This window comes from Ruegeria profundi (assembly GCF_049800715.1).
GTDB classification, from domain to species: Bacteria; Pseudomonadota; Alphaproteobacteria; order Rhodobacterales; family Rhodobacteraceae; genus Ruegeria; species Ruegeria profundi_A.
Window position 1 is genome coordinate 57672 of record NZ_JBNAFO010000002.1, and the last position, 57671, is coordinate 115342.

Consider the following 57671-nt stretch of genomic DNA (forward strand, 5'->3'; position numbering starts at 1 on the left):
GCCCAGCAGCCCATATTTGACCACCTCTCCATAGCCAGACAGGAAATCACGCTGGGTCATCGTGCCCAGAACCGAGGTGTCAGCCAGCACCAAGGAGGGTTGATGAAACGCTCCGATCAGGTTCTTGCCCTGCGGCGCGTTGATCCCGGTTTTACCTCCGACCGAACTGTCGACTTGCGCCAGCAACGAGGTCGGGATTTGAACGAAACGCACGCCACGGCGCAGCACAGCGGCAGCGAAACCTGCGAGGTCCCCGATCACTCCTCCACCAAGGGCGATGACGATGTCCCGCCGTTCGACCTTTTCGGCCAGAAGCCATTCAACCGCGCGTTCAAAATGCGGCCAGCTTTTGGTCGCCTCACCTGCGGGCAAAGCCAGTGAGGACATCTCAATCCCCGAAGCCGCCAAACCGTCGCGCAGGGCCTCCAGATGAAGGGCGGCGACGTTTCCATCGGTCAGAACGGCAACTTTCGGACGGTGCAGTAAAGGCGCGATCCACGCGCCGGATTGCGCCAGCAGGTCCGGGCCAATCTCGACATCATACGAGCGTTCGCCCAATTCCACATGTACGGTTTGATGCATCTAATTTCGTTCCAAAACATCAGGTCGCGCCAACAGGGCGTCGACCACGCGGTCCACCATATTGTCGATCGCGGTCTCCCCATCCGAGGCCACCGTCAGATCGGCCTCGGCATAGACCGGGACACGCGCCTCGTACAGCGCCTTCAACGTCGCATAGGGATCGTCCGTCCTCAGCAACGGTCGGGTATCCTTGTGACGCACCCGGTTCCACAACACGTCAAGATCCGCCCGCAACCAGACCGAGGCACCCCGTTCGGTGATCATGTCGCGGTTGCCCTCGGACAGAAACGCGCCGCCACCCGTCGAAAGAATACCTTTCTGCTCATCCAGCAAGCGACCGATAACCTGGGTTTCCTTGGCGCGGAAAAACGGCTCTCCGTCGCGCTGGAAAATCTCGGGGATGGTCATATTGGCGGCTGATTCGATCTCGGCGTCGCTATCGAGGAAAGGAACACCCAGCCGCGCCGCTAGTGCGCGGCCCACAGCGGTCTTTCCGGCCCCCATCATGCCCACAAGAACAACGGTTTTGTGCAGATCAAACCCGCCCTGTGTGCCTGCCGAGTGTTTGTTATGCTTAATTTCGCTCATTTAACCGTGAATGACGTGATCTTAAGAAAAATGCCAGTTATAACTTGGTCAAAACCAAAAATTGAGGCAGCGTGGCGCAATGGGCCGTCTGATCAAGTTCCTGATATATATTGTTTGCCTGGCCTTCATCGGGCTGGTGGCCTACGCCTATGTGGGTCCTTATTTCGGTGCCGATTTCTCGGCCCCGCAAAGCGAAATCCGTGAACCGGTCACGTTGGATGTCGATTAAGCACGTGTTGGTTGCGCTGTCTCTGGCCGGAGCAGCGCAGGCGCAGCAGCCGCTGACTGCGATTGATTGGCTGAACGACCCGCCCGAGAACCTGCCGGGAACTGTGCTGCTGGAACCTCCGGTCGCAAAGAACGGAGGCCAACCCGTGGTTGAGGTCACGCCTCTGGACGCGCTGTCTCAGCCGATTGGTTTGGTGTCATCGAGTGTAACCGGGCTACCGGTCGATCTTTGGCACGGCAGCGACCCCGAGCGGATTTCTGACCTGATCGCCCGCATCCCGGTCAAGCACAACCCCGCTATGCAGCGGCTGCTGTTCACCCTTCTGCTGTCCGAGGCCCGCGCGCCCGGCGGTGCGTCTGGAGAAGAATCACTGTTACTGGCGCGCCTGGATCGGCTGATGCAGCTCGGCGCGGCGGACCCGGCGCAGTCACTGGTACAACTCGCCGGTCCAACGGACACACAGGCCCGGTTCGAGCGATGGTTTGACGCGACACTTCTGACCGGAGACGAGGATCGCAGCTGCACCGCCCTGATCGCCCAGCCAAACCTGTCCAAAGACTATGCGGCGCAGATCTTCTGCAAGGCTCGCCGGGGGGATTGGCCCTCTGCCGCTTTGACGCTTGAGGCCGCCCACGCGCTAGAGCTTTTGCCGCCTGAGGAACTGGACCTGCTCGACCGTTTCCTCAACCCCGACATTTTTGAGGACGCGCCTTACCTGCCCCAGCCCGAGGACCCGGATCCGCTGAGCTTCAGGTTGTTTGAGGCCATTGGGGAGCGTTTGCCCTCAGCCCCTCTGCCGCGGGCCTTTGCCAATGCAGACCTGCGCGATGTGGCCGGATGGAAGGCGCAGATCGAAGCCGCTGAGCGTCTGACCCGCATTGGCGCACTGACCCCGAACCAGTTGCTTGGTCTTTACACCGAGCGTTCTCCGGCAGCTTCGGGTGCCGTTTGGGATCGGGTGGCCGCAGTGCAGCAGTTCGAAACCGCCCTTGAAACCGGCAATATCGAGGCGATTAGCAAGACCCTCCCCCTCGTCTGGAAACAGATGCGCAGCGTCGGGCTTGAAGTGCCCTTTGCCGATCTCTTTTCCGAACGCCTCTATAGGGTCGAATTGCAGGGGGCCGATGTGGAAGCCCTACGCTGGCGTATCCTGATGCTCTCGGATTTCTATGAACGCGCCGCGATGCAAGCGCCGAACACAGCGGTTGAGACGCAGTTCCTGGCAGCTTTGGCGCAGGGTGATCCTGGTCGCGCTGTTTCGCCATCGCCTTTGGCAGATGCGGTCGCGCAAGGGTTCGCCTGGGCCGCGCCGGTGCCATCCGATATCGAGGCCCTGCTGGACAACGGTCAACTCGGTGAGGCGATTTTGGACGCTATGCAGCTGTTTGCCCACGGCGCCCGCGGCAATCTGGTAGACATGACCGCCGCTATCGCCGCCTTCCGCCGTGTCGGGCTGGAGGAAACCGCCCGCCGCGCTGCATTGAACCTACTGATCCTGAACGAGCGCGGATGATGAGCGGCCCGGCATCAGATGAGCTGTGGATTTCGACCTTTCTGCAGGCGCAGGCCGCCGAATTGGGCGCGGCCACTAACACTCTCCTGGCCTATGGTCGCGACCTGAAGGATTTCGCCACGTGGCTAGAGCATCGAAAAACAAGTTTCGAGCAAGCGGATCGTGATAGGATCGAAGCCTATCTGATCGATTGCGATGCGCAGGGCCTGTCCCGCGCGACCCGCGCCCGGCGGTTGTCGGCGATCAAACAACTCTACCGGTTCGCGTTCGAAGAAGGCTGGCGCCAGGCCAACCCGGCCATTCAGATCAAAGGCCCGGGCCGCAAGAAGCAGCTGCCCAAAACGCTGGACGTCCCCGAGGTCGACCGTCTGCTCGAGGCCGCCCGCCAGACCGGGCGCAGCCCGGCCGACCGTATCCGCAACACCTGCCTGATGGAGCTTCTGTACGCGACCGGTATGCGGGTGACGGAGCTGGTCTCCCTGCCCGTCTCGTCGGCGCGCGGCGATCCCCGCATGTTGCTGGTGCTGGGCAAGGGCGGCAAAGAGAGGATGGTTCCCTTGTCTCCTCCGGCCCGCGATGCACTGGCCGTTTGGCTTGAAGAACGGGACAAGGCCGAGGATGCAAGTGTTGAAAAAGGCGGTACCCGTTCAAAGTTCCTTTTCCCGTCGCGGGGCAAATCCGGGCACCTGACCCGGCACAGGTTCTTTTTGCTGGTCAAAGAATTGGCGGTTCAGGGCGGTGTCTCGCCCGAAAAGGTCACACCGCATACGTTGCGCCATGCCTTCGCCACCCATCTGTTGGCAAACGGGGCCGACCTGCGCTCAATCCAGACCCTACTGGGTCACGCAGACATCGCGACGACCGAGATCTACACCCACGTGCTGGATGAACGGCTGTCAGAACTGGTGCTGGAACATCACCCGCTGGCGAAAGACAAGGGTAGCAAGGGCTAACCCCTTGATTGCAAGGGTGCGCATCCCCATAACGGGTGCAGAAACACGAACAACCAAGGACCGATGGAACCCACATCCTCTCTGATCGACGGCGCATTCTGGTTTACCACTGGCGCTATCCTGCTTTTGCTTGTCCTTTCGGGCTTTTTCTCAGGCTCAGAAACAGCGCTGACCGCATCGTCCCGAGGAAAGCTGAGGGCACAGGCCGACAAAGGCTCTCGCGGGGCGCAAAAGGCGCTCGATATAACCGATGACAATGAGAGGCTGATCGGCTCGGTCCTGCTGGGCAACAACCTTGTCAATATCCTTGCGGCCTCGTTGGCGACGGCCTTGTTCACCCGACTGTTCGGTGAAAGCGGCGTGGCACTTGCGACGCTGGTCATGACCCTTTTGGTTCTGATCTTTGCCGAGGTTCTTCCCAAGACCTATGCCATCACCAATTCGGAAAAAGCCGCCTCTGCCGTGGCCCCGATCATCAGCGTTGTCGTCACGGTGTTCTCGCCCATCGTGGCCGCGGTGCGCCTGTTGGTGCGCGGCGTCTTGCGCATTTTCGGTGTCCAGATCGACCCCGATAGCAACATTCTCGCCGTGCGCGAGGAAATCGCAGGCGCGTTGCAGCTGGGCCATTCCGAAGGTGTGGTCGAAAAAGAAGACCGCGATCGCATTCTGGGCGCGCTGGATCTGGGCGACCGGGCGGTTGAGGAGATCATGCTCCACCGCTCGAACATCGAGATGATCGACGCCGATGCAGAGCCGGATGCCATTCTGGAGCAATGCCTGCAAAGCCGCCACACCCGCCTGCCGGTCTTCCGTGACGAGCCCGAGAACATCATCGGTGTGGTCCATGCCAAAGACCTGTTTCGTGCGATGTATGCTCAGGTCGGCGGATCCGAGAGCAATTCGGACCGTTTGGCCGGCTTCGACATCACCAAAGTGGCAAACGATCCCTATTTCGTACCGGAAACCACCACTCTGGACGACCAGATGCGAGAGTTCCTGCGCATTCGCAGCCACTTTGCCCTAGTCGTCGACGAATACGGATCGCTGCGCGGCCTGATCACGCTTGAGGATATTCTCGAAGAAATCGTTGGTGAAATCGCCGACGAGTTCGATATCGAAGAAGAGGTTCCCGTGACCCGCACCGAGGATGGCCAGTTTCTGGTCGAAGGCGCCATGACCATCCGCGACGTCAACCGCGCCCTCGACTGGTCCCTGCCAGATGAAGAGGCGAACACCGTCGCTGGCCTTGTGATACATGAGGCGCAGATGATCCCCGTGGTCGGTCAGGTATTTTCCTTCCATGGGTTCCGGTTCGAGGTCACCGCGCGCGAGGGCAACCGGGTGACAGAGCTGAAGATCAGACCGCTCTAAGCGCGGGGCGACGTGCACGACATTTTTTGTCGTTTTTATACTTGCGCCCCCGGAGTCTCCGGTCAGACTTCCAGAAAATCTGGGAGTCTTTCATGAAACTGCAAACCCGCGTGGCGGTCATTGGGGGCGGCGTTGTTGGCTGCTCGGTTCTGTATCACCTGACCAAACTGGGGTGGTCCGACGTCATGCTTCTGGAACGGTCCGAGTTGACTTCGGGCTCGACCTGGCACGCGGCGGGCGGGTTTCACACTCTGAACGGCGACACCAACATGGCGGCGCTGCAGGGCTATACGATCCGTCTGTACAAAGAGCTGGAAGAGATCACCGGCATGTCCTGCGGCTTGCACCATGTGGGCGGGGTGACGCTGGCCGACAATCAGGATCGGTTCGACATGCTGCTGGCCGAACGCGCCAAGCATCGCTTCATGGGGCTGGAAACCGAAATCGTCGGCCCGGATGAGATCAAGAAGATTGCGCCCATCACCAACACCGACGGCATCATCGGTGCACTCTATGATCCGCTGGATGGGCACTTGGACCCATCGGGCACCACCCATGCCTATGCCAAGGCGGCACGAATGGGTGGAGCCACGATCGAGACCCATTGCATGGTGCGCGAAACCAACCAGCGGGCGGATGGCACCTGGGATGTGGTAACCGACAAGGGCACGATCCACGCCGAACATATCGTCAATGCAGGCGGCCTCTGGGCGCGTGAGGTCGGTGCAATGGCGGGCATCTATTTCCCTCTGCACCCGATGGAGCATCAATATCTGGTCACCGACTCGATCCCTCAGATCGAGGCCATCATTGACGCGGGCGGAGAGCATCCGCATGTGATGGACCCTGCTGGAGAGAGCTATCTGCGGCAGGAAGGACGCGGGTTGTGCATCGGGTTCTACGAACAACCCTGCAAGCCTTGGGCCGTGGACGGAACGCCGTGGGAGTTCGGGCATGAACTGCTGCCCGACGACTACGACAAGATCACCGACAGTATTGAGTTTGCCTATCGTCGCTTCCCGGTTCTGGCCGAGGCCGGGGTGAAATCGGTGATCCATGGCCCGTTCACATTTGCGCCGGACGGGAACCCTCTGGTCGGGCCGGTGCCCGGGGTGCGCAACTATTGGTCTGCTTGCGGTGTCATGGCCGGGTTCAGCCAGGGTGGCGGCGTTGGCCTGACACTGGCGCAGTGGATGATCGAAGGCGAGCCGGAACGCGATGTGTTCGCCATGGATGTGGCGCGGTTCGGCGACTGGATCAGCCCGGGCTACACGCGCCCGAAGGTCATCGAGAACTATCAGAAACGATTCAGCGTCGCCTACCCGAACGAGGAACTGCCCGCCGCGCGCCCCAATCGCACCACGCCGATGTATGACATCTTCAGCGATCTGGGCGCGGTTTGGGGCCAGCAATACGGGCTGGAGGTTGCCAACTATTTCGCGCAAGACGACGAGCCGGGTTATGAAACCCCCTCATTTCGACGCTCGGACGCGTTCGACGCCACGGGGCGCGAAGTTCGCGCTGTTCGCGAAGGTGTAGGGATCAACGAGGTCCACAATTTCGGCAAGTATCGCATATCGGGCCCGAATGCCCGCGCGTGGCTTGATCGGATCATGGCGGGACGCATCCCTCAACCGGGCCGAGTCTCCTTGACCCCGATGCTGTCGCCCAAAGGCAAGCTGATCGGTGATTTTACCGTGTCATGCCTGAGTGAGACTGACTTCCGCCTGACCGCCTCATACGGCAGCCAAGCCTACCACATGCGTTGGTTCCAGCAGAACGCAGCCGAGGGCGTCTCAGTCAGCAATATCAGCGACCAGCTGAATGGCTTCCAAATCGCTGGCCCTAAAGCAACTGAGGTTCTGGCCGCTTGCACGCGCGAAGATGTCTCGACCCTCCGGTTCCTCGACGTGCGCCCGATGACGATCGGTATGACGGATTGCCTCGTGCAGCGGGTCAGTTACACCGGCGATCTGGGCTATGAGATCTATTGCGATCCGATGGCGCAACGACAGCTCTGGTGGACCTTGTGGGAGGCCGGACAGCCCCACGGGATAGTGCCTTTCGGAATGCGCGCCATGATGTCCTTGCGTCTGGACAAGTTCTTTGGCTCATGGATGCGGGAGTTCTCACCAGACTACACAGCCGCAGAAACAGGGCTTGACCGTTTCATTTCATTCTCCAAAAACACCGACTTCATTGGTCGAGCAACGGCCGAGGCAGAGCGGCATAGTGGTACGGCTCGCAAACTAGTCGCCTTCGAGGTTGAGGCTGAAGATGCGGATGTGAACGCTTACGAGCCGATCTGGCTAGACGGAGAGGTCGTCGGTTTTTGCACCTCGGGCGGCTATTCCCACTATGCCCAAACCTCCGTCGCGATGGGATTTCTTCCGACGGACCGTATAAAGGACGGGCTGGAGGTTCAGATCGAAATCCTTGGCCAGATGCGGACCGCGCGGGTGATCTCGACCCCGCTGTTTGATCCTGAGGGCGACCGAATGAGGGGCTGACAACGCAGCAACCGGACGGCATGTTGCCCCTATGACAGACATACCGATCATATTACTTGCGGCAGGACAATCGCGACGCATGCGCGGTGCAGATAAGCTGCTTCAGGTGGTCGACAGCATACCCCTTTTGCGGCGATCTGCCATGACGGCCTTGGAGGTCGGACCGGTGATCGTTGCGCTTCCTCCACGCCCGCATGCGCGTTACGACGCGTTGGGCGGTTTGGATGTGCAGAAAGTCCCAATTGCGGATGCGGCAGAAGGCATGAACGCCAGCCTGCGCGGCGCGCTGGCCAAAGTGGATGGCGCCGCGCCGGCTGTCATGGTTCTGCTGGCAGATCTCCCTCAGCTAACCTCGAACGACCTAAGAGCTGTGAAGACCGCCAGACGCGCCAATCCCGATAATCTTATCTGGCGCGGGGCCACGTCGGCTGGCAAACCCGGTCATCCAGTGATTTTTGATCACCTGCTTTTTCCAGAACTTCGGAAACTGACCGGAGATCAAGGCGCCCAATCCGTCATTCGCGCGCACAAGGACAAGGCACACCTGACACGTCTTCCCGGTGAAAATGCCCTGCTTGACCTCGACACACCCGAGGCATGGGTGGACTGGCTCAGAAAACGAGGGTCGTAAATGAACACGACCCGGTCGTTAAAGACCGGGTCGTGTGCCCAAAACAGGACTACCACTTTCAGCAATCAATAAAGCTAAACCAAATCACCTATACAGGTGGTCAGGCGTACAGCAGCTAAAACCTAAACAAGACCCCCTCGTTAACATGCCACCAGCGCTTTAAGACTGAGCAAGCCACGGGCACCCCCTAGTGCCTTTGGCTCCCCCTCACTTGGGCATGTTTATATTTGCTGATCCGATCCTTCGAAACAACGTAAAATTAGAAGAAACGGTTAACTAGGGACGTCTCAGTTTGGTTTTTAGGCAACATCCCATCGCGTCAAGATCAACCTTAAGGGGATTTCCGTTGGCAGAAGCATTGAAAACAGTCCAATTAAACGTGGTCTTATTCAATAATAACCACGTAATTGCAAGAATATAGTTTACATCGCCAGAATAATTTTCTGCTACCTTCTACTTTAGGTAGAGTGACTAAAAACACCGCCAAACGACCCGCCGTTTGTTCATGCTTAATATTCAATTCAACCAAATTCAAAGTTTGACAGCCAATTCAGCAACAATCCTCCGATTCGCAGTGCGTCAGCAGGCCTGAATCCGCGAATCCCAACAGCGCTCCGCCGACACGGAACAATTGCTTTGTGGCAAAATTAAGTTTTCTTAATTCATCAGTCAGGAAAGACACAGATTGAAGGTTCATTTGCTGTTTCAACGCGCGCTTCAATTCGCGCGACGTGAACAGGAGACAAAAAATGAGCATCCGTAAATCCTCACTACTCTTTCCGAGCAAATCCAGCTGGGTTGGCGCCAGTGCCTTGGGCGCAGCCCTTCTGGCCACAACGGCCCTGCCCTCGATGGCTGATGAAGCGCTGGCCGATCTGGTCGAGACGGTCTCGCCTTCGGTTGTGACCATTATTGCCGAACAGGACGCGGTCGCGACGCCTGCTCGGGGTCAGGACTTTGATCTGGAAAACCACCCCTTTGGTGAGTTCTTCAAAAGGTTCGGAGCGCCCGAAGGCTTCGACATGCCACAGCGCGGTCCGTCCCAGGGTCTGGGCTCCGGTTTTGTACTGGATGCCGAGGGTTACATCGTCACCAACCATCACGTGGTCGACAATGCATCAACCATCACCGTCCGTCTGAGCGACGATCGCACGTATGACGCTGAGGTCGTCGGCACCGACCCGTTGACCGATATCGCCGTCCTGAAGATCGAGCCTGAGGCTGAGCTGCAAGCGGTGACTCTGGGTGACAGCGACGTGATCCGCGTTGGTGAAGACGTCGTGGCCATCGGCAACCCCTTCGGTCTGAGTTCCACCGTCACCACCGGCATCGTGTCCGCCAAAGGGCGCAATATTTCGCAAGGACCATACGCCGAATTCATCCAAACCGATGCCGCCATCAACAAAGGCAATTCGGGTGGCCCACTGTTCAACATGGAGGGCGAGGTTATCGGCGTGAATTCAGCCATTTACTCGCCAAGCGGCGGTTCGGTCGGGTTGGGTTTCGCCGTCACCTCTAACATCGTGGATCACATCACGGCCGATCTGCGCGATGATGGAGAGATCAGCCGCGGTTGGCTGGGTGTTTCGATCCAGAATGTCAGCCCCGAGTTAGCGGCCGCACTGGGCATCGACGCTTCAGCCGGCGCGCTGGTGTCCGATGTCGTGACCGACAGCCCGGCGGATGGTGTGTTGCAGCAAGGCGATGTGATCCTGAGCTTCAACAATGAGCCCGTGGACAACAGCAGCGACCTGCCGATCCTTGTGGGCACCACCAAAGTGGGCACTGACAGCGTTCTGACCGTCCTTCGGGATGGCACCGAGCAGCAGATGGAGCTGACCATCGGCCAACACCAGACTGCATCCGCGCAGAACGACGCGCCCGTCGAGGCCGAGGTCTCGGGTACATCGCTCGGTGTCACCGTTGCCCCTCTGACCGAGGCCGCACGTGCCGAAATGGGTGTTGGCGAAGGGATCGACGGGGTCGTCGTAACTGATCTGAAGCCCGACAGCCCTGCGGCCAAGGCCGGTCTGCAGCGGGGCGATGTGATCGTCAAGCTGGGCAGCCAGGAGACCGCTTCGCCGGATGCCCTCAAGGCGGCTTTGGACAGCGAGAAGACCGACCCTGCCCTCGTGCTGATCAACCGCGGTGGCAACCAGATCTTCGTGGCGGTTGAAATCGTCTGACCTCAGGCCCGCGCGCGCCACATGATGGGGAGATCTGGTGCGCGCCTCCTGGCGGATTGGTTTGTCCGCAATTCGCCGGGCGTGCCGGGTGCGCAAGGACGCACCCGGCTCGTGTTTTCCTCAGGCCATGTGCTTTGGCCATAAATTGTGTTTAAATTCGAATAAAAAGGAGCCTCCATCATGAGCAGACGCCTGCTGATCGTCGAAGATGACGCAGATACACGGGACTTCATCGCGAAAGGATTCAGCGAAGAAGGCTATGTGGTCGAGGTTGCCGCAGATGGCCGCGAAGGTCTGTATCACGCCACTGACGGAGGTTTTGATGCCATTGTTCTGGATCGGATGCTGCCCGGATTGGACGGCCTGTCCCTGATCAAATCCATGCGCGCGGCCGGTCTGAAAACGCCTGTGCTGATGCTGACCGCCATGAGCGCCGTTGATGAGCGCGTAAAAGGTCTACGCTCGGGCGCGGATGATTATCTGGTCAAGCCCTTCTCATTCCAGGAACTTCATGCACGGATCGAGGCCCTGCTGCGCCGCCCGCAGGACGCCGAAGAAACACCGACCCTGACTTGCAAGGACCTTGAGATGGACTTGCTGACCCGCAAGGTCACGCGTGACGGGCACGAGATCTCATTGACCCCGCGCGAGTTCCAGATCCTAGAATTCTTCCTGCGTCGCAAGAACCGCGTGGTGTCACGGACCATGCTGCTCGAGGGCGTTTGGGACTATCACTTCGACCCAAACACCAATGTCGTGGACGTCCACATCTCGAAACTGCGGCGTCAACTGGACGAAGGCGGAGATGTACCGCTGATTGAAACCGTCCGGGGCGCGGGTTACATGATGTCTGATGGATAACCTTCGACTTTCGGTAAATAATTCCAGAACAAGACTTGTCGTCGCCAGCATGGTTCTCAGCACCATTCTGACGGCGACGGTGCTGGCTTTGGTCTATGTGACGGCCAATCGCAGCATCGAATCCGAAACACGTTCGGTCGTCTCGGCAGAGCTGACCGGGCTTGCCGATGAATATGAGCGGCGCGGTCTCATTGGCCTTATCACCGCCATCGAACGCCGCCTGCCCAGTGCCTCGGAACGCGACGCGCTTTATCTTTTGACCGACCGGTTCGGCAACAAACTGGCGGGCAATCTCAAGCATTGGCCCGAGGACATCGCGGCGGGCAGTGGCTGGGTCGATCTTGAGGTGCGTCGCGCCGACAATGACGAGCTGGTGCCGGTTTCTGCCGCTTCGATCCGCCTGCCCGGCGGCGAGCGCCTTATTGTCGGACGTGATGCTGTTGCCCGTCAGCAGTTCGATCGCGTCTTGCTGCGCTCGGTTGCGCTGGCGCTCGGGATTGCCCTGCTCCTCAGCCTGTTGACCGGATGGCTGTTCACCCGGCTGGTATTTTCGCGCCTGTCCGACATCGCCAGCACAGCGGAGAATATCGTCTCGGGTGATCTGTCCCGCCGGATGCCTATACGCGGCACCGGTGATGAATTCGATCAGGTCGCCGGGACCTTGAACACCATGCTCGACCGGATAGAAGAGCTGATCAGCAACCTGCGCACGACCTCGAACTCGATCGCGCATGATCTGCGATCCCCTCTTTCCCGGTTGAAACAACGGGTCGAGGCGCTGTCTGACCCGGACAAGAGCGATCAAGACCGCGAGATCGACATCGCTCGGGCCACCACGGAGGTCGATCATGTCTTGCGTGTGCTAGGGCAACTGACCGAAATCTCACGCGCCGAGGCCGGGCTGGGGCGCGAACAGTTTGAGGATGTCGATCTGCACCAACTGGTTGAGGATGTCGTGGACCTCTATGAGCCTGTTGCGGCGGATCAAAATGTTCGGCTTGAAGTTTCAGGTCAAGCCAAGCCCATTCAGGGCCACCGCCCCCTTCTGTCTCAAGCTTTGTCCAACCTTCTGGACAACGCCTTGCGCTATGCGCCAAAGGATTCGACCATCACCGTATCCCTTGCAGAGGACATCACCTGCACCCGCGTCAGCGTGCGCGATGAAGGGCCCGGCGTTCCGGAACAGGACCTTCCTCGCTTGCAACAGCCTTTCGTAACGCTGGACCCCGCGCGGACTGAGCGCAATGCCGGGCTGGGCCTTGCCTTGGTGGCCGCAATCTCACGGATGCATGGCGGCTCGTTTGAGGCGCGCAACTGCGATCCCGGCCTCGAAACTACGCTGAAACTGGCGCGCTAACTCGGGCGTCCGTTGATCGCCATGCTCTTGTTTTTATAGCGCTTATCCTCGGTCACATCAGCACCGAACCACGCAGGTGGCGTGTAGTCTTTCGCATTTTGCTCTGAGGTGAATTCGACCTCAACCAGACACAGCGGCGCCAGATCACCTTCAAACACGTCCAGTTCAAACACATGCCCATCCGGCAGCGTGCCTGTATATCGCACCTTCTCAACCCGCCGCCCCTCGGTCTCGGGCCAGAAGGTTTCGAACTGATCGGCTGAAATCTCAGCCTCCCGTTCGACCCGAACCAGTCCGCCCGCGCCCTTGAGGGTTAGGAAATAACTGTCATTCTTTTGCCGCAACCGCATCTCCACTGTGTCCTCAGTGGCCGTAAGATACCCCTGCCGCACCACGGCCTTTTTGGTTCCACTCATATCGGGCAGTTCAGCGACCAGAAATTTGCGTTCGATTTCGATGCTCATTTCGATGCAACCACCCCGTTTTCCAATTCATCATAGAGCGCCTGATAGGCTTCACTGGCCGCACTGCGTGCAGCATAGGTGCTGACCGGAGCGCGGTGCTGGCCCATTTTCTCGATATCCGCGGTGAAGGGAATCGAGGTCTGCAGAAACCTTTTGCGGTATAGCCCCCGCATCTTCTCCATCGTCTCCTGATGCAAAATCTTGCGCTTCTGCACCATCGAAAAAAACGCCCTCAGCTTCTTTTTCCGCAGCTTGTGTTCTTCGAAAAAGCTAACCAGCTGATCGAATGTGCGTTCCGAAAGCGTCGTCGGGATCACCGGCACGACAATCTCATCAGCGGCGCGGAAGATGTTCTCGGACAGGGTAGAGAAGTTCGGCGGGCAATCCAGAATGATCACGTCATAGTCGCTGCCTGCCGCGACCAGAGCCTTCTTTAAACGCGAGCGTTTGTTGCGCATCCGGGACAGGAACACGTCGAAGTCACGGAATGTCAGGTTGGCGGGCAACACATCCAAACCTTCGAAGTCACTGGCCCGGATGGCCTTGGTAAACCGTTCAACATCCTCAAAAAACCGCGCGTCTGTCAGTTTTTTCGACGGCTTGACCCGGAAGTAAAACCCCGAGGCCCCCTGCGGATCAAGATCGCATAAAAGCACCTGCTGACCCGCCTGCGCGTAGGCATAGGCAAGGTTCACCGAGGTCGCGGTCTTCCCGACCCCGCCCTTGTTACTGTAGCAGGCAATGATCTTCATTCCTCACTCCTTTGTGTGGTGAAACAGGCTGCGGAAAAGATGCCGAATCTCCGGGCTGTCGAAATGCTGAAAGTTTGAGATCACACGCGCACGTTCGGCCTTCTGGCGCTGATCCAGCACGGCGATCAGCCCTCCTGCGGCTAAACCAAGCTGCGCATCCACGCGGCCTTGGGCGGTGCTTTGGTCGGAAACAAACGCCAGAAGCGCCTCTTGCTGGACCGAGTAATCGTTGAACAGACCCAGGTTATCCTGCAGCTTTTTCAGAGGCTTGAGGATCGTTTTGAAATCCTTCGCATTGAAAAGAGGCCCGAAGAACTCCATCAGATAACGCAGTTTCTTGCAATCGATCCGCAGGTCGTGGACGGTTTGGTCCGGCGTATTTTCACTGATGCTGCGGGCGAGTTTGCAAGTCTTGCGATAGCGTTTCCAGATCAGCGCGCAGGCATAGCTATAGGCACCTCGTTCCGCGCTCGGCCCGGGTATCAGGTTTTCAGGACTTGAGAATTTCTGCGCCAGATCGGTCATCGCAGTTTCGTAGGTCGCGCTGCGCAAATGGCGGGTCAGACGAGAAAGTTCCTTGGTACGCTCTTGTTCGAACCGGTCGAACATGGCCTGAACACCAACATGAAGATTTCCTGGTACAAGATTGAGATACATATCTTTTTCTAAGAGATAGACATCTAAATCTCGTAGGCGACCGGTTGGGGCCATCAGGTCCGAAAAGACCCGTTTCAACTCTGCCGTCTGCTGGTCTGAAAACACCCCTTTGAACAAGCTCACAACTGACCGGATGCGCCGCAAAGACACTCGGTAGTCATGCAGAAATTCGGTATCAATATCCGCCACTATGCCAGCTTCATTCTGACGCGCGACGCTGAGATAGGTCCGGATCAGGTCGGTCGCGACCTCCAAAGAGGGTTCTTGCGTGCCAAGCGCAATCTCGGGCTTGGCACGGTAACGCATCATGTCTGGAAACAAAGCGTCGAACAAGTCGTCAATACCGCCCGAAGACATCCTCTCAAGACTGTCACAGGCCGCAGCAAAAGCGCGATCATAACCGCGCAGTTTTTGCAGCCAGACAAACGCCACCTGCCCGCGATCCGTGCGCAGCGACAGGGTATGCCCCCGAACCTGCGTCTTTTGCAGATCGTCGAGAATCGTGAGCGTGCATTCCTCAACCTCGCCGATGCCAATTGACGTAAGGGCACGCAACGTTGGAAAGCCGCTCAGCGCCGCCTTCACCGGACCATCAGGCAGGTTCTGTACGAATTGCCCCTTGCCGTTGGCGTGCTGCTCTGAGACCTGCCCCTGCATGGAGACAAGCCGCAAGCTCCCTCTGCTCTCGAACAGTACCCGGCCCAAGCTGCGCAGCGACTGATCGTGGCAATCAAGCATAAGGACAGGCGCGGCGCTGCCCATCTGGATATCGACAGTGTGACTGGGCAAAGCGCTCTCGAGCGCGGCCTGATCAAGCCCGCCGGGGAGGATGAAGAATCCGTTTATTCCCTGCGACACGTCTTCCCCCTGCCAGATCCTTCTACATATCGTCATGAGACCGTGAATTGCGCGCTGCATCAAGAACAAGATCAACCAAACCGGGGATTTGTGCGGGTGACAGGTTAAAAGCGTCCGGCTAAAACCAAGACATGTCTGATCCGGTCTCCTCCATCCGCAATCTTGGCCCCGCCTTCGAACAGGCTTGCACCCGCGCGGGCATCCATTCGGCGCAGGAGCTGCGAGAACTGGGCGCCGACGCTGCCTATGCCAAGCTGCTGGCAGCAGGCACAAAGCCGCATTTCATCGGCTACTATGTGCTGGTGATGGGGCTGCAGGGCCGCCCTTGGAACGACTGCAAAGGCGAGGAGAAAAAGGCGTTAAGACAACGGTTTGACACGATCAAATCCGGCACCAAGGCGGCCCCAGAAAGCCAAATGGTCTCGGATCTGGATGCCATCGGGGTACGGGTTGCAGCCCACGATCTAAAGCAGATCTGAAACGAAAAAGGCCGCCCCAATCAGGAGCGGCCCAATCTGTTCACCAAAGTGGTGGCTTAGCCGACCAGTTCGATGCCCGAGAAGAAGTAGGCGATCTCAACCGCTGCTGTCTCAGGAGCGTCCGAACCGTGGACCGAGTTTTCGCCAACCGATTCAGCAAACTCGGCGCGGATGGTGCCGGCAGCTGCGTCTGCGGGGTTGGTTGCGCCCATGACTTCACGGTTCTTTGCAATGGCGCCTTCGCCTTCCAGAACCTGAACAACAACCGGAGCCGACGACATGAATTCGCACAGTTCGTCATAGAACGGACGCTCGGCGTGGACTTCGTAGAACTTGCCGGCTTGTTCTTTGGTCATGTGGATGCGCTTTTGCGCAACGATGCGCAGGCCAGCCTCTTCGAACTTGGCGTTGATTTTGCCAGTCAGGTTGCGGCGGGTTGCATCGGGTTTGATGATCGAGAATGTGCGTTCCAGTGCCATGTCGGCCTCTCCTTACAATGTGGCGCGGGGCCCGCGCCGAAATCCATCGCGCGCCGCCTAACATGGTCTGTGGCTCATGAAAAGTCTTATGATGCCCTGCCCCGCGCTTTGCGGTTCAGATTGTGTCAGGCAAAGTCTCTAGACGGTCGACACGCCGGACGTAGAGCACCGCAAGCAGGCCGATGAAACTGCTGCCACTCATCATGCTCAGAACCAGATATGGGCCGTTTTCAGCGTTGACAAACGCTCCGGTCATTGAGGTCAGCACAGCCCCCAACGCGACGATCATCGCGCCCGAAAGACCTGCGGCGCTGCCCGCCAGTTTGGGGCGCACCGACATGACGCCAGCGGAGGCGTTGGCGTTGGTCAAGCCGTTACCAAACCCCACGCAGATGGCAGAGCCGAAAAACACCCAGACTGAGCCCATCTGGCCCAGAAACAAAAGCAACCCGAGCATAGGGCCGGTCGAGGCCACAATTCGCCCGATTAGGATCATCGTGGTCAGCCGGGTCCGTGCAGCAATGCGTCCGGTGATGAAATTGCCCACCATGAAGCCGCCGGTGATGATGCCAATGCCTAGACCCAGCATCGCGGGGCTCAGATCGAACCACGCTGCAGCCACTAAGGGCGCACCGGTGATAAAGCTGTAGAACCCCCCAATTGAGAACGCCGCGCATAAGGCATACCCCCAGAACCTGCGGGCACGGAACAGGTGCGGGTATTCTCTCAGCTGTGCAGCGAAAGTTGAGGAGCGATTGGTATTAGTCTCACCCATATCGAACCAAAGCAAGGTCAACAGTCCCGCCCCCAACAGCGAATACAAAACGAAGCCTGCCCGCCACCCAAAGAGCATATCGAGCGCCCCGCCCAGCATCGGCCCGAGCATCGGTGCGAGGGCCATCGCCATAGCGACATAGCCAAGTTTGCTGGCGGCCTCATTCGGTGGGTATTGGTCCCGGATCGACGCGCTGGACAAAACCGAGCCCGCCACCACAGCGGCTTGCAACAGGCGGAAGCCAAGGAATAGCCAGATCGACTCGGCGAGGGCGCAACCGATTGAAGCGCAAACAAAGATCGTCATGCAGATCAACAAGACAGGTCTGCGTCCATAGCGATCCGACAGCGGCCCCATGATCAGCTGAAGTATGGCTGAAACCGCCAGATATCCCGCGACGGACAAGTTCACGAGGCCATAGTCGACCGCGAAATCTTCACTCATATGCGCCAGCGAAGGTAGGAACATATTCAATGAAAGAACCGACAGCGCCGTGGCAAAGATCAGCGTGATCAAAGTTGGAGGCGTCTGGGCGGCGCGCATGGTCAAAACCGTTTCAAATTGGCAAACGAGAAAGCGCTAACACATCGCTGGTCAGTTGAACATGCTTAGCCGCTGGCGGCGGCATCACGGCTCTGCTAAGAGCGCGTCATGCTACGGATCGAAGACATCACTTATGCCGTTGAGGGCCGTCCCCTTTTTGATGGGGCCAGCGCAACCATTCCAGATGGCCACAAGGTTGGTCTTGTAGGCCGCAATGGCACCGGGAAAACCACGCTGTTCCGCCTGATCCGGGGGGAGTTGGCACTGGAATCGGGCAACATCTCGATCCCAAAACGCGCCCGGATTGGCGGTGTTGCGCAAGAGGTGCCCTCGTCCGACGTGTCGCTGATCAATACCGTTCTGGCCGCCGATACCGAACGCGGCGCCCTGATGGTTGAGGCTGAAAGCGCCGAAGACCCCGCTCGCATCGCCGAGATCCAGACCCGACTGGCGGATATCGACGCCTGGTCGGCCGAGGCGCGCGCGGCCTCTATCCTCAAAGGTCTGGGCTTTGATGACGACGACCAGCTGCGCCCGTGTTCCGATTTCTCGGGCGGTTGGCGGATGCGCGTCGCTCTGGCGGCGGTACTGTTTTCGCAGCCCGATCTGCTGCTGCTCGACGAACCGACCAACTATCTCGACCTCGAAGGCGCGCTGTGGCTGGAAAGCTATCTGGCGAAATATCCGCATACGGTCATTATCATTAGCCACGACCGTGGGCTGTTGAACAGAGCCGTGGGGTCGATCCTGCATCTGGAAGATCGCAAGCTTACCTATTACGCAGTGCCCTACGACAAGTTCGCCGAGCGCCGCGCGGAACGTCTGGCGCAGGCGGAATCCGAGAACGCCAAGGCCAAAGCCCGCATCGCGCATCTGCAAAGCTTTGTGGATCGCTTCCGCTACAAGGCGTCCAAAGCTGTTCAGGCCCAATCCCGCCTGAAGATGATCGAACGCATCCAGCTGGTCTCTACCCCGCAAGAGGCTGCATTGCGTGCGTTTTCCTTTCCCGAGCCTGAGGAACTGTCGCCGCCGATCATTCAGATCGAAGGTGGCGTGACTGGCTATGGCGAGACCGAGGTTTTGCGTCGCCTGAACCTGCGGATTGATCAGGACGACCGGATCGCGCTGCTGGGTAAGAATGGTCAGGGTAAATCAACTCTGTCCAAACTCTTGTCAGACCGCCTGCCCCTGATGGCCGGCAAAATGGCCCGCAGCAACAAGCTGCGGATCGGTTACTTCGCGCAGCATCAGGTAGACGAACTCTATGTGGACGAAACCCCGCTGGACCACTTGCGCCGTCGGCGCCCGGATGAGGCGCCGGGCAAATGGCGCTCGCGTCTTGCCGGGTTTGGTCTGAACTCCGATCAAGCCGAGACAGAGGTTGGCCGCTTGTCCGGTGGGCAAAAAGCCCGCCTGTCTCTGCTGCTGGCTACGATTGACGCGCCGCATATGCTGATCCTCGACGAGCCGACCAACCACCTCGATATCGAAAGCCGCGAAGCGCTGGTCGAGGCGCTGACCGCCTATTCCGGTGCGGTTGTGCTGGTCAGCCACGACATGCACCTGCTGTCTCTGGTAGCAGATCGATTGTGGCTGGTCTCGGACGGGACGGTCAAGCCGTTCGACGACGACCTCGAGGCCTATCGCGCGATGCTGCTTGCCCGGGACAAACCGGTGAAAGCAAAGCCGCAGGTTACGAAGCCTAAGCGCCCCTCACGCGAGGCGATGCTGGCCCTGCGCGCCGATCTGCGCAAATGCGAGGACCGGATCGAAAAGCTGACGGATATGCATGAGAAACTCTCGGTCAAGCTGGCGGATCCGGCGCTGTACGAGGATGACAGGATCAACGATCTTGAGACCTGGAACCGCAAATTCGCCGAGGTCTCGGAAGCCATGAAAAAAGCCGAAGCCCTATGGGTGGCCGCAGCGGAACGCCTTGAACAAGCCGAGAATGCCGCATGATGGATTTGGCCTTTTTCATTACCGCTTTCACCACCTTGTTCGTGGTGATCGACCCGTTTGGCACCACGCCGATTTTCGTAGCACTGACGCAGGACATGGATGCGAAGACTCGGCGCAAAACTGCCTTTCGTAGCTGCCTAACCGCCGTCTTCATCCTGATCGCCTTTGCCGCTTTTGGCGAGGCGCTGCTGGGTTTTGTCGGGATCTCGATGGCCGCCTTCCGCGTCGCAGGCGGAGCTTTGCTGTTTCTTACCGCGCTGGACATGCTGTTCGACCGCCGCACCAAACGCCGCGAAGACCGGGCCGAGGAAGAGGAACATCCCGACCCGTCCGTGTTCCCTCTGGCCATTCCGCTGATCGCGGGGCCGGGTTCGATCGCGACGATCATCCTGCTGGCCGGTCAGCATCCCGGCGTGCTGGGCATTGTCGAGGCTTGCATCGTCATGCTGGCGGTGATGTCTGTTGTCCTGATCTTCTTTCTGGCTGGCGGGTTGATCGGCCGCATTCTGGGCAAGACCGGGCTGAACGTCCTGACCCGGCTGCTGGGTATGTTGCTGGCGGCTTTGTCGGTTCAGTTCATTCTGGATGGCCTCAAGGCCTTTGGATTTGCGTCCTGACCCCCCATATACTGCTGTGTAGCGAGTAAGGAATTGGGCATGGACACCGACAATGTAATGCGTTTGGTCTACCTCAGCGTGCTGGGCACAGCCGTTGTGTTCTGGTTCCTGGCGCAGAACCGCCAATCGCTGAACAAAACCCTGCAGCAGGTCATGGCCTGGGTGTTCATCTTTGTAGGCGTTGTGGCCGTGGTTGGCCTGTGGGAGGATATCCGCACAACGGTCGGCCCCGCTCCGCAGATGACGGTGACAGGTGAGTCTATCCAGGTGCCCCGCTCGGCGGACGGGCACTACTATCTGCCGGTTCAAGTGAACGGAGAACCAATCACCTTTCTGGTCGATACCGGAGCAAGCCAGATTGTTCTCAGTGACAAAGACGCCAGACGCGCGGGGATCGACCCGAACCAGTTGAACTACTTTGGCCGTGCCCTTACCGCCAATGGCGAGGTTCGGACCGCTCCGGTGCGGCTGGACACGCTGACGGTGGGGCCAATCACCGACCAGAATGTCTCGGCCTGGATCAACGAAGGTGAGTTGCACAAGTCGCTTCTGGGCATGGACTACCTGCATCGTTTTTCGAATATCCAGTTCACCGATGGACGTATGATCCTGTCGCGCTAGGCATGTGTAGTGCTTGAGAACAAAATAAGAACATGATATGAGTTACTCATGTCTGTTCAGCTTCTTGGTCAAAAGCCCGCGCGCGCCGCGCCGGGGGTAACTCTACAGGATGGGATCACCCTGCAACTGGGGCGCGTGCATGAAGGCTGCGGCCCCGCGCGGCGCAGCTTTGCCATGTGGCTGGCCGGTCAGATGCAAGGGCCGGTCCTATGGATTTCCCCAGCGTGGGAGCCCGGGCAGTTGAACCCCGACGGGATAATGCCCTTTGCTGATCCCGCCCGATTCATCTTTGTCCGTCCCACCCGCGCCGAGGACCTGCTGTGGTGCATGGAAGAAGCGCTGCGCAGCGGAGCCATCCCGTTAATCGTTGGTGATCTGCCCGGCGCGCCGGGGCTGACGCCCGTACGCCGGATGCATCTGGCCGCCGAACAGGGCGGCACCATGGGACGGGCCCCGCTGGGCCTGCTGCTAACGCCCGGAGATGGAGGTGCGCAAGGGATCGAAACCCGCTGGCACATGGCCGCCGCGCATCAGGGCGAGGCGCGCCGCTGGACCCTGACCCGCCGCCGCGCCCGCGCCCTACCTCCGGTCAGTTGGACGGCCACGCAGATCAAACCGCGCGCCGGGTTGCAGCTTGACCAGATCGCTGCCGTGGACTGAGCGCAGCTGATCACGCATTTTTTTGTTGGTCCAAGGGGCCGCGCGCCCTAGCGTCCGGTCATGAGAGATTTGAACCGACGTGCCATTCTTGCAGGGCTGGCGACCCTACCCTTCGCCCAAACGCTGCATGCAGCGCTCAGCCCCTATGCCCTGTCGGAAAGCGATACGAAGGTTGGTTTCAGCTTCGATCTGTCCGGCGTCGCGCAAAGCGGTACCATGCCGATCCGGACAACGGATGTTCAAGTGGATACGACCCGCCTGCAAAACAGCCGGGTGCAGGTGGCATTGGACGTGAGCAAAGCCAAGACCCGACTGCCCTTCGCGCGCGCGCCGATGCTCAGCCCCAGTGTTCTGGACGCCGAAAGCCATCCGACCATCACCTTCGTCTCAACCGGAATCGAGCTTGGGCAGGATGGGCGCATCTCGGGCGGGGCCCGTATCACCGGGGACCTGGCAGTTCGGGGAGTGACGCGTCCGATCACTTTGCAAGCCAGCCTCTACCGGCCGCCAGGCACAGCGGCGGGTGATCTGGATCGCCTGTCGATTAGCCTAAAGGGAGCACTGAACCGGCACGACTTTGGAGCCTCGGGCTATCCTGATCTGGTGAATGACACCGTCACACTGGACATTCGAGCCGAGATCAGCCGCCTCTGACCAAAGGCGAAAGTTCAAAAACGACTCCTTGACGTCGAATAGCTGCGCGCATTGTCTGAAAGCCTCGCCAAGGTGGACCCATCATGCGCACGATCATTTCCTTTGCCGCCCTATTCCTTTCTGTCATTCTGCTGCAACTGTCGACCGGCGGCGTTGGGCCGCTCGATGCCATTTCCGGCATCACCCTGAACTTCACCACCGAACAAATCGGTCTGTTGGGCTCGGCGCATTTCATCGGTTTCTTTGTTGGTTGCTGGTGGGCACCGCGCCTGATGGGCAGCGTCGGGCATTCCCGCGCCTTTGCCGTGTGCACCGCACTGGGCGCGATGGGCCTGATTGGCCATACCCTGACAGAAAACCCCTATGTCTGGGCGTTCCTCAGGATCGCGTCCGGCACCTGTGTCGCCGGGTGTTACACGGTGATCGAGGCCTGGCTGAACGCAAAAGTCACAAATGAGACCCGTGGACGCGCCATGGGCACCTATCGCATCGCTGATATGGGTGCATCGCTGTGCGCGCAGTTGATCATCGCGGTCCTGCCGCCTGCCTCTTACGTCTCGTACAATCTGCTGGCGATTCTGTGTTGCGCCTCCTTGCTGCCGCTGACCCTGACACGCGCCAGCCAACCCGCAACCCCAGACGCTCCGCGCCTGCGCCCCAAATTGGCCTGGCGCAGTTCGCCTCTGGCGGTTGCCGGAGTGATTGTTGCGGCGCTCAGCTCTGCCTCATTCCGTATGGTCGGCCCCGTCTACGGGCAAGAGGTCGGGCTGGGCATTGATCAGATCGCCTTCTTCCTCGCCTCATTTGTTTTGGGTGGCGCGATGGCGCAGTACCCGATGGGATGGCTTGCGGATAAATATGACCGGCGCTGGGTGCTGATCTGGTTGTCTGCCGCTGCGGTTTTGAGTTGTGGAATAACCATGATGGCCAGCAACACTGGGACGCTCGGGGTGATGCTGGCGGCATGGGTGTTCGGGTTCACCACCTTCCCGATCTTCTCAGTCTCTTCGGCCCATGCCAACGACTTTGCCACCACTGAGCAACGAGTCGAGCTGTCTGCGGCGCTGATGTTCTGGTACGCTCTGGGCGCGATTGCCTCGCCCTACATCTCCTCCACGTTGATCGAGAAATTCGGCCCGGGCGCCCTGTTCGCCTTTGTCGCTGTTGGTCATTTGGGCCTGATCGTCTTTGGTCTGGCCCGTATGCGTTCGCGCCCCACCCCGGAAGAGCGAACGAACTATGTCTATGCCCCCAGAACATCCTTCACGATTGGGCGTTTGTTGAAACGCTCGCGCGAGGAATAGAGGCAGCGACGAAACACCCTTGGTGCTATGGTTCTACGGATTGGAGATCTGTTCTATCGGACAGTCCGACCAGCACGAAACGGTCAAGGAATCTGTCCCGCAGAACAAGAACGTCCGTGCCTTGCTCAAGCGTATCCCGGTCCTGCAACGGCTCTGCCTTCACGTAATGCGCATTGCCGAACCGATCCATGACACGCACCTCAGCCGGTTGTCCGCGCGACGCAGACCCTTGGGTCACTACCCCCCTGCGCCGTGCCAGCTCCCGTTCAGGCATTCCGTCCGTTTTGGTTTTTGTCAACAAACGAGTAAAAACCGGGCCGAAACCGCGCGCAAACCAAAGGCTAAAAATACCCGCCGGGATGGTGGCCAACCCAACAGGCCAATCAGAGCCCAACAGATCCTCGACGATCAGTTGAACGCCAATCCCAGACATCGCAAAACCGGCCAACAAGACCACCAGCCAGATCATGGCCGGCACATCGCCAATCCCCAACCGCGTCAGAGTTCCTGTTGCAGAGGCCGCCGGAGCCTCGCCCTCGATCTCGGCCAGTTCCAACGCACTCAGATCAATGCCTGCTTCGATATCAAGATCGAAATCCGCAACACTCGAACCGGGGGCCTTTAGTTCGACCAGACCTTCGCTTGCCAGAAGACTTCCACCAAAAAGCGCGGCGATGACCTCGCCCCCCAACAGGCCAAACAGCAGCGCAAGCGCCATCGTAAAGGGCGTGAATGCGCTTTGGAGAAGAAAATCGAAATAAACAAACACCATGGAATCGAAGTTCTTTCGCATGAAAAGGGCGCAGAACGTCGTGCAATAATAAATCAAAAGGCCGAAATTAAATTGGCCACCAAAAGGGTATCGCGCGCCCTTGCCCGAATACAATCGACAATTTGGTCGTGGGGCCTTTTTTCACCGCAACCATGGTTTTCGTGCCATCCATGACAAACCCGGTCTTTTGCTGACCGGTTACATAAGGTAGACGGGCGCGCAGACAGTTACGTGGACACGCAAAATGGCTCGGATTCTCATCACTTCGGCGATCCCCTACATCAACGGGATCAAGCACCTCGGTAACCTGATCGGCTCGCAATTGCCTGCCGACCTGTACGCACGTTACCAGCGTGGCCGGGGGAATGAGGTCATGTTCCTGTGCGCTACCGACGAACACGGCACCCCGGCCGAACTGGCCGCGGCCAAGGCGGGCAAGCCCGTCGCCGAGTATTGCGCCGATATGTATGCCGTGCAGGCCGATATCGCCAAACGATTTGGCCTGAGCTTCGACCACTTTGGTCGTTCGTCCAGCGAACAGAACCGACACCTGACGCAGCACTTCGCTGGCAAGTTGGACGAAGCCGGTTTGATCCGTGAGGTCAGTGAAAAGCAGGTCTACTCAAACGCCGATGGCCGGTTCCTGCCGGATCGCTATATCGAAGGCACCTGCCCCAATTGCGGCTACGACCGCGCGCGTGGCGACCAGTGTGAGAACTGCACCAAGCAGCTGGACCCGACCGATCTGATCGAGCCTCGCAGCGCGATCAGCGGCTCGACTGATCTTGAGGTGCGCGAGACCAAGCACCTGTATCTGCGCCAATCGGCGATGAAGGATCAGCTGGATGCCTGGATCGACAGCAAGACCGATTGGCCGATCCTGACCACATCCATTGCCAAGAAATGGCTGCACGACGGAGATGGCCTGCAGGATCGCGGCATCACCCGCGATCTGGACTGGGGTGTTCCGGTCAAGAAAGGCGATCAGGACTGGCCTGGGATGGAGGGCAAGGTCTTCTATGTCTGGTTCGACGCGCCGATCGAATACATCGCATGCGCCAAGGAATGGGCCGACGCGAATGACAAGACGGATGCGGATTGGGAACGCTGGTGGCGCACCGACAAAGGTGCGGACGACGTGCGTTACGTGCAGTTCATGGGCAAGGACAACGTGCCCTTCCACACGCTCAGCTTCCCGGCCACCATTCTGGGTTCGGGCGAGCCGTGGAAGATGGTCGACCACCTGAAATCCTTCAACTACCTGAACTATGACGGTGGTCAGTTCTCAACCTCGCAGGGTCGAGGCGTGTTCATGGATCAGGCGCTGGCCATTCTGCCCGCCGACTACTGGCGCTGGTGGCTGCTGAGCCATGCGCCGGAAAGCAGCGACAGTGAGTTTACGTGGGAAAACTTCCAGCAATCGGTGAATAAAGACCTCGCCGACGTACTGGGCAACTTCGTCAGCCGAATTACCAAGTTCTGCCGCTCGAAATTCGGCGAAGTCGTGCCCGAAGGCGGTACATTCGGCGCGCGTGAACAAGAGTTGATCGCCGACTTCACCCACCGCGTTCGCGCCTATGAAGGCCATATGGAAGCCATGGAAGTCCGCAAGTCCGCGCAAGAGCTGCGGGCGATCTGGGTGGCCGGTAACGAATACCTGCAATCCGCAGCCCCGTGGTCGACCTTCAAGGAAGACCCCGAGCAAGCGGCCGCACAGGTACGCCTTGGTCTCAACCTGATCCGCCTCTATGCGGTTTTGAGCGCGCCCTTTATTCCCGATGCCTCGGCAAAGATGCTGAGTGCAATGAATACGCTAGATACAAGCTGGCCCGAAGATGTCGAGGCCGCGCTGAACGCCCTGCCCGCAGGTCATGCGTTCTCGGTACCTGATGTCCTGTTCGCCAAGATCGCCGACGAGGATCGCGAAGAGTGGCAGGCGAAATTTGCAGGTACGCGCGACTGACACAAGCTGCATGAAGTTCTGAAACGGGGGCCTCGACGGCCCCCTTTCTTTTGGGCCCTTCAAACAGCACGCACTCCGTAAACCGGTCTGGTTGCACGGGATTTTCGCAACCCACCAACCATCCCAATCCTTCAATCACCTTGAGATATGTTTGCAAAACGGCCATCCTGCCCTCAAGTTCTGCCGACTCGTCGCTTTTTAAGGCTGCGTATAGGCTCAGTTTTTTGAAATGTATGAGGCTTTTGACATGTCCGTCGCTCTGAAGCAGCCCCGCAACCGGTCTCGTGGTGCTGTCACCGCACTGTGCCGTCCTCTAGTCATTTTGTCATGCATCGGTTTTGGCTATCCGGCATTTGGGCAAGACGAAAGTGAAGCGCCCGCCGCAAAAGTGTCGATCGCCGCAGCCTACACCGAAGAGATCACCGACGAGGCAAGCTTTATCGGCCGTGCAGAAGCCATCAATAAGGTCGACATCGTCGCGCGCGTCAGCGGATTTCTTGATAGTCAGGAGGTCGAAGATGGCGCCCTGGTGACCGAGGGCGATCTGCTGTTCAAGATCGAACCGGACCTCTATGAGGCGACGCTTGAGGCGCGGAAAGCAGATCTTGACCGCGCCGAAGCCAATTTGGAGCTGGCCAAGGTCGATCTCGCGCGGAAAGAGGAACTCTTTAGACGCGACGCAACCCCAGAGTCAGAACGTGACATCGCGCGTGCCAACGAACTGGTCGCCGAGGCCGAGGTCAAAGCCGCAAACGCCGCTATTCAGCAAGCTGAGCTGGACCTCAGCTATACCGAGATCCACGCGCCCTTTACCGGTCGCCTAGGCCGGGTCACCACGAGTGTAGGCGATGTGGTTGGCCCCACGAACCCACCGCTGGTTAACTTGGTCAGCGAAGCGCCGATATATGTAAACTTTTCCTTGAATGAGAAACAGTTTACCTCGGTTCTTCAACAGGTTGGTGAAAGTGCTGCCTCTCTGGCGGAAAGTAACAAAAGCCCCAATGTGCATGTCATTCTGCCGAACGGAACCGAGCTGGATGAAACCGGTGAGATCGTCTTTGTCGACAACCGCATCGATCCGCTGACCGGCGCCATTACGGTGCGGGCCGAGTTTGACAACGCAGATCGCCTGATCATCGACGGCGCGTTCGTGAATGTGCAGATCGAGGCACTGGAGCCGACCCTTCAGGTCCTGATCCCTCAGGCAGCATTACAGCGTGACCAGCGCGGCGAGTTCGTACTGGTTGTCAATGACCAGCAGATGGTCGAACAGCGCTATATCACGACCGGCGACTCCGTGGGCACGGCCATAATCGTCTCGGAAGGTCTGCGCGAAGGTGAAAGCGTGATTGTCGAGGGCCTGCAACGCGTGCGCCCCGGCGTGGCGGTGGACGCGGTTGTCGCGTCCGAGCAGCCGGGAGAATAAGGCATGTTCTCAGCCCTGTTCATCAGCCGGCCCAAGCTGGCGCTTGTCATTTCTCTCGTCCTGACGATCATGGGCAGTATCGGCTATATGGTTCTGCCGGTCGCCCAGTTCCCGGACATCACACCTCCGGTTGTCAGCGTCTCGACCACCTATACCGGCGCCAATGCCGAGACAGTGGAAAACACCGTCGCCGCGCCCATCGAGGCGCAGGTCAATGGTGTGGACGACATGATCTACATGACGTCGACCTCATCCGACAACGGCTCCTATTCGTTGAACGTTACCTTTGAGGTCGGCACTGACCCAGATATCGCCTCGGTCAACGTGCAGAACCGCGTGGCGCAGGCTATGTCGTCACTTCCGTCCGAGGTAACCTCATCCGGCGTGGTGACGCAGAAAGCATCAACCAACATGCTGCTGCTGGTCACTCTGACCTCGCCCAATGGCACATATGACAGCGTGTTTCTGTCCAACTATGCCTCGATCAACCTGAAAGACGCTTTGGCGAGGGTTCAGGGTGTAGGTAAGGCGGACGTTCTAACCAATCTGGAATACGCCATGCGGATCTGGATGGATCCCGACCAGATGGCCGCTCTGTCGATCACGCCCGGCGATGTGATCAATGCCATTCGCGAACAGAATATCGAAGTCTCCGCAGGCTCAATCGGTGCGCCTCCGGTGCCCGAGGGACAGACCTTTCAATACACGATCAAAACCAAAGGGCGCCTGACATCGGCAGAAGAATTTGGTGACATCGTAATTCGAACGGGTGACGCCGGTTCCATTGTGCGCGTACGTGACATTGGACGCGTTGAATTGGGCGCCGAGTACTATGCGGCCTCCGGCTATTTCGATGCGGTGCCGGCGACCGTGATCGGCATTTACCAGGCCCCCGGCGCTAACGCGCTTGCCGTGTCCGAGCGGGTGCAGGCCGAGCTTGACCGCCTGTCCCGGTCCTTCCCCACAGACGTGGAATACAGTGTTCCCTTCAACACCACCGACTTTGTCGAAGCCTCGCTGAACGATGTGGTCTCGACGCTGATCCTGACCTTCATTCTGGTGATCTCGGTCGTGTTCGTGTTCCTGGGCAGTTGGCGGGCGACGATCATTCCAGCGGTGGCGATCCCGGTCTCGTTGATCGGGACATTCGCCTTCCTACTGGCCTTCGGAATGTCGCTGAACACGATTTCGCTGTTCGCTTTGGTTCTGGCCATCGGGATCGTGGTGGATGACGCCATCGTGGTCGTCGAAAACGTCGAGCGGATCATCGCGGATGAGGGGCTCCCCCCCGCCGAAGCGACCCGTAAGGCGATGGGCCAGATCACCGGCCCCGTTATCGCAACAACGTTGGTGCTGCTGGCCGTGTTCGTACCGGTGACCTTCATGCCGGGCATCTCGGGCAGGCTGTATTCGCAGTTTGCCGTGACGATTTCGACGGCGGTTGTGATCTCGTCCATTAACGCTCTGACCCTGTCGCCTGCCCTGTGTGGCTTGGTTCTGCGCGCACGCTCCGGTCCGCCCAAAGGGCTGCTGGCGTTGTTCGAAGGGCTGATCGGAACCGTCCGAAACGGCTATGTCGCCATCGTGCGTAAATTGCTGATCTTGCCGATTGTCGCGTTGGGTATGATTATCGCTTTGGGAATGGGAACCGGGACGATCATGTCCAATACCTCAAGCGGGTTTATCCCACTTGAGGACAATGGCTATCTGTTCGTCGACATCCAGCTGCCCGATGCGGCAACGCTGGAACGGACCGAGACGATCTCGGCCCGTGTGGACGACCAGATCCGCGAAATTCCGGGCGTTGCCAGCACCGTTCTGATCAACGGCTTCTCGCTGCTGAACGGCACCACGACCAACGGCGCGGCGATTTTCGTCAACCTCGAAAACTGGGCCGACCGGCAGGAAGAAGACCTGAGTGCCGACGCCATCCTCGCCAGGGTGCTTGCAATCGCGAACGGGGAATCCGCGGCTTCGATTGTGGCCTTTAACCCACCGCCCATTCAGGGCCTCGGCATGTCGGCCGGTGTCGAGATGGAGGTGCAGCAGACCGGCGGTGGCACGCCTCAGGACTTGGCTTCGGCTGTTGGTTCATTCGTTTACGCGGCGAACCAGCGGCCCGAGATCGGCCAATCCTACACGACCTTCCGCGCCAACGTTCCGCAGCTTTTTGTTGATCTGGATCGGGAAAAGGCCAAGACCCTGCAGGTCTCGGTCGCCGAGATTTTCCAGACGATGCAGGCGCAGCTGGGGTCCTACTACGTGAACGACTTCAACCTGTTCGGTCGTGTCTACCGCGTGATGATTCAGGCTGATGGCACCTATCGCGACAATGTCGAGGATATCTCGAACCTATATGTCCGCTCGCAACAGGGTGAGATGGTGCCTCTGGGCACGTTGATTGACGTGGAAAATGTGTTGGGACCGGTCTTGCTGAAACGGCACAACCTGTTCCGTTCGGCAACGGTGACGGCGGTGCCCGCTCCGGGCCTGTCCACCGGTGACGCGATCAATGTGATGACCGAGGAATCCGCAACCGCCCTGCCCCCCGGCTATGCCTTTGAATGGACCGGCACGGCACAACAGCAACTAGCCTCGGGCGGTCTGGTCATCGTGATCCTTGGGCTGGCGATCCTGTTTGGCTACCTGTTCCTGGTGGGCCAATACGAAAGTTGGACCTTGCCGGTGTCGATCCTGCTGTCGGTGATTGTCGCCCTGTTCGGTGCGGTCGCGGCCGTGGCGATTGTAGGTAGTGACATCAACCTCTATACGCAGATCGGGATGATCATGCTGGTGGGGCTTGCCTCAAAGAACGGCATTCTGATCGTCGAGTTCGCGATGGAGCAACGCGCCAAAGGTCTGTCGATCAAGGACGCCGCTGCCGAGGCCGCCTATCAGCGTTTCCGAGCCGTGATGATGACGGCGCTTTCCTTCCTGCTGGGGGTTGTCCCGCTATTGGCCGCCAATGGCGCGGGGGCGGCCAGCCAGAAAGCCATCGGTGTCGCCGTGTTCGGCGGCATGCTGGCCGCTACATTGGTCGGCGTAATCCTTGTGCCAGTCCTCTACGCCCTGATGCAGGGGCTGCGGGAATGGATCAAGGGCAGCAAGAATGATCCCGGCCCGTCCGAGGAAACCGCCTAAGAAAAAGCCCCGCCAAATCGGCGGGGCTTTTTTTATGCCGCATCGTCCGTTTTCAACCGCTCCGACATCCACTGGTCAATGCGCGCGATCTGGTCAGCACTCAACCGCAGCCCCAGCTTGTTGCGACGCCAGACCACATCCTCGGCGCTGAGAGCGTATTCTTTGTCCATCAGCCATTCGAGTTCTCGCGCGGTGAGGGTTGCACCGAAGTCTTCACCCAAATCAGCAGCGTCTTGTGCTTCCCCCAACACGGCACGCGCCTCTGTACCGTACGCGCGGATCAGACGAGCCGCCCATTTTTCAGTGAGGAACGGATAGTCCTGGATCAACGTCTGCTTGAGGTCCTGCACGCCATCGACGGGAAAGTCTCCACCTGGCAAAGACACGCCCGCTGTCCAGGATCCGGGAAGGTTTGGGAAATGCTCGGCGACTTTCTCAAGCGCGCTTTCCGCCAGACGACGGTAGGTCGTGATCTTGCCTCCGAACACGTTCAAAACAGGCGCCCCACCCTGCGCATCAACCTTCAAGGTATAGTCCCGCGTCGCCGCCGTCGCGCTGCTGGCCCCATCATCATAGAGCGGCCGTACGCCGGAATAGGTCCAGACGATATCGTCTTGCGTCACCGGTTTCTTGAAATACTTGGTTGCGAACTCGCATAGGTATTTCTGCTCGGCCTCGGTGCAGACCGGAGGCTCAGAGGGATCCGAATGGTCCTGATCCGTCGTACCGATCAGGGTAAAATCCTGCTCATAGGGAATGGCAAAGATGATGCGGCCATCCTCGCCTTGGAAGAAATAACACTTGTCGTGATCGTACAGCTTCTTTGTCACGATATGACTGCCGCGCACCAGACGAACCCCCTCGCGCGAGTTCACCCGGATTTTGGTCTGGATGATGTCCCCCACCCACGGGCCGCCTGCATTGATCAGCATTCTTGCACGGACCAGCTGGCTTTCCCCGGTCGCCCGGTCGCGGATGGTGACATGCCACAACTCGTCGACGCGTTCAGCCGAGACAACTTCGGTCCGCACCATGATCCGCGCACCGCGGGATTCGGCGTCGCGCGCATTGAGCACCACCAGCCGCGCATCTTCAATCCAGCAGTCCGAGTATTCATAGGCTGTTTCGAACTTGTCCTGCAAAGGACCGCCTTCCGGCGCGCTGCGCAGATCCAGCGACTTCGTTCCCGGCAAAATTTTACGCCCCCCAAGGTTGTCGTACATGAACAGACCCAGACGGATCAGCCACGCGGGGCGACGCCCGCGCATCCAAGGCATGACGGTGCTGAGCAGCTTCGATGTCGGCGTCTCGGAATCAAAGCGCATGTCTTTGTGATAGGGCAGCACAAAGCGCATCGGCCAACTGATATGAGGCATTGCACGCAGCAACGTCTCACGCTCGATCAGCGCCTCGCGCACCAACCGGATCTCAAAATACTCCAGATAGCGCAGCCCACCATGAAACAGTTTGGTCGAGGCTGATGACGTTGCCGAAGCGAGATCATTCATCTCAGCCAAGGTGACAGACAGACCCCGACCCGCCGCATCCCGTGCAATGCCGCATCCGTTGATCCCACCGCCGATGATGAACAGGTCGTTGATCTGATCGTCCGTCGCTTGCATGGCTTGTGATTCCCTATCCAATCTGGTTGCGCGCATTAATCAGCACTGCATTCGTACAATCAATGTTTATGTTCGCTTATTTTCGTTTTGCAACACAACTATGAAAATTCTGCACGGCCGCTTGCTTATTTTGGCCAAAAGAAGAAAAACGAAAACACATCATCTGAATGGGTCCAAACATGTCGCTCTCTTTTCGCCAATCCGACATTCTTGAGATCGCCAGCACCGAGGGCCGCGTTACCGTCGATGGTTTGGCCGAGCGGTTTGGCGTGACGGTTCAGACAATCCGCCGCGACCTGTCCGAGCTGGCAGATGCCGGTAAGCTGGACCGCGTCCACGGTGGGGCTGTCCTACGCTCCGGCGTCTCCAACATTGGGTATGAGGACCGCCGCACCCTGAATGCAGACGCGAAGGTCAGAATGGCGAAGGCCTGCGCCAATGACATTCCGGACGGCGCGTCGGTCTTCATGAATATCGGCACCTCGACTGAGGCCGTGGCGCGACAGTTGCTGAACCACAAGGACTTGATGGTGGTGACGAACAATACGAACGTCGCCAATATTCTCGTCGAAAACCCAGATTGCGAGATTGTTGTGGCCGGTGGTGTCCTGCGCCGCTCGGACGGAGGGCTGGTGGGCAATCTTACCGTCTCGACCATCCGTCAGTTCAAGTTCGACTATGCGGTGATCGGATGCTCGGCGCTGGATCCCGATGGTGATCTGCTGGATTTCGACTTTCAGGAAGTCCATGTCAGCCAGACGATCATCGCGCAGGCCCGGCGCACTCTGCTGGTGGCCGACCACTCAAAGTTCCAGCGACTTGCCCCTGCCCGCATCACCTCGCTGGCCGAGATTGATGGCTTCTACACCGATCAACCGCTTACCCCCGACCTCGCGGCAAAATGCGCTGAATGGGGCACGGGACTGATCGTTTGTCCTGATTGATCCGCTGTGTCTCAACCACGGAAACGCTAGGTCCCAAAACAAAGTCATTGACGAGACAGGGGCCTACGTCTGAGGATGAGACAACCTTCCCTACAGGAGGCATCGAGCATGGGACTTTTGGGGCAGCCGCTAGGCTACTACGACTATTTGACATTCGTGGCATTGATCCTGCTTCTGGCAGCGGTGATGGCGCTGTTTCTTTTCCTTATGGGGCTGCCCGGACGGATCGCGATCAAGCGTAATCATCCACATGCCGAAGCCGTCAAGATCATGGGATGGATGGGTTTTTTGGCCGTTGTCCCGTGGGTTCATGCTTTTATGTGGGCGTTCCACGATGGTGTTACGGTCGACATGCGCCGCGGTCCGGACGAGGAGAAAGACGCCATCCGCAAGGATATCGAACGCCTCGGTGGTACGGTTAAAGAAGAATACCAGGCTGCGCCCGACGAGACACAGAAAAGCTAAGGCCAAAGGAAACACTCAGACATGTTCGTCGCCCTCGGCATTACGCTGTTCTACATCATTTTCGTCTGGTTCATCTTCTTCAAGATGGAGTGGCTCAAGTTCAACATTGCCTGGGGGATTGTGTCCTTCTGGGTAGGGGCGCATTTGCTGCTGATCTTCCTCGTCGCGCTGCGTTTCTTTCAGCCCTTCTCGGTCGACAGCCATGTGGTGCGGTCCACGATTCAAATCGTGCCAAAATTGACGCAGCCGACGATTCTGACCGAAGTCTTAGTCGAGCCGAACACGCAGATCACAAAGGGCGACCCGCTCTATCGTTTTGACGATACCGTGTTTTCGCTGGCCGTCGACAATGCCAAGGCGCAACTGGTCGCCGCCGAGCAGAACGCCAAGATTCTAGAACAGGACGTTGTGGCCTCAACCGAAGCTGTGGAACGCGCCAACGCGCAGCTTGCCTATGCGCTCACCCAGCAGGCCCGGTATGAGAACCTGGTACCCGCAGGCGGTGCCCGTCAGGATGAGCTGGATCGCTGGAACGAACAGGTGGCCGAGGATACAGCCTCGGTCAAACAGGCGGAAGCCAATCTTGAGAAAGCAAAGCTGGCGCAGGCGTCACAGATTGACGGCGTAAACACAGGCATCCTGCAAGCACAGGCGCAGCTGTCCGAGGCCCAGTATTTTCTGGATAACACCACGATCTATGCCCCGGAAAACGGCATGATCGTCTCACAACAGGCCCGTCCGGGTTTGGTGGTGGGTGACATTCGTCTGGGTGCGATAGCCAGTTTCGTCACCGAAGACAGCCCCTATCTTCTGGCAACCTTCCGGCAGCAAAATCTGAAATTTGTTGAGGTAGGGCAAGAAGTTGAGGTGGCACTAGACCTCTATCCCGGTGAAATCCTGACCGGCAAAGTCGAGGCGATCTGGTGGGCCACCCGTCAAGGCCAGTACCTGCCCTCAGGCCGCCTGCCCGGCTTTGAGCTGCCCAAGCTGCCCGGACGAATTGCGGTACAGATCACCGTCGATCTGCCGGAAGAGCACATCCTGCCCGCTGGCGGCCACGCGGCGGTGGCGATCTACACCGGTCAGGGTAAAAGCTTTGAGTTTCTGCGGCGCATCAACATCCGCCTGTATTCCTTCGCCAATTTCATTCGACCGCTGGACATTTGAGGACGCGCATCATGACACGGGCAACCCCCTTTCGACACTTGATGGGAACAGCCCTATGCGCCGCGTTTCTGACGGCTTGCGCGCCGGTTGGTCCGGATTTCGTGCGCCCGAACTCTCCGGTCGTGAAACAGTGGATCGAGGTGAACAGCCCCAGCACCGGGCAAAGCGGCCTGACATCGCGCAGCGCGCCGGTCGTGAAGTGGTGGGAGACGTTCAATGACCCCACCCTCAACAGACTAATCGCCGAGGCCTATGCCCAGAACCTGTCCCTACAGGTCGCTGGCGCGCGGGTCCTGCAGGCGCGGGCGCAGTTGGGCATCGCCTTTGGCGAGTTGTATCCGCAGTCGCAGGTCCTCGGGGCCTCGACAGAGCGGCGGCAGATCAGCGACAATCTTGGGCCCATTGCCGATATCAACCGGATCATTCCACTGGATACCGAATTCTCGACCTCTCAGGCTGGGTTTGATGCGCAGTGGGAATTGGACGTTTGGGGCGCACAGCGGCGCGGTGTTCAGGCGGCGCGGTCGAACTTGGCGTTGCAGGTGGCGAACTATGATGACGCGTTGGTGACGCTGACGGGCGATGTCGCTGCGCTTTATGTCAACATCCGCGCCTTGCAGGAGTCGCTGGGCGTCGCCCGTGAGAACATCACGCTACAGCAGGAATCGGCAGACCTGACCCAATTGCGGTTCAACAACGGCATCACCACCGAGTTGGACGTGCAAGAATCTACTGCTCTGCTAAACAACACCAAAGCCCTGGTGCCCGAGCTTGAGAGCGATCTCCAGCAAACCAAGAACGCTCTGGCCGTATTGCTGGGAACCACGCCCTCGCGCATGTCCAGCCTTCTGGGGAATTCCGGTCGCATCCCCTCGGCCCGGTCCAACGTCGCGGTTGGTGTCCCGGCTGAGCTGCTGCGTCGTCGACCGGACGTGAGAGCCGCCGAGCTGGCCGCAGCTACGCAATCGGCCGAGGTCGGCATTGCCATGGCAGATCTCTACCCGCAGTTCATTCTGTCCGGATCGGTCGGGTTGCAGGCCTCAGGCGGGCGAAACCTGTTCAGTTCGAACAGCACTACAGGCCTTGCCAGCGCGGGCGTCGTTTGGAACGTACTGAACTATGGCCGCATCAAGAACAACGTCCGGGCGCAGGATGCTGCCTATCAGGCGCTGATCGCAAATTATCAGAACACCGTTTTGACCGCCTATTCCGAGGTCGAAAGCGCCATGGTCGCCTATGCACAGGCGCGCAAGCAAGTTGGGTTCTATCAGCAGAGCGTCGATGCCTCGCGCAAGGCAGCAGAAATCGCCGTCAATCAATACACCGATGGGATCGCCGACTACTCCCGCATTTTGAACACGCAGACCGCCCTGTTGCGGTCTCAGGCCAATCTGATCGAGGCGCGTCAACAGGTCTCCAGCAATCTCGTCGCTGTCTACAAAGGTCTCGGAGGCGGCTGGCAGATTCGCGAGAACAGAGAGTTCCTGCCTGATACCGTTCTGGCGGAGATGGCTTACCGCACCGATTGGGGCGACCTGCTGCAGGAAACCCCGACCCGCGCTAGCTTGAACTAGAGCGTTTCGGGTTTCACTTAAATCAATGGGCGACGCCAATGTCGCGAGAGTGCCGGAGGCATGGCAGGGTATTGGCGTCTCAAACTAAATCCGAAACGCTCGCACTACTTGGTCAGGCCCCGCAGGCCGCCCGAGATCAGGATGTTCACCTCATAAAGGATACGCGGCGCGGCAAGCCCTCCGGGGCTGGCGAGGTAGTTCGGGCTCCATTCCGGATCGAACTTCTGTTTAAACGCGCGCAGCCCTTCGAAGTGATAGAATTGCTCACCATGTTCGTAGACGAACCCGCCGATCCGATTCCAAAGGGAGGCGAGCTGACGGTTCTCGATCCCTGAGAACGGCGCTGCGCCAAGTGAGAACCAGTGGAACCCCTGCTCGGCCCCCCAGGACATCATCTCGGCGAACAAGGCATCCATGACAAAGCTGGGGCTGTCCGGCTCGTAGCGCATCAGATCCAGAGAAAGCTCGGATTTGTGGCCACCTTGAAACAGGTTGGCGAAAGCCATGATCTTACCGGTTTCTCCGTTCCGCAAAACGGCGTGGTCGAAGTAGGACAGGTATTCATCGTCAAAACCACCCAAGGCGAACCCTTTCTCCGCCCCTGCTTTTTGCTCCAGCCAGTGATCGGAAATCGCCCTCAGTTCCGGCAGAATGGGCGCAAGGTCTTCCTTTGGAATGATCTCGAACACATAGGCTTCCCGCTCGGCTCGGTTCTTGGCCTGACGGAAGCGTTTGCGGGATTTGCCGTCCAGTGAGAAGTCTTTCAACGGTACGCGCGCGACTTCTCCGATCTTTAGAATCGACAGGCCGAGGTCCAGAAACGTCGGCAGGTATTTGGTCGAGACGCTGTAGAAAGCGCAAAGCTTGCCTTCTCGATCCGCCATTTCACGCAGTTGCCAGATCAGTTGCTTGCCAGCCGCTTCATCGCCCACAGGCTCACCCTTTGAGATGATGGCATTGCCCGTGTCGGCATAGGCGATGAACGCAGACTCGTCTGGCGCAATCAGGAATTGCTTGTCACCGGTCAGGGAAATCTGAGCCTCGGTATCTTCGCTCTCCATCACCAGTTTTTGGACGCATTCGGGGATCTCCGTGCGCACCGGCGCTGGGATTTCACGCCCGAACAAGGACGTAACGGCCACAATCCCGAGGATGACTGCCACCACGAGGCTGGAGCGCAGGAACCGGGAGGCATCGCCGTTCCACGCGAACTCCCACCACAAGGCATTCTGGTATTGCACGTGGGAATAGGCGAACAGGCCAATCCAGAAGATAACAGCTAGCAGCGCCACAACACTGACAAGCCAAGGGATATTCAACCGAAAGATCGACGCACCGCTGACGCGGTAGAACGCGCCACGGAACAGCGCCAAAACGGCGATCGTGGCCAACATGCCCAACGCCTCATGCGTATCCAAACCCTTGGCCAGGGACGCGGCGAAGCCCGCGACCATCAACAGCATTGCGACCACCCACGCGCGGTAGAGCTTGCGGAACAGCCCGCGCGACACAAGCAGCAGCAGAACACCCACGGCGCTGCCGGCCAGGTGCGAGGCCTCGACAAAGGACAATGGCAAAACCTCGCGCAAAGCACTCAGGCTTTTGCTGTCCGTCGGCAACGCGCCCGAGACCAGCAGGATGATCCCAGCAACCGCAGTCACCCCCGCCGCAACCATCGGCACAATGGGACGAATGGCGCGGTACACCCATGTCCCGGCCCCGATGATCCGATGGCGCTGGGTCAGCGCCGAGGCGACTGCGATGGACAGGCTGGCGATGGCGAAAGGCAGGAACGTGTAAACGACGCGGTAAAGCAGCAGCGCCGCAATAACATCCGACCGACCCGAGGCACCCAGCCCCGCGATCAGCGTCGCCTCAAACACCCCGATACCGCCCGGTGCATGACTGACAATCCCAACGGCAATCGCGGCGATGAAGATGGTGAAGAAATACGGATACCCAATCCCAAGGTCGTCCGGCATCAGTACGTAAAGGACCATGGAGGCCCCGACCAGATCGCCAATCGCCGCCAGCGTCAGGCATGAGGCCAGCTTGCCACCGGGCAGTTGGAAGCCGATCCCCAGAACCTCTAACCGACGCCCACCGGTGGAGAGCCAGACAAAAACCGCGATCAACGCGCCTAGCAGACCCAACCCGATGGCGGTCTCAACCGTCGCGCTGATCGGCAGCGCGTTAGAAATACCGTCGGGGTGAAAGGTCAAAAGCAAGCCGAGGACCAAAACCAGCCCCGTCCAGAACGCCACCCAGGACGTGGCGATGACCCCGGCAACGCGGCTTAGATCAAGGCCCAGAGACGCATATATCCGATATCGGATGGCCGTTCCGGTGATGTAGGAAAAGCCCAGACAGTTGGACACCGCATAGCCGCTGGCTCCGGCCATTCCTGCAACCGGCAGAGGGACCTCCCCGTCTGCCACGCTTTGAACCGCGAAGACATCGTATAGCGATAGCGAAAAGAAGCTGACCGCCGTCCAACACAGAGCATAAAACATCACGCGCCAAGGCGTTTCCGAGATATCCGCCTGAACGTCTGCCCATTTCACATGAGAAGACAGCTCATGCAGAACCGTCAGCGCAATCAGGGTGACAAAGATCGGGATGGCGATGCGGACCCATGGCTTCTCAAGGAATGCGGTGATCTTTTCGGCCAATTGCACGGCCCGTGGTTCGTGCTGCTGAGTGGTCATCTTCGATCAATCCTGCCTGTATCTCCGCCGACTGTGGCACAATTTCCTTGGCCGACAAAGCGTAACGGCCCGTTTCACGCAGCGTTTTCAGAACCTTCCTTTGCGCGTGGACAGAAGAAGGTTCGTCTCAGACCGGGTGATCCCTTCCATACGGCGGATCTGGAACAAGACCTCGTCGAGTTCGGCCAGCGTGTCCGTACCGATCTCGGCGATCAGGTCCCAGCTGCCATTTGTGGAATGCACGGCGCGCACCTGTCGTAGCGCTCCGATCCGGGCCATTGTGCGTTCGGTCCCGCGCCCCTCGATCTCAAGCATCATCAGGCCCCGGACCGGGCTTTGCGCCACATCACGCTTGGTCTGAACAGTAAAGCCCACGATCTCGCCCGATTGTTTGAGGCGCTGCAACCGGCTGCGCACGGTCGTGCGCGTGACGCCAAGCGTCTCGGCCAGCTCAGACAGCGATGCCCTCGCATCCCGGTGCAACGCGCTGAGCAGTCTGTTGTCCAAATCGTCCATGAATAGCTTCCTTTTTGGATATTCACCTTTCTTATTGAGCAATTTGCTCTCTTCACGCAAGACAGACTGTCACGTTACATGAAGCATATGGATACGAAGAACATAGTTTTGGTTGGTGCCCCCATGGACGCTGGTAAGCGTCGGCAGGGTTGCCGAATGGGGCCGGATGCCTACCGCGTGGCCGGACTGGATCACGCCCTTGCGGATCTTGGTCATACGGTTATCGACTACGGAGATGTCGCCCCGGATGCGGTCGAGACCCCGGACCACTCCCACCTTTTCGCCCTGCCCGAGTGCATCGGGTGGACGCAGGCCTTGGCCCGAGTCGCTGCCGAAGTCTCGCCCCGAGGTGTGCCAATCTTCATGGGCGGCGATCATGCCTTGTCGATGGGAACCGTGACCGGAATGGCGGATCATGCACAGCGCGTCGACCGGCCTCTGTTCGTTCTGTGGCTGGACGCCCATAGCGATTTTCACACCCCCGGCAGTACAGACAGCGGCAACCTGCATGGAACACCTGTCGCCTACTTCACTGGCCAGTCCGGCTTCGAAGATTTTCCACCCTTGCCTGCCGTGGTTCCAACCAATCGCGTTGGAATGATCGGGTTGCGTTCGGTCGATCCCGCTGAACGCGCCTCGCTTGAGAAGAACCACGCCATGCTGGCCGATATGCGCAGCATTGACGAACATGGGATCAAAGCCCCGCTCATGGCCTTTCTGAACCGCGTGAGGGCTGAGAACGGCATCCTTCACGTGTCGCTGGATGTCGACTTCCTCGACCCCGCGATCGCGCCGGCTGTCGGAACCACTGTGCCCGGAGGCGCCACAGAACGCGAAGCCCATCTTGTCATGGAGCTTCTGCACGAAAGCGGGCTGGTCTGTTCCCTCGATCTGGTCGAGTTGAACCCCTTTCTGGATGAACGCGGACGCACCGCAAAACTCATGGTCGACCTGGCTGCATCCCTGATGGGACGCCGTATCTTTGACCGCCCCACTCGGAGTTTCTGATGACTGTACCTTCTGACAAAGCCCTGGTGCCCTTTGTTTCCGTCGACAACATGATGCGGCTGGTTCACCATGTCGGCGTCGAAAAGATGATCATAAGGATCGCCGAGCAGATTGAAGCCGATTTCAAACGCTGGGAAAGCTTTGACAAGACCCCGCGAATTCCTGCGCATTCACCGCATGGGGTGATCGAACTCATGCCAACATCGGATGGTGAGGCCTACGGGTTCAAATACGTCAATGGCCATCCAAAGAACACGTCCGAAGGGCTGCAAACAGTAACGGCCTTTGGACTGCTCGCGGATGTCTACACGGGCTACCCGACACTTCTGACCGAGATGACCATCCTGACCGCCCTGCGGACGGCGGCGACATCGGCTTTGGTCGGTCGATATCTGGCCCCCAAGGGTGCCACCACCATGGCCATGATCGGCAATGGCGCGCAGTCTGAATTCCAATGCCTGGCCTTCAAAGCCATGTGCGGCATCGACACCGTGCGGCTTTATGATACGGACCCGAACGCCACCGCCAAATGCGCTGCCAACCTGCAAGGCAAAGGCCTGAACGTAGTGCCTTGCAAAACCGCGGAAGATGCGATTGAGGGCGCGCAGATCATCACCACCTGTACCGCGGACAAGAAATATGCCACGATCCTGACCGACAACATGGTCGGCCCAGGTGTCCACATCAACGCGATTGGCGGCGACTGCCCCGGCAAAACCGAATTGCATCGCGATATCCTTCTACGCTCTGAGATATTCGTGGAATACCCCGAGCAAACCCGGATCGAAGGCGAAATTCAGGCTTTGGAAGATGACCATCCTGTCACTGAACTGTGGCAGGTCATGACAGGTCAGGCACGCGGTCGGACAGACGATAAGCAGATCACGCTTTTCGACAGTGTCGGCTTCGCCATCGAGGACTTTTCGGCTCTGCGCGTCATCAAGAGCGCGGTCGCGGAAACTGACTTCTTCGAGCCGCTGGACATGCTCGCCGACCCCGACGATCCCCGCGATCTGTTCGGGATGCTCATGCGCGCGGGCTAATTTCCTTTCGATCCTGCGCAGGGTCAGTGTCGAAAAGGGGGCTCTGCCCCCGCCGCCCGTTCCGGGCGACTCCCCCGGGATATTTTTAGCCAGATGAAGAAACGGATCGTTGACCTAGGCTCGGTACTCTTGTTTTGCGGTACAGGCGGGGACGCCGATGACCGCGCCAGGTGAAGCTCTCCAACGTTGATATTGGAGAGCGGATCCCTGCTTCATCTGGCTAAAAATTTCCTGGAGCGCGAGGCAAAGCCTCGCAACCCCCTATCCAGCCAAAGACGGCAAGTAGAGGACGATGCCCGGAAATGCCACAAGCAGCGCAATGGTGGCCGCGTCTGCCAGGAAGAACGGGGTGACCCCCTTGAAGACATCCTGAACACTCAGGTCAGGCCGGACTCCTGCGACAACAAAGCAGTTCAACCCAATGGGTGGCGTGATCAGGCAGAATTCGGCCATTTTCACCACCAAAATCCCAAACCAGATCGCACACATCGGGCCAGACATGCCAAAAGCGCTGTCTGCGGCGCTGACGGTTTCGCCTCCGTTCAGGGCCATGACGGCGGGGTAGACGACTGGCAGTGTCAACAGCAACATCCCGATGGCATCCATGAACATGCCCAACACCGCATAGGCCAGTAGGATGCAAATCAGGATTAGCATTGGCGACATTTCAAGCGAAGTGATCCAATCCGAGAATGCACCCGGAAGGTCTGCAAAGCCCAGGAACCGCACGTAGATCAGCACGCCCCAGATGATCGAGAAGATCATCGCCGTCAGCTTGGCTGTCTCTAACAGAGCCGATTTTAATTCGGGCCAGCGCATGCCATGAACCAGGGCGAAACAGAAGACGATGAACGCACCTATGGCTCCGCCTTCGGTCGGGGTGCCCCACGCCTGTTCTCCGAATGGGTTGTAGACGAAGCAGATGATGATCAGAATGACGGCAACGATCGGGATCGCCCCGGGCAGCGCTTGGAACCGCTGTTTCCAAGTGAAACCAGTGACCGGAGGGCCAACGGATTTGAACACAACTGCGATTCCAACAATGAGCAATCCGTAGATCACGGCAGAAAACGCTCCGGGAATGAAGCCGGCCAGTAGCAGCTTGCCTACGTCCTGTTCGACGATGATGGCATAGATCACAAGGATAGCTGATGGCGGGATCAGCGAGGCCAGCGTCCCGCCAGCGGCGACGACGCCCGCAGCGAAGCGCTTGTTGTAGCCAACGCTCAGCATTTCGGGAATCGCGATACGGGCAAACACAGCTGAAGTGGCGACCGAGGCACCAGAGACGGCGGCAAAGCCTGCCGTGGCGAATATGGTGGAGACCGCGAGGCCTCCCGGAACCCAAGCGATCCATCGTTTAGCCGCTTCGAATAGCGCGCGCGTCAAGCCCGCGTAGTAGGCAAGGTAGCCGATCAGGATGAAGGTCGGAATCAGGCTGAGCGTATGGGCGGCAACCTTCGAATGCGGCACCTGCCCTGCTGTTTTGACGGCGACTGTGAGAGCCTTGCCAAATCTGTCGGGATCGTAGCCAAACTTGGCCCAGAAAATCCAAACCAAGCCGAACAAGCCTGCCAGACCTGCCGCAAAGGCCACTCGCATGCCCGTGACCACAAGGACAAGCAGCCCAGCCGTTACCCAAAGGCCGATGTCAATCGTGTCCATCTGTTAGTCCTGCCCTTCGAACTGCTCTGCCTCTGCGGCAGCCTGTGCGGCGGCGTCTTGGATCAAGGGCACCGCCACGGGTGCCTCAAGCCCCAGAACGAACGCGCGGCCATAGCCCCAGATCTGCAAAACCAGTCGGAGTGACAAGACCGAGAACGCCACCGGGGCCAGCAGTTTCGCGGGCCAAAGCGGAATGCCTATGTCAATTGAGCTGTCGCGGCTCCACATCGGCGCGCCGAAATCAAAGGATCGGTCGAAATGGGACCAGCTGCCCCAGACCAATGCCAGCATCAGGACAAGGATCAGGATTACCGAGATCAGCTCGAACAACCACAGCGCCCGTCCGTGCAGACGCGAGATCACAATGTCCATCCGGATATGGCCGCCATCGCGCTGCACGTAAGAGATGCCGAGAAAGGCGATCAGTGGCATCGCCTGTTCGATCCAGTCCACATAGCCCGGCAACGGCGCGTTTATCGCGTTGCGGCCGCTGACCGAGACGACGGCCAGGACCATCAGTCCAAAGACGGCTATTCCGCTGATCAAGGCGAGAGCCCGCTCTAACTTCAGCAAGTGCTGATCGATCTGGCTGAGGCGACTGCCATCCTCCAGCACCGTGGCCTGTCCCGCCATTCCGGTGATCCCCTTTGTCAAGAAAGGCCGGGCGCTAGGACGCGCCCGGCGTATGCGATCAGTTGCCGCCGCGCTGTTTCGTCAGCGTAGTCTGAACTAAATCGTAGAGGTCCTGCGCTGGTAGGCCCTGCGCGCTCATATCTGCAATCCACTGTTCGCGGATCGGATCGGCGGCCTTGGCGCGGAACTCTTCAATGACCGCGTCGTCGATCATTACCTTCTGCACACCCTTTTCTTCCAGGACGCTATCCCATTGCTCCAAAAGCCCAGCATAGTTAGCCAGATAATGCTCAATGGCCTCATCAATCGAGCTATCAAGCGCTTCGCGGTGCTCAGGCGACAGCGCTTCATACGCGTCGATATTCGCAACCACCGGGCAATTCACGGTGCCGGGGTTGAGGTTCGCAGTCCACCAGTCCGCCTCATTGATCGTACCGAAGGACAGGTGCGCGTGCTGCGCGAAGGCGACCGTATCGACCACACCGGATTCCATGGCGTTAAACGCCTCAGTCGCAGGGACAGAGGTTGGGACACCGCCCACGGCCTCAAACGCTTTGCCCAGACCACCTGTTGCGCGAACACGCATGCCCTCGAACGCCGCCAGGTTATCGCGCGGATCGCCGGTGCCAACCAGATTGTACTGCGGCATCGGCGAGGTCATCAGAATGCGCGCATTCCATTGCGCCATCTCATCAGCCACCGCTGGGTGATCATAGACTGCATGGCTGACGGCAACCTCTTCTTCCAGATTGTTCACACCCAGAAACGGCAGCTCCAGTACGGTAATCGCGCGGTTTTTGTCGCGGTGATAACCGGCACAGAACTGCGCAATCTCGAATGCGCCGATCTCGATGCCATCCAGGTTCTCGCGCGGCTTCGACAGGCCGCCATAGCTGACATTGATCGTGAACTCTCCACCGGTTTTTTCCGAAACCAACTCGGCCAGTTTTTCGACATGTTCGGTAAAGGCGCGGCGCTTGCCCCAGACCGAGGCGTTCCATTCGGTGGCTGCGGCCTCGGACACGAAGGCAACGCCAAGGGCGGCGACGGCGGCACCGCTCAGCATCTTTTTCATAATATCTTCTCCCTTTGATGCGCCCCCTCCCGAGGCGCTTGGAAAGATGCTAGCGCCAACATGTATATGTGCCAACCCCTGCTTCCTGATAGGTGATTTTCAGACTGATCTTTTAAGTTTTCATGCTTAACGACATACGCGCGAAAAAACCGGTCTTCGCGTTTAACGGTCGAGCTAGCAACGTTACAAACTTAACATTGTTATTAAGGGATTTTTCACATTTTTTCGAGTTTTGTTGACTCTTTCACCCCCTTTGGAAAAATTTCTTTACAAACAAATCCAAAGAATACGGCAATTTATTTCATTATTTTCTGAACCCGGCCATACTTCGATCAGGGAGGAACGGGATCGACTATGCCCAAATAACAGGCAAGATATGTCCCAACGTTACTAGCCTAGAGGGAGGAGCCTCAACATGACCACCGCTGCCCAGGCAGATGCCAAGACCTATCCGCCAACTGCAGAAACCGTCGCGCACGCGCATGTCGACGCTGCGAAATACGACGAGATGTATTCTGCATCAGTAAATGACCCAGACGCGTTCTGGGGCGAACACGGCAAGCGGATCGACTGGATCAAGCCCTTTACGCAGGTCAAGGATGTCAATTACGACTTCGGCTCGGTCAAGATCAACTGGTATGCCGATGGTACTCTGAACGTCTCGGCCAACTGCCTGGATCGCCATCTGAAAACGCGCGGCGATCAGACCGCAATCATCTGGGAACCGGATGATCCAAATGATGCTGCCCAGCACATCACCTATGCCGAGTTGCACCGCCGCACCTGTCGCATGGCCAATATTCTGGAATCCATGGGCGTGCGCAAAGGTGATCGCGTCATTATTTATCTGCCGATGATCCCCGAGGCCGCCTATGCCATGCTGGCCTGTGCGCGCATCGGTGCGATTCACTCGATCGTTTTTGCAGGCTTCTCGCCAGACGCTTTGGCGGCCCGTGTCAACGGTTGCGACGCCAAAGTCGTCATCACAGCAGATGAAGCCCCGCGCGGCGGCCGCAAAACGCCGCTGAAATCGAACGCTGATGCGGCATTGCTGCACTGCAAGGACAGCGTAAAATGCCTGGTCGTCAAACGAACGGGTGGTCAGACCACTTGGATCGATGGGCGTGACTACGACTACAACGAAATGGCGCTTGAGGCCGATGACTATTGCGCCCCAGCCGAGATGAGCGCGGAAGACCCGCTGTTTATTCTGTACACTTCGGGTTCGACCGGCCAGCCCAAAGGTGTGGTTCACACCACCGGCGGCTATCTGGTCTATGCCGCGATGACCCATGAGATCACCTTCGACTATCATGAAGGCGATGTGTACTGGTGTACGGCAGACGTCGGTTGGGTCACTGGCCATAGCTATATCGTCTATGGTCCACTGGCCAATGGAGCGACAACCCTGATGTTCGAAGGCGTGCCGACCTACCCGGATGCAGGTCGTTTCTGGGAAGTATGCGCCAAGCACAAGGTCAACCAGTTCTATACAGCCCCAACCGCGATCCGTGCCCTGATGGGACAAGGAAGTGAGTGGGTCGAAAAGCACGATCTCAGCGACCTCAAAGTTTTGGGTACCGTGGGTGAGCCAATCAATCCCGAAGCCTGGAACTGGTACAACGAGGTTGTCGGCAAGGGTAAATGCCCGATTGTCGATACCTGGTGGCAGACTGAAACCGGTGGTCACCTAATGACCCCCCTGCCCGGCGCACATGCGATGAAGCCCGGCTCGGCGATGAAACCGTTTTTTGGCATCGAACCGGTGGTTTTGGACCCGCAATCCGGCGTCGAGATCGAAGGCAACGGTGTCGAAGGTGTACTGTGCATCAAGGACAGCTGGCCCGGTCAAATGCGCACCGTCTGGGGCGATCATGAGCGGTTCGAGAAGACCTATTTCTCGGACTACAAAGGCTACTACTTCACCGGCGACGGCTGCCGTCGTGACGAAGGTGGTGACTACTGGATCACTGGCCGCGTCGATGACGTGATCAACGTCTCGGGCCACCGTATGGGTACTGCTGAAGTCGAAAGCGCGCTGGTGGCGCATGCCGCAGTGGCCGAGGCCGCCGTGGTGGGCTATCCCCATGAAATCAAAGGACAAGGCATCTATTGCTATGTCACTCTGATGAACGACCGTGAGCCTTCGGATGAGCTGTTGAAAGAGCTGCGCACCTGGGTCCGGACCGAGATCGGACCGATCGCCTCGCCTGACGTCATTCAGTGGTCCCCAGGTCTGCCCAAAACACGCTCGGGCAAGATCATGCGCCGTATCCTGCGCAAGATCGCCGAAAACGACTTTGGCTCGTTGGGCGATACGTCCACTCTGGCCGATCCGTCAGTTGTCGACGACCTGATTGCAAACCGAGCGAATAAGTGAGGGCATGATGGACGCTGCGACCATGACAACTCCTGCTGTTCTCATCCTTCTCGGCCCTCCGGGCGCCGGGAAGGGCACTCAGGCGCGCATGCTGGAAGACAAGTTCGGGCTGGTGCAACTCAGCACCGGTGACCTTCTGCGTGCGGCTGTTGCCGCAGGTACGGATGCCGGAAAGGCCGCGAAAGCGGTGATGGAGGCCGGTGAACTGGTCAGCGACCAGATCGTCATCGACATCCTGCGCGACCGCATGGCGGAATCCGACTGTGCAAAGGGAGTCATCCTCGATGGCTTCCCCCGCACCACCGTTCAGGCCGAGGCGCTGGATGGTCTTCTGGCTGAAAAAGACCAGAAGATCAGCGCCGCGATCAGCCTTGAGGTTGAGGATGCGGAAATGGTGATCCGGATCTCGGGCCGCTACACCTGCGCCGGTTGCGGTGAAGGCTACCATGACACGTTCAAGAAACCGTCGGTCGACGGCACTTGCGACAATTGCGGCGGGACCGAGTTCAAGCGCCGGGCCGATGACAACGCGGAAACCGTTGCCTCACGCCTCAGCGCCTATCACGCACAGACAGCCCCACTGATCACCTATTACGACGGTCAGTGCGTTCTGAAGCGGACGAACGCCATGGGCAAGATTGAAGACATCGCGCGCGACCTGGAGGACATCGTCGCCAGCGCGGTGAACTAAGGGAGGGAGACAGGCCGTAAGGCCCTGATCCTTAAACAGAATACTTCGATGCACCGCCTTGGCGGAACAGAGGAGTTTTGTCAGATGCCACGGGGTATCTGTCACATTCGAGAAGCGGTCCGGCGCGCTGGAGGAACGAAGCAAAGGACCGCCCAACGAGGAAGCGAAGGAGGAACCCGCAATGGCGGATCAATCTACCAACTCCGCGCAGACTGCCGAAGCCGATAAGGGCTATTGGCAGGCCAACCTGCGCCTCATCTACATCAGCCTCGCGATCTGGGCGCTGGTGTCGTTTGGATTCGGCATCCTGCTGCGTCCGCTGCTGTCCGGCATTTCTGTTGGCGGTACCGATCTGGGCTTTTGGTTCGCTCAGCAGGGATCAATCTTGGTCTTTCTGGTGCTGATCTTCAACTACGCCTGGCGCATGAACAAGCTAGACGCCGAACACGGCGTAGACGAAGAGTAAGGGAGAGCGGGGACAATGGATCAGTTTACCATCAACCTGCTGTTTGTTGGCGCATCCTTCGCGCTATACATCGGCATCGCGATCTGGGCCCGTGCGGGTTCCACATCTGAATTCTACGCTGCTGGTCGCGGCGTTCACCCGGTCACCAACGGTATGGCGACAGCGGCGGACTGGATGTCTGCGGCCTCGTTCATCTCGATGGCGGGCCTCATCGCCTTTACCGGCTATGACAACTCGACCTTCCTGATGGGTTGGACCGGTGGCTACGTGCTGCTGGCTCTGCTGCTTGCGCCCTACCTGCGTAAGTTCGGCAAATACACCGTCTCGGAATTCATCGGCGACCGTTTCTACAGCCAGACTGCACGCGTTGTCGCCGTGATCTGTCTGATCGTTGCATCGGTGACCTACGTGATCGGTCAGATGACCGGCGTTGGCGTGGCCTTTGGCCGCTTCCTTGAGGTTTCGAACACTTCCGGTCTGCTGATCGGTGCCTGTGTCGTGTTTGCATACGCGGTGTTTGGCGGGATGAAGGGTGTGACCTACACCCAGGTTGCTCAGTACTGCGTGCTGATCACAGCCTACACCATCCCGGCGATCTTCATCTCGCTGCAGCTGACCGGCACTCCGATCCCTGCACTGGGTCTGTTTGGCGACACCGCAAGTGGTGAGCCGCTGCTGACCAAGCTGGACGCGATCGTGACCGAACTGGGCTTTGCCGAGTATACGGCGCACCACTCGAACACGCTGAACATGGTGCTGTTCACACTGTCGCTGATGATCGGTACCGCCGGTCTGCCGCACGTGATCATGCGCTTCTTCACCGTGCCGAAAGTGTCTGACGCCCGCTGGTCCGCTGGCTGGACGCTGGTCTTCATCGCTCTGCTGTACCTGACCGCCCCTGCGGTTGGCGCAATGGCGCGTCTGAACATCACCGACATGATGTGGCCCAACGGTGGCATCGAAGGCGGCGCAGTTTCGGTCGAAGCAATCGATACCGATCCGCGTTATGACTGGATGCAGACGTGGCAGAAAACCGGTCTGCTGGACTGGGAAGACAAGAACGGCGACGGCAAGATCCAGTACTATAACGACAAGTCCGAAGCGATGACTGCGATCGCGGAAGAAAAAGGCTGGGTCGGAAACGAGCTGACCAAATTCAACCGTGACATCCTGGTTTTGGCCAACCCCGAAATCGCCAACCTGCCGGGTTGGGTGATCGGTCTGGTCGCTGCCGGTGGTCTTGCGGCTGCTCTGTCGACCGCTGCGGGCCTGTTGCTGGCGATCTCGTCGGCGGTGTCCCACGACCTTGTCAAAGGTGCGATCAATCCGCAGATCTCGGAAAAAGGTGAACTGCTGGCCGCGCGTATCGCAATGGCCGTAGCCATCCTGGTTGCAACCTATCTGGGTCTGAACCCACCGGGCTTTGCGGCACAGACCGTGGCCTTGGCCTTTGGTCTGGCGGCTGCCTCGATCTTCCCGGCGCTGATGATGGGGATCTTCTCGACCCGCATCAACAACACCGGCGCGGTTGCTGGTATGCTGGCTGGTCTGGTTGTCACTCTGGTCTATATCTTCCTGCACAAGGGCTGGTTGTTCATTCCTGGCACCAACTCGTTCACCGATGCTGATCCGCTTCTGGGTCCGATCAAGTCGACCTCGTTCGGCGCCATCGGTGCAATGATCAACTTCGCAGTTGCGTATGTTGTTGCAGGCATGACCAAAGAGACTCCACAGGAGATCAAAGATCTGGTCGAAAGCGTACGCATTCCCCGTGGTGCGGGCGCAGCTCAGAACAAATGAGCCTGATGCGGCCTGAGGTTCTTGCCAATGGCCGCGTCTTTCGATCCACTACTCCCGTCCGGCACACCACCGGGCGGGATTTTTGTTCCACGGAGTATTTAGATGCCCCTGTCCCATGACCAGATCACCCGGTTTCTGGAATCCGTACATCCCTATGACGCCCTGCCCGCCGACGTGCTGGATGAGATCGCAAAACAGATCGAGGTCTGGGAGGTTGACGAGGACTACCCAGTTTACGATCTGGGCCACAAACTGCCCGGCGTATTCGTGATCTATGAAGGACAGGTTGAAATCACGGATGAGAACGACGAGGTCGTTTCGCATCTGGGCTTGCGCAATTCCTTTGGTGAACGCGGGCTTCTGAAAGACGGCAAAGCCGCGACCAAGGCACGCGCCCATACTCCATCTGTGCTGATCGTACTGCCACCTGAATTGGTGCGAGAGTTGATCGACAACCACGATGTGGTCTCGAAATTCTTCGATCGCTCGCGCGGGGGCCGCAGCGGTCCGCAGAGTTTGGCGACCAGTGCCATTGATCTCCTGATGGCACACAATCCGGCCACCTGCCCGCCTGCGACCCCGGTTCGCGACGCCGCGCGCCTGATGCGCGACAAAGGGATTTCATCGCTATGCGTAACAGAGGCCGACGATCTGGTAGGCATCGCCACCTTGCGTGACATCTCAGGCAAGTTTGTTGCCGATGCGATGCCCACGGATACTCCAATCTCACAGATTATGACGCCGAACCCAACCACCCTTTCACCTTCGGATATCGGGTCCGATGTGCTGCACGTCATGATGGAGCGCGGGATCGGCCACATCCCGATTTGCGAGGGCGGACGTCTGGTCGGGGTCGTTACGCAGACAGACCTGACCCATTATCAGGCCGTGAACTCGGCCGAACTTGTTCGCCGAATTGCCCATGCCGACACTGCCGAGGAAATGGCCAAGGTCACGGCAGAAATCCCCCAGCTGCTGGTGCAGCTGGTTGCGGGTGGCAACCGGCATGAAATCGTAACACGGCTGATCACGGATATCGCCGACACTGCCACGCGTCGGCTGCTGAGTCTTGCTGAAGCCAAACTGGGGCCGCCGCCGGTGCCATACCTGTGGCTGGCCTGCGGATCGCAAGGACGACAGGAGCAGACAGGTGTGTCCGATCAGGACAACTGCCTGATACTGGACGATGCGGTGACCGAAGATGACATGGCCTATTTCACGCAACTGGCCAAACATGTCTCGGACGGGCTCGATACCTGCGGCTATTTCTACTGCCCCGGTGACATGATGGCGACCAATCCGCGCTGGTGTCAGCCGCTGCATGTCTGGCGCGACTATTTCAAGGGGTGGATCGCAAAACCAAATCCCGAAGCGCAGATGTTGGCCTCGGTTATGTTTGACCTGCGTCCTATCGGCGGCTCGTTCGAGCTGTTTGCCGATCTTCAGGCCGACACGCTGAACGCAGCCAATGCGAATTCGATTTTCGTCGCGCATATGATCTCGAATTCGCTGAAACACACCCCGCCTTTGGGGCTGTTGCGTGGGTTTGCCACCATCCGCTCGGGCGAGCATCGCAATACGCTGGATCTGAAACATAACGGCGTGGTGCCGGTGGTTGATCTGGCGCGGATTTACAGCCTGCAGGGCAAACTGCCCGAGGCCAACACCCGTGCCCGCCTGAAAGCGGCTGAGGCAGCCGGTGTCCTCAGCCCCTCGGGTGCGCGTGATTTGCTGGATGCCTATGATCTGATTGCGGAAACTCGGCTGGAACATCAGGTCGCACTGGTCAAATCCGGGGAAAAACCCGACAATTACCTGCCACCTACAAACCTGTCGGACTTTGAGCGCAGCCACCTGAGGGACGCATTTGTTGTGGTGAAAACCATGCAATCCGCCGTTGGTCACGGCAAAGGAATGCTGGGTTAAAATCGAGAGATCAGGGTCGCCCTCGGTGATCGAATTTGAAACGAAAAGAATGGGCGAGTAACGCCCGAAGGCTGGAGAAGACCAATGTTTCTGGAATTGATCGGTACGATATTTGCGGGCTTTGCCTTTGCCGGGATCGTGCTGGTGCTAAACAAGCTGACCGGCGGACGGTTGCCCCGGTGGGCCACGCCGGTTGCAGCAGGGTTGGGCATGATCGGAATGACGATTGCCAGCGAATACTCGTGGTACGACCGCACCCGCGAAACGCTGCCGGACAGTGTCAGCATCATCCAAGAGGTCGAAAGCCGCGCGATTTACCGCCCCTGGACCTATGCCGTGCCTTTCGTGGACAGGTTCGCGGCCATCGACACAGACTCGGTACGCAAGAATGAACAAGTGCCGGATGAACGGCTGGTTGAGCTCTATTTCTTTGGCCGCTGGGCACCGATCTCGAAGGTGCCAGTGGTCGTAAACTGCGCCGAAAACCTGCGGGCCAATCTGGCCGACGGGGCCGAATTTGGCGACGATGGCCGCGTTCTGAATGCCGACTGGATCAAGGCCGGGACCGGCGATCCGATCATCGAGGCCACTTGCGGAGTTTGATCATGCTGACCAAGTTGAGCCTGCGTCTGAGAATCTTTCTGTTCTTCTGCCTGTTAGCGGCTGGTGGGCTGGCGGTCAGCGCTCTGGCGCTTTGGTTCAGCTATGCCCGCGAGGGCAACCCCGCCCTTTTCGACCCGTTCCTTTTTGCCGGGATCGTGATTGCCTTTGGGCTGTTGGCCCTGATCGCCGGGGTCTGGTTGCTGTTTGACGACAACGTGGCAAAACCGATTGAGCGTCTGTCAGCCGAATTGCGCGCGCGCGCGCATGCCGGGGTCAGCAGCAACATGGATGTCCAAACGGCGAAATACTTGGGCGACCTTGCCCCGGCCGCGGCTGGGCTGGCGGATCAGCTATCGCACAAGACGCTCAGCGTGGCCGAGGCTGTCGCATCCGAGACCGCCCAGCTAGCTGCCGAAAAGAACAGGCTCACTGCCCTGTTGACCGAAATCCCGGTTGCGATGCTGCTTGCCAGCCCGAACCACAAGATCGTCCTCTATGATGCGCAAGCGGCCGAGGTTCTGGCCCAGATCGCACATCCGCGCCTGAACGCCGCGCTTGAGGACTATCTACAACCAGACGCGCTGTATGCCGCCTATTCGAAACTGGTCAAAACCGGTCAGGATGTCACCTGTACGTTGACCAGCATCGACGGAGCGCAGAGCTATTCCGCACGCGTGAAACCTTTGGGGGATGCGCCCGGATACATGCTGATTTTCGACGACAGCGCTGCGCAGATCGCCCCGGACGCAGCGCGCCCTCTTGTCTATGATTTCGATCTGTTGAACATGTCCGCCTCTGGTAGTTTCGAGGCCCAAACGATTGAAGATCTGTGCTTTGTGGTCTTTGACACCGAAACCACCGGCCTGTTGCCGCACAAGGACGAGATCGTTCAGATCGGTGCCGTCCGGGTCGTTAAAGGTCGCATCGTCGATGGCGAGCGGATCGACATGCTGGTCAATCCCGGCATCCCGATCCCAGCGGCCTCGACCAAGGTTCACAAGGTCAGCGACCAGATGGTTCAAGGCGCGCCTGACATTGGTGAGGCTGGTCGCATCTTTCACCAATTCGCACGGGACGCCGTGATTGTTGCCCATAATGCGCCATTCGACATGGCATTCCTGCGCCGTCACGCCAAGCGGATGGGTGTTGATTGGGACCACCCAATTCTGGACACTGTGCTTCTGTCTGCTGTCCTGTTTGGCGCCAGCGAGACGCATACGCTGGATGCGCTATGTGACCGTTTGGACGTAGAAATTCCCGAAGCGCTCCGCCACACGGCGCTGGGGGATGCGGTGGCCACGGCTGAGGCGCTTGTGCGGATGCTGCCCATGCTGAAAGCGCGTGATATCACGACCTTCGGCGCGATCATCACCGAGACCCGCAAACATGGTCGCTTGTTGGAGGACCTGAACTGACCTAGTTTTTCAACGTGATGAACCAAAGTTACCATGGACAATACGGAACGGTCATGGCACCTGACGATCGGGCAGAGAACAGATGTGCAATGACCGAGAAGACTTTTATCCCGACCCCTGATCAAAGCGCCGCGTTTCGTGAAGCGCTGGGGTGTTTCGGGACAGGTGTTACGGTCGTCACTACACAGACGGCACTTGGGCCGCGCGCGATCACCGTGAACTCCTTCACCTCGGTTTCACTGGACCCTCCGCTGGTCCTGTGGTGTTTGGCTAAGGAATCCAACCGGTTCGGAGCGTTTTCGGACTGCCAGCACTATTCCATCCATGTCATGGCACAAGAGCAGCAGGACCAAAGCCTGCGGTTTGCTCGGGACGGAGAAGATTTCTCTCACGCAGACTGGAGCGTAGATGAAATGGGCCGACCGCAACTGGCCGATTGCCTGGCGCGGTTTGACTGCCATCTGCATGCCTGCCACGAAGCAGGCGACCACCTGATCATGGTCGGCCATGTGGATCAGGTTATGTACCGCACGGGCCAGGGCCTGATCTTCAAGCGCGGTCAGTTCGGCGGGTTTGTGGACCTGATCTGACGACGCTTAGTCGTCAAGCGAGCCGTGAACCGCCAGCGCCTCGAGCTGGGTTTCCTGCGGAGTGATCACGCGGAACGCTTCATGCACACCACTTTCGGTCAATTCACGTGCAACGGTCAACAGTGTGTTGGCAGGGTGTTCGTCGCATAGATCGGACATATGATCTATCTCCGCTTGTGCCACGCCCATCGCGGCCTCGACCGATGGTGCGCCGTAGAATTTCACGAAATGCTCGGCCAGATTTTCGACGATCTGATCTTTCTCGGCCGGTTCGATCTGAGTGACGGCCACAAAGGTCACACGGCCAAAGGTCTCTAACCCCAGCCAGCCATTGGCGAAGGCCTGACGGGCTTTCCCTTCCAGATCGCCCTGCCCCCAGTTGGAAAACTCAAACCCGCCCGAGATGCACCATTCCCCCGTACGCGCGGGCGAGTGGAACACGTTCATGTCGCTTTCGTCGAAATGTATCGCGCGGGCCAGTTTCATCAGGTCGCCTCCAATAGGTTTGTGAGTGGGCACAGGTGGGTCTCATCCTTGTCACGGATCAACATGCCGAACCGCTCATCCGTGCCAAGGAAAACGCCCCGCCCCGCGATCGGTTCTCCGACGCCGCGCAGAAGACCAAGCCATTCACCGTGTAGCGACGCGTTGCCGTCTTCGGACCAGCGGTTGAGCCATGTCAGCATATGCCGCGACCAGCTTTCCACCAGTTGGGTTGCCGAAACCTCGGCGCAGCCCTCATCATAGAGCGCGGTGACGTCCGGCGTTTGGCCCGGCGCGTCGCTGGTTTGCAGCAGTACCAATTCCCAACCGACGACTAGCCAGTCGGGTACCTGATCGGGATCGCTGGTCGACGCGGCAACATGGAACTGCCCGCATTTCGCACCGTTCACGCAGATCAGGCCATCCCAGCCCAGATGCACCGCCACTTCTGGCGGGGCCAGAGCGCCCAGCGCATTCTGAAACCCGACAGCGCAGAGCGGCAGCATCGCCATGGCGTCCTGCAAGGCGACCTCGGGCGCGAATACGATGGCCGCGCGTAGGCGATCAGCCTGAATATTGTACACGACCGAGCCTGAATCGCAGCCCAGCGCAGCCATGGCCTGGGCCTTTTCGAACGGGTCCTCCCCACCTTTGGCGGGATGACCTGTTAGCAAGGGGGGAAAGACCGGTTCGCTCATGCGTTGCCTGCGGCGATCAGGTCGCGCGCGATCTTGCGGAACGCGTCGGCCTGCGGGCTGTCGGGCTTGCTGACCACGATAGGCGCCCCCCCGTCCGCGGCCATTCGGATATCCAGATGCAGCGGGATTTCCCCCAAAAGCGGCACGCCCAGCGCCTCGGCCTCGGAGGCAACACCGCCATGACCAAAGATATGCTCCTCATGCCCGCAGTTGGAACAGATATGGGTCGACATGTTTTCGATCATACCGAAGATCGGTGTCTTGAGCTGGTTGAACATATCGATCCCCTTGCGGGCGTCGATCAGCGCCACGTCCTGCGGGGTTGAGACAACGATGGCCCCATCCACGTGGAACTTCTGGCTGAGCGTCAGTTGCACGTCGCCGGTGCCAGGCGGCAGGTCAACGATCAGCACGTCCAGAGCGCCCCACTGCACTTGGTTCATCATCTGCTGCAGCGCACCCATCAGCATAGGGCCGCGCCAAACGACCGCCTGCCCTTCGTTGGTCATCAGACCCATCGACATCATGGTCACGCCGTGATTGCGCAGTGGCAGGATCGTCTTGCCGTCCGGGCTGGCCGGGCGTCCAGAGACACCGAGCATCCGGGGCTGCGACGGGCCATAGACATCCGCGTCAAGCAACCCGACACGTCGCCCCTCGGCCGCCAAGGCACAGGCGAGGTTCGCGGATACGGTCGATTTCCCGACCCCACCCTTGCCCGAGGCAACGGCGATAATACGATCCACTCCAGGCACAGCCTGCGGACCAGTTTGAGAGGGCTTTGGTTTCGGCTTCAAATCCGGCGGAGCCTTGTCGGAATGCGCGGTCAACATGGCCGACACTTTCGAAACCCCTTCGACCATCTGCGCAGCCTGCTCAGCGGCAGCGCGCACAGGCTCCATCCGCTCGGCCTGTTTGGGGTCGATCTCAAGCACGAAGCGCACGGTATCGCCTTCGACATTAAGGGCACGCACAACGCCCGCGCTGACGATATCCTGACCGGAAACCGGGTCAGTGATCTTTTTCAAGTTTGCAAGAACCGCGTCACGGACACTCATGCCATCATCCCCATAACCTGCCCCATCGCATGGTTGCTTTTCATTGCATGTGTCTCCGTCTCTTTTCGTTCATTTGACGCATTTGCCTTTTGGCGATTAGGCTTGGGCATGCGCTTTTTCCTTTTGTGCCTCAGCCTGACGCTCTCCGCCACCCCTTCCGGGGCGCAAGACGCGATTGGCCTGGCCAGCCCGACCGAAGTTTCGAACTCGGGCCTTTTGCAACATATTCTTCC

51 protein-coding genes (2 of these 51 cut by a window edge) are annotated in these 57671 nt (G+C 58.9%); 34 read left to right on the forward strand and 17 right to left on the reverse strand.

The window, feature by feature from the left end; translation table 11 throughout:
* Positions 1-582 carry the 5' portion of a 3-dehydroquinate synthase gene (gene aroB / locus ACP15L_RS04165; protein WP_425083250.1) on the reverse strand. 531 nt of this gene lie to the left of the window's left edge, so the window shows 582 of its 1113 coding nt (coding positions 1-582); the start codon lies at positions 580-582; its stop codon lies beyond the left edge, outside the window.
* A complete protein-coding gene (locus ACP15L_RS04170) occupies positions 583-1170 on the reverse strand; it encodes a shikimate kinase (protein WP_425083251.1) in 588 nt (195 codons plus the stop codon).
* A gap of 79 nt (positions 1171-1249) precedes the next feature.
* Here ACP15L_RS04170 and ACP15L_RS04175 point away from each other — a divergent pair, with 79 nt between their 5' ends.
* The 9 genes from ACP15L_RS04175 (at position 1250) to ACP15L_RS04215 (ending at position 12781) form a co-directional block, all read left to right on the forward strand.
* The gene (locus ACP15L_RS04175; RefSeq protein WP_170376734.1) at positions 1250-1399 is read left to right on the forward strand and encodes a hypothetical protein; all 150 of its coding nucleotides are present in this window, start codon (positions 1250-1252) and stop codon (positions 1397-1399) included.
* Entirely contained in the window at positions 1389-2912 is a 1524-nt protein-coding gene (locus ACP15L_RS04180) for a hypothetical protein (RefSeq protein WP_425083252.1), read from the forward strand. Before ACP15L_RS04175 ends, ACP15L_RS04180 begins: the two co-directional genes overlap by 11 nt.
* The gene (locus ACP15L_RS04185; RefSeq protein WP_425083253.1) at positions 2912-3865 is read left to right on the forward strand and encodes a tyrosine recombinase; all 954 of its coding nucleotides are present in this window, start codon (positions 2912-2914) and stop codon (positions 3863-3865) included. Before ACP15L_RS04180 ends, ACP15L_RS04185 begins: the two co-directional genes overlap by 1 nt.
* Positions 3866-3928: 63 nt before the next feature.
* Positions 3929-5236, forward strand: coding sequence for an HlyC/CorC family transporter (locus ACP15L_RS04190; protein WP_170376728.1), 1308 nt, complete (start codon positions 3929-3931; stop codon positions 5234-5236).
* Positions 5237-5328: 92 nt separating this feature from the next.
* Positions 5329-7746 carry a GcvT family protein gene (locus tag ACP15L_RS04195; protein WP_425083254.1) on the forward strand — a complete coding sequence of 806 codons (2418 nt, stop codon included), beginning with the start codon at positions 5329-5331 and terminating at the stop codon, positions 7744-7746.
* 31 nt (positions 7747-7777) lie between these two features.
* Positions 7778-8377: a nucleotidyltransferase family protein gene (locus ACP15L_RS04200; RefSeq protein WP_425083255.1), complete on the forward strand. Its 600-nt coding sequence runs from the start codon at positions 7778-7780 to the stop codon at positions 8375-8377.
* A gap of 749 nt (positions 8378-9126) precedes the next feature.
* Positions 9127-10563 (forward strand): DegQ family serine endoprotease, encoded by a 1437-nt coding sequence (locus ACP15L_RS04205; protein WP_425083256.1) that lies wholly within the window; start codon positions 9127-9129, stop codon positions 10561-10563.
* Positions 10564-10743: 180 nt separating this feature from the next.
* The gene (locus ACP15L_RS04210; RefSeq protein ID WP_170376721.1) at positions 10744-11424 is read left to right on the forward strand and encodes a response regulator transcription factor; all 681 of its coding nucleotides are present in this window, start codon (positions 10744-10746) and stop codon (positions 11422-11424) included.
* Positions 11417-12781, forward strand: coding sequence for an ATP-binding protein (locus tag ACP15L_RS04215; RefSeq protein ID WP_425083257.1), 1365 nt, complete (start codon positions 11417-11419; stop codon positions 12779-12781). The genes ACP15L_RS04210 and ACP15L_RS04215 overlap by 8 nt, the downstream gene beginning before the upstream one ends.
* Here ACP15L_RS04215 and ACP15L_RS04220 read toward each other — a convergent pair.
* From ACP15L_RS04220 to ACP15L_RS04230, 3 genes are read right to left on the reverse strand one after another with little or no spacing between them, the layout of a single operon-like run.
* Positions 12778-13245, reverse strand: coding sequence for a CYTH domain-containing protein (locus ACP15L_RS04220; protein WP_425083258.1), 468 nt, complete (start codon positions 13243-13245; stop codon positions 12778-12780). The two genes, ACP15L_RS04215 and ACP15L_RS04220, sit on opposite strands and share 4 nt — an antisense overlap.
* Positions 13242-13997 (reverse strand): ParA family protein, encoded by a 756-nt coding sequence (locus ACP15L_RS04225; protein ID WP_425083259.1) that lies wholly within the window; start codon positions 13995-13997, stop codon positions 13242-13244. The genes ACP15L_RS04220 and ACP15L_RS04225 overlap by 4 nt, the downstream gene beginning before the upstream one ends.
* Before the next feature lie 3 nt (positions 13998-14000).
* The gene (locus ACP15L_RS04230; RefSeq protein WP_425083260.1) at positions 14001-15512 is read right to left on the reverse strand and encodes a CHAD domain-containing protein; all 1512 of its coding nucleotides are present in this window, start codon (positions 15510-15512) and stop codon (positions 14001-14003) included.
* A gap of 131 nt (positions 15513-15643) precedes the next feature.
* Between ACP15L_RS04230 and ACP15L_RS04235 the strand changes: the two genes are divergently transcribed.
* Positions 15644-15991 carry a TfoX/Sxy family protein gene (locus ACP15L_RS04235; RefSeq protein ID WP_170677747.1) on the forward strand — a complete coding sequence of 116 codons (348 nt, stop codon included), beginning with the start codon at positions 15644-15646 and terminating at the stop codon, positions 15989-15991.
* Between the two features lie 56 nt (positions 15992-16047).
* On the opposite strand, the gene ndk is transcribed toward ACP15L_RS04235, so the two are convergent.
* Both ndk and ACP15L_RS04245 read right to left on the reverse strand, forming a co-directional pair.
* Positions 16048-16470: a nucleoside-diphosphate kinase gene (ndk, locus tag ACP15L_RS04240; RefSeq protein WP_155143779.1), complete on the reverse strand. Its 423-nt coding sequence runs from the start codon at positions 16468-16470 to the stop codon at positions 16048-16050.
* Positions 16471-16585: 115 nt separating this feature from the next.
* Positions 16586-17788, reverse strand: a complete 1203-nt coding sequence (locus tag ACP15L_RS04245; RefSeq protein WP_425083261.1) for a multidrug effflux MFS transporter — start codon at positions 17786-17788, stop codon at positions 16586-16588.
* A 108-nt stretch (positions 17789-17896) separates the two neighbouring features.
* Between ACP15L_RS04245 and ACP15L_RS04250 the strand changes: the two genes are divergently transcribed.
* From ACP15L_RS04250 to ACP15L_RS04275, 6 genes are all read left to right on the forward strand, one after another.
* Positions 17897-19750, forward strand: coding sequence for an ABC-F family ATP-binding cassette domain-containing protein (locus ACP15L_RS04250; RefSeq protein WP_425083262.1), 1854 nt, complete (start codon positions 17897-17899; stop codon positions 19748-19750).
* Positions 19747-20367, forward strand: a complete 621-nt coding sequence (locus ACP15L_RS04255) for a MarC family protein (protein ID WP_170469775.1) — start codon at positions 19747-19749, stop codon at positions 20365-20367. The genes ACP15L_RS04250 and ACP15L_RS04255 overlap by 4 nt, the downstream gene beginning before the upstream one ends.
* 39 nt (positions 20368-20406) lie before the next feature.
* Entirely contained in the window at positions 20407-20988 is a 582-nt protein-coding gene (locus ACP15L_RS04260) for a TIGR02281 family clan AA aspartic protease (RefSeq protein ID WP_170376703.1), read from the forward strand.
* 48 nt (positions 20989-21036) lie between these two features.
* Positions 21037-21648, forward strand: coding sequence for a hypothetical protein (locus ACP15L_RS04265; RefSeq protein WP_170665279.1), 612 nt, complete (start codon positions 21037-21039; stop codon positions 21646-21648).
* 60 nt (positions 21649-21708) lie between these two features.
* Positions 21709-22302 carry a YceI family protein gene (locus tag ACP15L_RS04270; RefSeq protein ID WP_425083263.1) on the forward strand — a complete coding sequence of 198 codons (594 nt, stop codon included), beginning with the start codon at positions 21709-21711 and terminating at the stop codon, positions 22300-22302.
* An 83-nt stretch (positions 22303-22385) separates the two neighbouring features.
* The gene (locus tag ACP15L_RS04275; RefSeq protein ID WP_425083264.1) at positions 22386-23606 is read left to right on the forward strand and encodes an MFS transporter; all 1221 of its coding nucleotides are present in this window, start codon (positions 22386-22388) and stop codon (positions 23604-23606) included.
* Positions 23607-23631: 25 nt separating this feature from the next.
* Here the strand turns inward: ACP15L_RS04275 and ACP15L_RS04280 are convergent, their stop codons facing one another.
* Positions 23632-24399, reverse strand: a complete 768-nt coding sequence (locus ACP15L_RS04280) for an OB-fold-containig protein (protein ID WP_425083265.1) — start codon at positions 24397-24399, stop codon at positions 23632-23634.
* Between the two features lie 223 nt (positions 24400-24622).
* On the opposite strand from ACP15L_RS04280, the gene metG reads away from it, so the two are divergent.
* The 3 genes from metG (at position 24623) to ACP15L_RS04295 (ending at position 30908) form a co-directional block, all read left to right on the forward strand.
* On the forward strand, positions 24623-26341 hold the full coding sequence (gene metG, locus ACP15L_RS04285) for a methionine--tRNA ligase (RefSeq protein ID WP_425083266.1): 1719 nt from the start codon (positions 24623-24625) through the stop codon (positions 26339-26341).
* A 247-nt stretch (positions 26342-26588) separates the two neighbouring features.
* The gene (locus tag ACP15L_RS04290) at positions 26589-27767 is read left to right on the forward strand and encodes an efflux RND transporter periplasmic adaptor subunit (protein WP_425083267.1); all 1179 of its coding nucleotides are present in this window, start codon (positions 26589-26591) and stop codon (positions 27765-27767) included.
* A gap of 3 nt (positions 27768-27770) precedes the next feature.
* Positions 27771-30908, forward strand: a complete 3138-nt coding sequence (locus ACP15L_RS04295) for an efflux RND transporter permease subunit (protein ID WP_425083268.1) — start codon at positions 27771-27773, stop codon at positions 30906-30908.
* Positions 30909-30940: 32 nt separating this feature from the next.
* On the opposite strand, the gene glpD is transcribed toward ACP15L_RS04295, so the two are convergent.
* Positions 30941-32530, reverse strand: coding sequence for a glycerol-3-phosphate dehydrogenase (glpD, locus tag ACP15L_RS04300; RefSeq protein ID WP_425083269.1), 1590 nt, complete (start codon positions 32528-32530; stop codon positions 30941-30943).
* A 179-nt stretch (positions 32531-32709) separates the two neighbouring features.
* Here glpD and ACP15L_RS04305 point away from each other — a divergent pair, with 179 nt between their 5' ends.
* The 4 genes from ACP15L_RS04305 (at position 32710) to ACP15L_RS04320 (ending at position 36680) form a co-directional block, all read left to right on the forward strand.
* Complete coding sequence (locus tag ACP15L_RS04305) at positions 32710-33474, forward strand: DeoR/GlpR family DNA-binding transcription regulator (RefSeq protein ID WP_425083270.1); 765 nt, start codon at positions 32710-32712, stop codon at positions 33472-33474.
* Between the two features lie 108 nt (positions 33475-33582).
* Entirely contained in the window at positions 33583-33939 is a 357-nt protein-coding gene (locus ACP15L_RS04310) for a DUF3302 domain-containing protein (RefSeq protein WP_170376673.1), read from the forward strand.
* A gap of 21 nt (positions 33940-33960) precedes the next feature.
* The gene (locus ACP15L_RS04315) at positions 33961-35106 is read left to right on the forward strand and encodes an HlyD family secretion protein (protein ID WP_170469809.1); all 1146 of its coding nucleotides are present in this window, start codon (positions 33961-33963) and stop codon (positions 35104-35106) included.
* A gap of 11 nt (positions 35107-35117) precedes the next feature.
* Positions 35118-36680, forward strand: coding sequence for an efflux transporter outer membrane subunit (locus tag ACP15L_RS04320; RefSeq protein ID WP_425083271.1), 1563 nt, complete (start codon positions 35118-35120; stop codon positions 36678-36680).
* Positions 36681-36784: 104 nt separating this feature from the next.
* On the opposite strand, the gene mprF is transcribed toward ACP15L_RS04320, so the two are convergent.
* Positions 36785-39388 carry a bifunctional lysylphosphatidylglycerol flippase/synthetase MprF gene (gene mprF / locus ACP15L_RS04325; RefSeq protein WP_425083272.1) on the reverse strand — a complete coding sequence of 868 codons (2604 nt, stop codon included), beginning with the start codon at positions 39386-39388 and terminating at the stop codon, positions 36785-36787.
* A gap of 87 nt (positions 39389-39475) precedes the next feature.
* Positions 39476-39904 (reverse strand): Lrp/AsnC family transcriptional regulator, encoded by a 429-nt coding sequence (locus ACP15L_RS04330; protein ID WP_170469819.1) that lies wholly within the window; start codon positions 39902-39904, stop codon positions 39476-39478.
* A gap of 87 nt (positions 39905-39991) precedes the next feature.
* Between ACP15L_RS04330 and rocF the strand changes: the two genes are divergently transcribed.
* Together rocF and ACP15L_RS04340 are read left to right on the forward strand one after the other, a co-directional pair.
* The gene (gene rocF / locus ACP15L_RS04335; RefSeq protein WP_425083273.1) at positions 39992-40912 is read left to right on the forward strand and encodes an arginase; all 921 of its coding nucleotides are present in this window, start codon (positions 39992-39994) and stop codon (positions 40910-40912) included.
* Positions 40912-41955, forward strand: a complete 1044-nt coding sequence (locus ACP15L_RS04340; RefSeq protein ID WP_425083274.1) for an ornithine cyclodeaminase — start codon at positions 40912-40914, stop codon at positions 41953-41955. Before rocF ends, ACP15L_RS04340 begins: the two co-directional genes overlap by 1 nt.
* Before the next feature lie 261 nt (positions 41956-42216).
* Here ACP15L_RS04340 and ACP15L_RS04345 read toward each other — a convergent pair whose 3' ends face one another.
* The 3 genes from ACP15L_RS04345 to dctP are packed head-to-tail and all read right to left on the reverse strand — an operon-like array spanning position 42217 to position 45328.
* Positions 42217-43620 (reverse strand): TRAP transporter large permease, encoded by a 1404-nt coding sequence (locus tag ACP15L_RS04345; protein WP_425083275.1) that lies wholly within the window; start codon positions 43618-43620, stop codon positions 42217-42219.
* 3 nt (positions 43621-43623) lie between these two features.
* Positions 43624-44253 carry a TRAP transporter small permease gene (locus ACP15L_RS04350; protein WP_170376651.1) on the reverse strand — a complete coding sequence of 210 codons (630 nt, stop codon included), beginning with the start codon at positions 44251-44253 and terminating at the stop codon, positions 43624-43626.
* A gap of 58 nt (positions 44254-44311) precedes the next feature.
* Positions 44312-45328 carry a TRAP transporter substrate-binding protein DctP gene (gene dctP / locus ACP15L_RS04355; protein WP_425083276.1) on the reverse strand — a complete coding sequence of 339 codons (1017 nt, stop codon included), beginning with the start codon at positions 45326-45328 and terminating at the stop codon, positions 44312-44314.
* A gap of 415 nt (positions 45329-45743) precedes the next feature.
* Between dctP and acs the strand changes: the two genes are divergently transcribed.
* The 8 genes from acs (at position 45744) to ACP15L_RS04395 (ending at position 55199) form a co-directional block, all read left to right on the forward strand.
* A complete protein-coding gene (gene acs / locus ACP15L_RS04360) occupies positions 45744-47708 on the forward strand; it encodes an acetate--CoA ligase (protein WP_425083277.1) in 1965 nt (654 codons plus the stop codon).
* Between the two features lie 7 nt (positions 47709-47715).
* A complete protein-coding gene (locus tag ACP15L_RS04365; protein ID WP_425083507.1) occupies positions 47716-48399 on the forward strand; it encodes an adenylate kinase in 684 nt (227 codons plus the stop codon).
* Between the two features lie 181 nt (positions 48400-48580).
* Positions 48581-48865 (forward strand): DUF4212 domain-containing protein, encoded by a 285-nt coding sequence (locus ACP15L_RS04370; protein WP_170376639.1) that lies wholly within the window; start codon positions 48581-48583, stop codon positions 48863-48865.
* Positions 48866-48880: 15 nt separating this feature from the next.
* On the forward strand, positions 48881-50665 hold the full coding sequence (locus tag ACP15L_RS04375) for a sodium:solute symporter family protein (protein ID WP_170376637.1): 1785 nt from the start codon (positions 48881-48883) through the stop codon (positions 50663-50665).
* Positions 50666-50767: 102 nt separating this feature from the next.
* Complete coding sequence (locus tag ACP15L_RS04380; protein ID WP_425083278.1) at positions 50768-52591, forward strand: DUF294 nucleotidyltransferase-like domain-containing protein; 1824 nt, start codon at positions 50768-50770, stop codon at positions 52589-52591.
* 84 nt (positions 52592-52675) lie between these two features.
* On the forward strand, positions 52676-53194 hold the full coding sequence (locus ACP15L_RS04385; RefSeq protein WP_425083279.1) for a hypothetical protein: 519 nt from the start codon (positions 52676-52678) through the stop codon (positions 53192-53194).
* A 2-nt stretch (positions 53195-53196) separates the two neighbouring features.
* On the forward strand, positions 53197-54609 hold the full coding sequence (locus ACP15L_RS04390; protein ID WP_425083280.1) for an exonuclease domain-containing protein: 1413 nt from the start codon (positions 53197-53199) through the stop codon (positions 54607-54609).
* Positions 54610-54698: 89 nt separating this feature from the next.
* A complete protein-coding gene (locus tag ACP15L_RS04395; RefSeq protein ID WP_425083281.1) occupies positions 54699-55199 on the forward strand; it encodes a flavin reductase family protein in 501 nt (166 codons plus the stop codon).
* 6 nt (positions 55200-55205) lie between these two features.
* Here ACP15L_RS04395 and ACP15L_RS04400 read toward each other — a convergent pair whose 3' ends face one another.
* The 3 genes from ACP15L_RS04400 to ACP15L_RS04410 are packed head-to-tail and all read right to left on the reverse strand — an operon-like array spanning position 55206 to position 57438.
* Positions 55206-55685 carry a DUF6505 family protein gene (locus tag ACP15L_RS04400; protein ID WP_425083282.1) on the reverse strand — a complete coding sequence of 160 codons (480 nt, stop codon included), beginning with the start codon at positions 55683-55685 and terminating at the stop codon, positions 55206-55208.
* Positions 55685-56380, reverse strand: a complete 696-nt coding sequence (locus ACP15L_RS04405; RefSeq protein ID WP_425083283.1) for a DUF4444 domain-containing protein — start codon at positions 56378-56380, stop codon at positions 55685-55687. Before ACP15L_RS04405 ends, ACP15L_RS04400 begins: the two co-directional genes overlap by 1 nt.
* A complete protein-coding gene (locus tag ACP15L_RS04410; RefSeq protein WP_425083284.1) occupies positions 56377-57438 on the reverse strand; it encodes an Mrp/NBP35 family ATP-binding protein in 1062 nt (353 codons plus the stop codon). Before ACP15L_RS04410 ends, ACP15L_RS04405 begins: the two co-directional genes overlap by 4 nt.
* A 108-nt stretch (positions 57439-57546) precedes the next feature.
* Between ACP15L_RS04410 and ACP15L_RS04415 the strand changes: the two genes are divergently transcribed.
* Positions 57547-57671 carry the beginning of a hypothetical protein gene (locus ACP15L_RS04415; protein ID WP_425083285.1) on the forward strand. 604 nt of this gene lie beyond the right edge of the window, so 125 of the gene's 729 nt are visible here — the first part of the coding sequence; the start codon lies at positions 57547-57549; its stop codon lies off the right edge, out of view.

Coding starts and splice junctions, on each gene's coding strand:
- ACP15L_RS04170 (WP_425083251.1), bottom strand. CDS start 1,170: ATGAGCGAAATTAAGCATAACAAACACTCGGCAGGCACACAGGGCGGG.
- ACP15L_RS04175 (WP_170376734.1), top strand. CDS start 1,250: ATGGGCCGTCTGATCAAGTTCCTGATATATATTGTTTGCCTGGCCTTC.
- ACP15L_RS04180 (WP_425083252.1), top strand. CDS start 1,389: ATGTCGATTAAGCACGTGTTGGTTGCGCTGTCTCTGGCCGGAGCAGCG.
- ACP15L_RS04185 (WP_425083253.1), top strand. CDS start 2,912: ATGAGCGGCCCGGCATCAGATGAGCTGTGGATTTCGACCTTTCTGCAG.
- ACP15L_RS04190 (WP_170376728.1), top strand. CDS start 3,929: ATGGAACCCACATCCTCTCTGATCGACGGCGCATTCTGGTTTACCACT.
- ACP15L_RS04195 (WP_425083254.1), top strand. CDS start 5,329: ATGAAACTGCAAACCCGCGTGGCGGTCATTGGGGGCGGCGTTGTTGGC.
- ACP15L_RS04200 (WP_425083255.1), top strand. CDS start 7,778: ATGACAGACATACCGATCATATTACTTGCGGCAGGACAATCGCGACGC.
- ACP15L_RS04205 (WP_425083256.1), top strand. CDS start 9,127: ATGAGCATCCGTAAATCCTCACTACTCTTTCCGAGCAAATCCAGCTGG.
- ACP15L_RS04210 (WP_170376721.1), top strand. CDS start 10,744: ATGAGCAGACGCCTGCTGATCGTCGAAGATGACGCAGATACACGGGAC.
- ACP15L_RS04215 (WP_425083257.1), top strand. CDS start 11,417: ATGGATAACCTTCGACTTTCGGTAAATAATTCCAGAACAAGACTTGTC.
- ACP15L_RS04220 (WP_425083258.1), bottom strand. CDS start 13,245: ATGAGCATCGAAATCGAACGCAAATTTCTGGTCGCTGAACTGCCCGAT.
- ACP15L_RS04225 (WP_425083259.1), bottom strand. CDS start 13,997: ATGAAGATCATTGCCTGCTACAGTAACAAGGGCGGGGTCGGGAAGACC.
- ACP15L_RS04235 (WP_170677747.1), top strand. CDS start 15,644: ATGTCTGATCCGGTCTCCTCCATCCGCAATCTTGGCCCCGCCTTCGAA.
- ndk (WP_155143779.1), bottom strand. CDS start 16,470: ATGGCACTGGAACGCACATTCTCGATCATCAAACCCGATGCAACCCGC.
- ACP15L_RS04245 (WP_425083261.1), bottom strand. CDS start 17,788: ATGCGCGCCGCCCAGACGCCTCCAACTTTGATCACGCTGATCTTTGCC.
- ACP15L_RS04250 (WP_425083262.1), top strand. CDS start 17,897: ATGCTACGGATCGAAGACATCACTTATGCCGTTGAGGGCCGTCCCCTT.
- ACP15L_RS04255 (WP_170469775.1), top strand. CDS start 19,747: ATGATGGATTTGGCCTTTTTCATTACCGCTTTCACCACCTTGTTCGTG.
- ACP15L_RS04260 (WP_170376703.1), top strand. CDS start 20,407: ATGGACACCGACAATGTAATGCGTTTGGTCTACCTCAGCGTGCTGGGC.
- ACP15L_RS04265 (WP_170665279.1), top strand. CDS start 21,037: ATGTCTGTTCAGCTTCTTGGTCAAAAGCCCGCGCGCGCCGCGCCGGGG.
- ACP15L_RS04270 (WP_425083263.1), top strand. CDS start 21,709: ATGAGAGATTTGAACCGACGTGCCATTCTTGCAGGGCTGGCGACCCTA.
- ACP15L_RS04275 (WP_425083264.1), top strand. CDS start 22,386: ATGCGCACGATCATTTCCTTTGCCGCCCTATTCCTTTCTGTCATTCTG.
- ACP15L_RS04280 (WP_425083265.1), bottom strand. CDS start 24,399: ATGCGAAAGAACTTCGATTCCATGGTGTTTGTTTATTTCGATTTTCTT.
- metG (WP_425083266.1), top strand. CDS start 24,623: ATGGCTCGGATTCTCATCACTTCGGCGATCCCCTACATCAACGGGATC.
- ACP15L_RS04290 (WP_425083267.1), top strand. CDS start 26,589: ATGTCCGTCGCTCTGAAGCAGCCCCGCAACCGGTCTCGTGGTGCTGTC.
- ACP15L_RS04295 (WP_425083268.1), top strand. CDS start 27,771: ATGTTCTCAGCCCTGTTCATCAGCCGGCCCAAGCTGGCGCTTGTCATT.
- glpD (WP_425083269.1), bottom strand. CDS start 32,530: ATGCAAGCGACGGACGATCAGATCAACGACCTGTTCATCATCGGCGGT.
- ACP15L_RS04305 (WP_425083270.1), top strand. CDS start 32,710: ATGTCGCTCTCTTTTCGCCAATCCGACATTCTTGAGATCGCCAGCACC.
- ACP15L_RS04310 (WP_170376673.1), top strand. CDS start 33,583: ATGGGACTTTTGGGGCAGCCGCTAGGCTACTACGACTATTTGACATTC.
- ACP15L_RS04315 (WP_170469809.1), top strand. CDS start 33,961: ATGTTCGTCGCCCTCGGCATTACGCTGTTCTACATCATTTTCGTCTGG.
- ACP15L_RS04320 (WP_425083271.1), top strand. CDS start 35,118: ATGACACGGGCAACCCCCTTTCGACACTTGATGGGAACAGCCCTATGC.
- mprF (WP_425083272.1), bottom strand. CDS start 39,388: ATGACCACTCAGCAGCACGAACCACGGGCCGTGCAATTGGCCGAAAAG.
- ACP15L_RS04330 (WP_170469819.1), bottom strand. CDS start 39,904: ATGGACGATTTGGACAACAGACTGCTCAGCGCGTTGCACCGGGATGCG.
- rocF (WP_425083273.1), top strand. CDS start 39,992: ATGGATACGAAGAACATAGTTTTGGTTGGTGCCCCCATGGACGCTGGT.
- ACP15L_RS04340 (WP_425083274.1), top strand. CDS start 40,912: ATGACTGTACCTTCTGACAAAGCCCTGGTGCCCTTTGTTTCCGTCGAC.
- ACP15L_RS04345 (WP_425083275.1), bottom strand. CDS start 43,620: ATGGACACGATTGACATCGGCCTTTGGGTAACGGCTGGGCTGCTTGTC.
- ACP15L_RS04350 (WP_170376651.1), bottom strand. CDS start 44,253: ATGGCGGGACAGGCCACGGTGCTGGAGGATGGCAGTCGCCTCAGCCAG.
- dctP (WP_425083276.1), bottom strand. CDS start 45,328: ATGAAAAAGATGCTGAGCGGTGCCGCCGTCGCCGCCCTTGGCGTTGCC.
- acs (WP_425083277.1), top strand. CDS start 45,744: ATGACCACCGCTGCCCAGGCAGATGCCAAGACCTATCCGCCAACTGCA.
- ACP15L_RS04365 (WP_425083507.1), top strand. CDS start 47,716: ATGGACGCTGCGACCATGACAACTCCTGCTGTTCTCATCCTTCTCGGC.
- ACP15L_RS04370 (WP_170376639.1), top strand. CDS start 48,581: ATGGCGGATCAATCTACCAACTCCGCGCAGACTGCCGAAGCCGATAAG.
- ACP15L_RS04375 (WP_170376637.1), top strand. CDS start 48,881: ATGGATCAGTTTACCATCAACCTGCTGTTTGTTGGCGCATCCTTCGCG.
- ACP15L_RS04380 (WP_425083278.1), top strand. CDS start 50,768: ATGCCCCTGTCCCATGACCAGATCACCCGGTTTCTGGAATCCGTACAT.
- ACP15L_RS04385 (WP_425083279.1), top strand. CDS start 52,676: ATGTTTCTGGAATTGATCGGTACGATATTTGCGGGCTTTGCCTTTGCC.
- ACP15L_RS04390 (WP_425083280.1), top strand. CDS start 53,197: ATGCTGACCAAGTTGAGCCTGCGTCTGAGAATCTTTCTGTTCTTCTGC.
- ACP15L_RS04395 (WP_425083281.1), top strand. CDS start 54,699: ATGACCGAGAAGACTTTTATCCCGACCCCTGATCAAAGCGCCGCGTTT.
- ACP15L_RS04400 (WP_425083282.1), bottom strand. CDS start 55,685: ATGAAACTGGCCCGCGCGATACATTTCGACGAAAGCGACATGAACGTG.
- ACP15L_RS04405 (WP_425083283.1), bottom strand. CDS start 56,380: ATGAGCGAACCGGTCTTTCCCCCCTTGCTAACAGGTCATCCCGCCAAA.
- ACP15L_RS04410 (WP_425083284.1), bottom strand. CDS start 57,438: ATGAGTGTCCGTGACGCGGTTCTTGCAAACTTGAAAAAGATCACTGAC.